At 69.3% G+C, this 56,066-nt stretch carries 52 protein-coding genes and 1 riboswitch (2 of these 53 cut by a window edge); of the genes, 30 read left to right on the top strand and 22 right to left on the bottom strand.

What is annotated here, in order from left to right; translation table 11 throughout:
• Together mfd and rarD are read right to left on the bottom strand one after the other, a co-directional pair.
• Window positions 1-3,127, bottom strand: partial view of a transcription-repair coupling factor gene (mfd, locus tag ACWGSM_RS09000; protein WP_452322572.1) — the 5' portion only. The gene continues 434 nt to the left of window position 1, outside the view; only the first 3,127 of its 3,561 coding nucleotides appear in the window; the start codon lies at window positions 3,125-3,127; the stop codon falls past the left edge of the window.
• 9 nt (window positions 3,128-3,136) lie between these two features.
• The gene (gene rarD, locus ACWGSM_RS08995; protein WP_452322571.1) at window positions 3,137-4,093 is read right to left on the bottom strand and encodes an EamA family transporter RarD; all 957 of its coding nucleotides are present in this window, start codon (window positions 4,091-4,093) and stop codon (window positions 3,137-3,139) included.
• Window positions 4,094-4,178: 85 nt separating this feature from the next.
• Between rarD and ACWGSM_RS08990 the strand changes: the two genes are divergently transcribed.
• From ACWGSM_RS08990 to ACWGSM_RS08935, 12 genes are all read left to right on the top strand, one after another.
• Window positions 4,179-4,742 (top strand): GNAT family N-acetyltransferase, encoded by a 564-nt coding sequence (locus tag ACWGSM_RS08990; RefSeq protein WP_452322570.1) that lies wholly within the window; start codon window positions 4,179-4,181, stop codon window positions 4,740-4,742.
• A 38-nt stretch (window positions 4,743-4,780) separates the two neighbouring features.
• The gene (locus ACWGSM_RS08985; protein WP_452322569.1) at window positions 4,781-5,644 is read left to right on the top strand and encodes an Fpg/Nei family DNA glycosylase; all 864 of its coding nucleotides are present in this window, start codon (window positions 4,781-4,783) and stop codon (window positions 5,642-5,644) included.
• A 56-nt stretch (window positions 5,645-5,700) separates the two neighbouring features.
• Window positions 5,701-5,843, top strand: a riboswitch (FMN riboswitch).
• Between the two features lie 46 nt (window positions 5,844-5,889).
• Window positions 5,890-6,978, top strand: coding sequence for a bifunctional diaminohydroxyphosphoribosylaminopyrimidine deaminase/5-amino-6-(5-phosphoribosylamino)uracil reductase RibD (gene ribD, locus ACWGSM_RS08980; protein ID WP_452322568.1), 1,089 nt, complete (start codon window positions 5,890-5,892; stop codon window positions 6,976-6,978).
• The gene (locus ACWGSM_RS08975) at window positions 6,978-7,616 is read left to right on the top strand and encodes a riboflavin synthase (protein ID WP_452322567.1); all 639 of its coding nucleotides are present in this window, start codon (window positions 6,978-6,980) and stop codon (window positions 7,614-7,616) included. The genes ribD and ACWGSM_RS08975 overlap by 1 nt, the downstream gene beginning before the upstream one ends.
• On the top strand, window positions 7,613-8,881 hold the full coding sequence (ribA, locus tag ACWGSM_RS08970; protein WP_452322566.1) for a GTP cyclohydrolase II: 1,269 nt from the start codon (window positions 7,613-7,615) through the stop codon (window positions 8,879-8,881). Before ACWGSM_RS08975 ends, ribA begins: the two co-directional genes overlap by 4 nt.
• On the top strand, window positions 8,878-9,354 hold the full coding sequence (gene ribH, locus ACWGSM_RS08965) for a 6,7-dimethyl-8-ribityllumazine synthase (RefSeq protein ID WP_452322565.1): 477 nt from the start codon (window positions 8,878-8,880) through the stop codon (window positions 9,352-9,354). Before ribA ends, ribH begins: the two co-directional genes overlap by 4 nt.
• 31 nt (window positions 9,355-9,385) lie before the next feature.
• Entirely contained in the window at window positions 9,386-9,742 is a 357-nt protein-coding gene (locus ACWGSM_RS08960; protein ID WP_452322564.1) for a Fe-S protein, read from the top strand.
• Between the two features lie 144 nt (window positions 9,743-9,886).
• Window positions 9,887-11,059, top strand: a complete 1,173-nt coding sequence (locus tag ACWGSM_RS08955; protein ID WP_452322563.1) for an ABC transporter substrate-binding protein — start codon at window positions 9,887-9,889, stop codon at window positions 11,057-11,059.
• 21 nt (window positions 11,060-11,080) lie between these two features.
• Window positions 11,081-11,959, top strand: coding sequence for a branched-chain amino acid ABC transporter permease (locus tag ACWGSM_RS08950; protein ID WP_452322562.1), 879 nt, complete (start codon window positions 11,081-11,083; stop codon window positions 11,957-11,959).
• Window positions 11,959-13,710 (top strand): branched-chain amino acid ABC transporter ATP-binding protein/permease, encoded by a 1,752-nt coding sequence (locus ACWGSM_RS08945; RefSeq protein WP_452322561.1) that lies wholly within the window; start codon window positions 11,959-11,961, stop codon window positions 13,708-13,710. Before ACWGSM_RS08950 ends, ACWGSM_RS08945 begins: the two co-directional genes overlap by 1 nt.
• Window positions 13,703-14,428, top strand: a complete 726-nt coding sequence (locus ACWGSM_RS08940) for an ABC transporter ATP-binding protein (RefSeq protein WP_452322560.1) — start codon at window positions 13,703-13,705, stop codon at window positions 14,426-14,428. The genes ACWGSM_RS08945 and ACWGSM_RS08940 overlap by 8 nt, the downstream gene beginning before the upstream one ends.
• Window positions 14,425-15,651, top strand: coding sequence for an alpha-hydroxy acid oxidase (locus tag ACWGSM_RS08935; RefSeq protein WP_452322559.1), 1,227 nt, complete (start codon window positions 14,425-14,427; stop codon window positions 15,649-15,651). The genes ACWGSM_RS08940 and ACWGSM_RS08935 overlap by 4 nt, the downstream gene beginning before the upstream one ends.
• A gap of 3 nt (window positions 15,652-15,654) precedes the next feature.
• Here the strand turns inward: ACWGSM_RS08935 and ACWGSM_RS08930 are convergent, their stop codons facing one another.
• A complete protein-coding gene (locus ACWGSM_RS08930) occupies window positions 15,655-16,686 on the bottom strand; it encodes a S66 family peptidase (RefSeq protein WP_452322558.1) in 1,032 nt (343 codons plus the stop codon).
• 90 nt (window positions 16,687-16,776) lie between these two features.
• On the opposite strand from ACWGSM_RS08930, the gene ACWGSM_RS08925 reads away from it, so the two are divergent.
• Window positions 16,777-18,675 (top strand): ABC transporter ATP-binding protein, encoded by a 1,899-nt coding sequence (locus ACWGSM_RS08925; protein ID WP_452322557.1) that lies wholly within the window; start codon window positions 16,777-16,779, stop codon window positions 18,673-18,675.
• Window positions 18,676-18,760: 85 nt separating this feature from the next.
• On the opposite strand, the gene ACWGSM_RS08920 is transcribed toward ACWGSM_RS08925, so the two are convergent.
• A complete protein-coding gene (locus ACWGSM_RS08920) occupies window positions 18,761-20,632 on the bottom strand; it encodes a phosphoenolpyruvate carboxykinase (GTP) (protein WP_452322556.1) in 1,872 nt (623 codons plus the stop codon).
• 108 nt (window positions 20,633-20,740) lie between these two features.
• Between ACWGSM_RS08920 and ACWGSM_RS08915 the strand changes: the two genes are divergently transcribed.
• Window positions 20,741-22,183, top strand: a complete 1,443-nt coding sequence (locus ACWGSM_RS08915) for a helix-turn-helix domain-containing protein (RefSeq protein ID WP_452322555.1) — start codon at window positions 20,741-20,743, stop codon at window positions 22,181-22,183.
• 146 nt (window positions 22,184-22,329) lie between these two features.
• On the opposite strand, the gene ACWGSM_RS08910 is transcribed toward ACWGSM_RS08915, so the two are convergent.
• The gene (locus ACWGSM_RS08910) at window positions 22,330-23,379 is read right to left on the bottom strand and encodes a winged helix DNA-binding domain-containing protein (RefSeq protein ID WP_452322554.1); all 1,050 of its coding nucleotides are present in this window, start codon (window positions 23,377-23,379) and stop codon (window positions 22,330-22,332) included.
• A gap of 42 nt (window positions 23,380-23,421) precedes the next feature.
• On the bottom strand, window positions 23,422-24,870 hold the full coding sequence (locus ACWGSM_RS08905) for a glyceraldehyde-3-phosphate dehydrogenase (protein WP_452322553.1): 1,449 nt from the start codon (window positions 24,868-24,870) through the stop codon (window positions 23,422-23,424).
• Between the two features lie 190 nt (window positions 24,871-25,060).
• Between ACWGSM_RS08905 and ACWGSM_RS08900 the strand changes: the two genes are divergently transcribed.
• Window positions 25,061-26,467 (top strand): amidase, encoded by a 1,407-nt coding sequence (locus ACWGSM_RS08900; protein ID WP_452322552.1) that lies wholly within the window; start codon window positions 25,061-25,063, stop codon window positions 26,465-26,467.
• A gap of 19 nt (window positions 26,468-26,486) precedes the next feature.
• Window positions 26,487-27,137, top strand: a complete 651-nt coding sequence (locus ACWGSM_RS08895) for an HAD-IA family hydrolase (protein WP_452322551.1) — start codon at window positions 26,487-26,489, stop codon at window positions 27,135-27,137.
• A gap of 4 nt (window positions 27,138-27,141) precedes the next feature.
• On the opposite strand, the gene ACWGSM_RS08890 is transcribed toward ACWGSM_RS08895, so the two are convergent.
• Window positions 27,142-27,579: an Lrp/AsnC family transcriptional regulator gene (locus tag ACWGSM_RS08890; RefSeq protein WP_313358228.1), complete on the bottom strand. Its 438-nt coding sequence runs from the start codon at window positions 27,577-27,579 to the stop codon at window positions 27,142-27,144.
• Window positions 27,580-27,732: 153 nt separating this feature from the next.
• Between ACWGSM_RS08890 and pdhA the strand changes: the two genes are divergently transcribed.
• Genes pdhA through ACWGSM_RS08875 form a run of 3 tightly spaced genes read left to right on the top strand, consistent with a single transcriptional unit; the run spans window position 27,733 to window position 31,285 of the window.
• Window positions 27,733-28,836 (top strand): pyruvate dehydrogenase (acetyl-transferring) E1 component subunit alpha, encoded by a 1,104-nt coding sequence (gene pdhA, locus ACWGSM_RS08885; RefSeq protein ID WP_452322550.1) that lies wholly within the window; start codon window positions 27,733-27,735, stop codon window positions 28,834-28,836.
• Window positions 28,833-29,870, top strand: a complete 1,038-nt coding sequence (locus tag ACWGSM_RS08880) for an alpha-ketoacid dehydrogenase subunit beta (RefSeq protein WP_452322549.1) — start codon at window positions 28,833-28,835, stop codon at window positions 29,868-29,870. Before pdhA ends, ACWGSM_RS08880 begins: the two co-directional genes overlap by 4 nt.
• Window positions 29,867-31,285, top strand: a complete 1,419-nt coding sequence (locus tag ACWGSM_RS08875) for a dihydrolipoamide acetyltransferase family protein (protein ID WP_452322548.1) — start codon at window positions 29,867-29,869, stop codon at window positions 31,283-31,285. The genes ACWGSM_RS08880 and ACWGSM_RS08875 overlap by 4 nt, the downstream gene beginning before the upstream one ends.
• 83 nt (window positions 31,286-31,368) lie before the next feature.
• On the opposite strand, the gene ptsP is transcribed toward ACWGSM_RS08875, so the two are convergent.
• The 3 genes from ptsP to dhaK are packed head-to-tail and all read right to left on the bottom strand — an operon-like array spanning window position 31,369 to window position 35,538.
• Entirely contained in the window at window positions 31,369-33,849 is a 2,481-nt protein-coding gene (gene ptsP, locus ACWGSM_RS08870) for a phosphoenolpyruvate--protein phosphotransferase (protein ID WP_452322547.1), read from the bottom strand.
• The gene (gene dhaL / locus ACWGSM_RS08865) at window positions 33,846-34,493 is read right to left on the bottom strand and encodes a dihydroxyacetone kinase subunit DhaL (protein WP_452322546.1); all 648 of its coding nucleotides are present in this window, start codon (window positions 34,491-34,493) and stop codon (window positions 33,846-33,848) included. The genes ptsP and dhaL overlap by 4 nt, the downstream gene beginning before the upstream one ends.
• Window positions 34,494-34,545: 52 nt before the next feature.
• On the bottom strand, window positions 34,546-35,538 hold the full coding sequence (dhaK, locus tag ACWGSM_RS08860; RefSeq protein WP_452322545.1) for a dihydroxyacetone kinase subunit DhaK: 993 nt from the start codon (window positions 35,536-35,538) through the stop codon (window positions 34,546-34,548).
• Between the two features lie 219 nt (window positions 35,539-35,757).
• Here dhaK and ACWGSM_RS08855 point away from each other — a divergent pair, with 219 nt between their 5' ends.
• From ACWGSM_RS08855 to ACWGSM_RS08820, 8 genes are all read left to right on the top strand, one after another.
• Window positions 35,758-36,948, top strand: a complete 1,191-nt coding sequence (locus tag ACWGSM_RS08855; RefSeq protein ID WP_452322544.1) for a thiolase family protein — start codon at window positions 35,758-35,760, stop codon at window positions 36,946-36,948.
• Window positions 36,941-37,699 carry an enoyl-CoA hydratase/isomerase family protein gene (locus tag ACWGSM_RS08850; protein ID WP_452322543.1) on the top strand — a complete coding sequence of 253 codons (759 nt, stop codon included), beginning with the start codon at window positions 36,941-36,943 and terminating at the stop codon, window positions 37,697-37,699. Before ACWGSM_RS08855 ends, ACWGSM_RS08850 begins: the two co-directional genes overlap by 8 nt.
• Window positions 37,696-38,550: a 3-hydroxyacyl-CoA dehydrogenase family protein gene (locus ACWGSM_RS08845; protein WP_452322542.1), complete on the top strand. Its 855-nt coding sequence runs from the start codon at window positions 37,696-37,698 to the stop codon at window positions 38,548-38,550. Before ACWGSM_RS08850 ends, ACWGSM_RS08845 begins: the two co-directional genes overlap by 4 nt.
• The gene (gene paaZ / locus ACWGSM_RS08840) at window positions 38,547-40,628 is read left to right on the top strand and encodes a phenylacetic acid degradation bifunctional protein PaaZ (protein WP_452322541.1); all 2,082 of its coding nucleotides are present in this window, start codon (window positions 38,547-38,549) and stop codon (window positions 40,626-40,628) included. The genes ACWGSM_RS08845 and paaZ overlap by 4 nt, the downstream gene beginning before the upstream one ends.
• Window positions 40,629-40,633: 5 nt before the next feature.
• Window positions 40,634-41,014: a hydroxyphenylacetyl-CoA thioesterase PaaI gene (paaI, locus tag ACWGSM_RS08835; RefSeq protein ID WP_452322540.1), complete on the top strand. Its 381-nt coding sequence runs from the start codon at window positions 40,634-40,636 to the stop codon at window positions 41,012-41,014.
• Between the two features lie 397 nt (window positions 41,015-41,411).
• Entirely contained in the window at window positions 41,412-41,936 is a 525-nt protein-coding gene (locus tag ACWGSM_RS08830) for a helix-turn-helix domain-containing protein (protein ID WP_282846354.1), read from the top strand.
• A complete protein-coding gene (locus tag ACWGSM_RS08825; RefSeq protein ID WP_282846356.1) occupies window positions 41,933-42,160 on the top strand; it encodes a hypothetical protein in 228 nt (75 codons plus the stop codon). The genes ACWGSM_RS08830 and ACWGSM_RS08825 overlap by 4 nt, the downstream gene beginning before the upstream one ends.
• 88 nt (window positions 42,161-42,248) lie before the next feature.
• Window positions 42,249-42,521, top strand: coding sequence for a hypothetical protein (locus ACWGSM_RS08820; protein WP_452322539.1), 273 nt, complete (start codon window positions 42,249-42,251; stop codon window positions 42,519-42,521).
• A 106-nt stretch (window positions 42,522-42,627) separates the two neighbouring features.
• Here ACWGSM_RS08820 and ACWGSM_RS08815 read toward each other — a convergent pair whose 3' ends face one another.
• The 8 genes from ACWGSM_RS08815 to ACWGSM_RS08780 all read right to left on the bottom strand — a co-directional run bounded on the left by ACWGSM_RS08815 (window position 42,628) and on the right by ACWGSM_RS08780 (window position 50,113).
• Window positions 42,628-43,017, bottom strand: a complete 390-nt coding sequence (locus ACWGSM_RS08815) for a hypothetical protein (RefSeq protein WP_452322538.1) — start codon at window positions 43,015-43,017, stop codon at window positions 42,628-42,630.
• A gap of 434 nt (window positions 43,018-43,451) precedes the next feature.
• Window positions 43,452-44,372 carry an arsenic resistance protein gene (locus tag ACWGSM_RS08810; RefSeq protein ID WP_452322609.1) on the bottom strand — a complete coding sequence of 307 codons (921 nt, stop codon included), beginning with the start codon at window positions 44,370-44,372 and terminating at the stop codon, window positions 43,452-43,454.
• Between the two features lie 53 nt (window positions 44,373-44,425).
• Window positions 44,426-44,959, bottom strand: coding sequence for a signal peptidase II (locus tag ACWGSM_RS08805; RefSeq protein ID WP_452322537.1), 534 nt, complete (start codon window positions 44,957-44,959; stop codon window positions 44,426-44,428).
• Window positions 44,956-45,567, bottom strand: coding sequence for a cadmium resistance transporter (locus ACWGSM_RS08800; protein WP_452322536.1), 612 nt, complete (start codon window positions 45,565-45,567; stop codon window positions 44,956-44,958). Before ACWGSM_RS08800 ends, ACWGSM_RS08805 begins: the two co-directional genes overlap by 4 nt.
• Entirely contained in the window at window positions 45,567-47,516 is a 1,950-nt protein-coding gene (locus ACWGSM_RS08795) for a heavy metal translocating P-type ATPase (RefSeq protein ID WP_452322535.1), read from the bottom strand. The genes ACWGSM_RS08800 and ACWGSM_RS08795 overlap by 1 nt, the downstream gene beginning before the upstream one ends.
• Complete coding sequence (gene cmtR, locus ACWGSM_RS08790; protein ID WP_428907926.1) at window positions 47,474-47,833, bottom strand: Cd(II)/Pb(II)-sensing metalloregulatory transcriptional regulator CmtR; 360 nt, start codon at window positions 47,831-47,833, stop codon at window positions 47,474-47,476. The genes ACWGSM_RS08795 and cmtR overlap by 43 nt, the downstream gene beginning before the upstream one ends.
• A gap of 106 nt (window positions 47,834-47,939) precedes the next feature.
• Window positions 47,940-49,340 carry an FAD-dependent oxidoreductase gene (locus ACWGSM_RS08785; RefSeq protein WP_452322534.1) on the bottom strand — a complete coding sequence of 467 codons (1,401 nt, stop codon included), beginning with the start codon at window positions 49,338-49,340 and terminating at the stop codon, window positions 47,940-47,942.
• Window positions 49,341-49,351: 11 nt separating this feature from the next.
• Window positions 49,352-50,113, bottom strand: a complete 762-nt coding sequence (locus tag ACWGSM_RS08780) for an MIP/aquaporin family protein (protein WP_452322533.1) — start codon at window positions 50,111-50,113, stop codon at window positions 49,352-49,354.
• A gap of 48 nt (window positions 50,114-50,161) precedes the next feature.
• On the opposite strand from ACWGSM_RS08780, the gene ACWGSM_RS08775 reads away from it, so the two are divergent.
• Together ACWGSM_RS08775 and ACWGSM_RS08770 are read left to right on the top strand one after the other, a co-directional pair.
• A complete protein-coding gene (locus ACWGSM_RS08775) occupies window positions 50,162-50,836 on the top strand; it encodes an arsenate reductase/protein-tyrosine-phosphatase family protein (RefSeq protein ID WP_452322532.1) in 675 nt (224 codons plus the stop codon).
• Window positions 50,837-50,856: 20 nt separating this feature from the next.
• Entirely contained in the window at window positions 50,857-51,252 is a 396-nt protein-coding gene (locus ACWGSM_RS08770; RefSeq protein WP_452322531.1) for an arsenate-mycothiol transferase ArsC, read from the top strand.
• 273 nt (window positions 51,253-51,525) lie between these two features.
• Here ACWGSM_RS08770 and ACWGSM_RS08765 read toward each other — a convergent pair whose 3' ends face one another.
• Window positions 51,526-52,845, bottom strand: a complete 1,320-nt coding sequence (locus ACWGSM_RS08765) for an FAD-dependent oxidoreductase (RefSeq protein WP_452322608.1) — start codon at window positions 52,843-52,845, stop codon at window positions 51,526-51,528.
• A gap of 91 nt (window positions 52,846-52,936) precedes the next feature.
• On the opposite strand from ACWGSM_RS08765, the gene ACWGSM_RS08760 reads away from it, so the two are divergent.
• Window positions 52,937-53,284, top strand: coding sequence for an ArsR/SmtB family transcription factor (locus tag ACWGSM_RS08760; RefSeq protein ID WP_452322530.1), 348 nt, complete (start codon window positions 52,937-52,939; stop codon window positions 53,282-53,284).
• A gap of 250 nt (window positions 53,285-53,534) precedes the next feature.
• Here the strand turns inward: ACWGSM_RS08760 and ACWGSM_RS08755 are convergent, their stop codons facing one another.
• The 3 genes from ACWGSM_RS08755 to ACWGSM_RS08745 form a co-directional block, all read right to left on the bottom strand.
• Entirely contained in the window at window positions 53,535-54,131 is a 597-nt protein-coding gene (locus tag ACWGSM_RS08755) for a DUF305 domain-containing protein (protein WP_337338537.1), read from the bottom strand.
• 156 nt (window positions 54,132-54,287) lie between these two features.
• Window positions 54,288-54,689: a four-helix bundle copper-binding protein gene (locus ACWGSM_RS08750; protein WP_452322529.1), complete on the bottom strand. Its 402-nt coding sequence runs from the start codon at window positions 54,687-54,689 to the stop codon at window positions 54,288-54,290.
• A 587-nt stretch (window positions 54,690-55,276) separates the two neighbouring features.
• A protein-coding gene (locus tag ACWGSM_RS08745) for a F510_1955 family glycosylhydrolase (RefSeq protein ID WP_452322528.1) crosses the window boundary here: on the bottom strand, window positions 55,277-56,066 show its 3' portion. The gene runs 17 nt beyond the window's last position; only the last 790 of its 807 coding nucleotides appear in the window; the start codon falls outside the window, past its right edge; it ends in the stop codon at window positions 55,277-55,279.

The raw sequence follows: 56,066 nt of genomic DNA, 5'->3' as shown, positions 1-56,066 counted from the left end.
CATCCACCGGCAGCTCGAGACGCAGCTCGACCTCGGAGTTCGTGTCCTCGCCGCGGAACGTCGCCACGGCCTCGCCGATCATGCGCAGGTAGAGGTCGAACCCGACGCCGGCGATGTGGCCGGCCTGCTCGGCGCCGAGCAGGTTGCCCGCGCCGCGCAGCTCGAGATCCTTCAGCGCGACCTGCATGCCCGAGCCGAGGTCGTTGTTGACCGCGATGGTCTGCAGCCGGTCGGCGGCGGTCTCGCTCAGCGGCTTCATCTCGTCGTAGAGGAAGTACGCGTATGCCCGCTCGCGAGCGCGGCCGACCCGCCCGCGCAACTGGTGCAGCTGCGACAGTCCGTACTTGTCGGCGCGGTCGATGATGATCGTGTTGGCATTCGCGATGTCGAGGCCGGTCTCGATGATGGTGGTCGAGACGAGCACGTCGTACTTGCGCTCCCAGAAGTCGTCGACCACCTGCTCGAGCTGATGCTCGCCCATCCTCCCGTGTGCCACGGCGATCCGGGCCTCGGGCACCAGCTCGGCGAGCTCGGATGCCACCCGCTGGATCGACTGCACGCGGTTGTGCACGAAGAACACCTGCCCCTCGCGCAGGATCTCGCGGCGGATCGCCGCGGCGATCTGCTTGTCGCTGCGCGGGCCGACGAACGAGAGGATCGGATGCCTGTCCTCCGGCGGCGTCTGCAGCGTCGACATCTCGCGGATGCCCGTGACCGCCATCTCGAGCGTGCGCGGGATGGGTGTGGCGCTCATCGCGAGGATGTCGACGTTCGTCTTCATCTTCTTCAGCGCGTCCTTGTGCTCGACGCCGAAGCGCTGCTCCTCGTCGATGATCATCAGCCCCAGGTCCTTGAAGATGACCTGGTCGGTGAGGATGCGGTGCGTGCCGATGACCATGTCTACCGACCCGTCGAGGAGTCCCTGCAGGGTGAGCCGCGCCTCTTTGTCGGTCTGGAACCGCGAGAGCGCACGCACCTGCACCGGGAACCCGGCGAAGCGCTCGGTGAACGTCTCGAAGTGCTGCTTGACGAGCAGGGTCGTCGGGACGAGCATCGCGACCTGCTTGCCCTCCTGGATCGCCTTGAATGCGGCGCGCACGGCCACCTCGGTCTTGCCGAAGCCGACGTCGCCCGAGAGCAGGCGGTCCATCGGGATGGGCCGCTCCATGTCGGCCTTGATCTCTTCGATGGTCTGCAGCTGGTCGTGGGTCTCGGCGAACGGGAACGCCTCCTCCAGCTCGCGCTGCCAGGGGGTGTCGGGCCCGAACGCGTGACCCTTCGAGCTCATCCGGGCCGAGTACAGCTTCACCAGCTCGACGGCGATGTCGCGCACGGCCCGCCGCGCCTTGCCCTTGGCTGCGGCCCAGTCGCTGCCGCCCATCTTCGACAGGGTGGGCGCCTCACCGCCGACGTACTTCGAGAGCATGTCGAGCTGATCGGTGGGCACGAACAGCTTGTCACCCGGGTAGCCGCGCTTCGCCGGCGCGTACTCCAGCACGAGGTACTCGCGGGTGGTCTTGACGGCGTTGCGCCCGCCTGACGACACCTCGCGCTTGGTCATCTCGACGAAGCGCCCGATGCCGTGCGTGGAGTGCACGACGAAATCGCCCGGCTTCAGCTGCAGCGGATCGACGACGTTGCGTCGCCGGGAGGCCAGCTTCTTGACCATGCGCTGGTCGCCGCCGATCGTGCGGCCGTAGAACTCGTTGTCGGTGAGCACGGCGATCCGCGCATCCGGCACCTGGAAACCCGACTCGACCGAGCCTGCGACCAGGGTCGCCACCCCGCCCTCCGGCTCGTCGACGAGACCGTCGACGACGCGCGCGGCGAGGCCGCGGTCGCTGAGCACGTCGCGCGCCCGCTCGACCAGACCCTGCCCCGACGAGATGATGACGACCCGCCAGCCCTCACCGAGCCGCGCCTCGACGAACGAGATCGCACCGTCGACGTTGCCGTGGAATGACGGGATGACCGATGAGTCCAGGTGCTCGGCGGCGTCGTCGTCGGTGGCGAACGGCGTCACCCGCCACCACACGCCGTCGCGCTCGTGGACGATCTCTCGCATGCGCGCGAGGCTGATGAAGTCGCCGGCTCCGAGACCTGTGCTGAGCCCTGTCGAAGTATCGATGGGCGCCGATGCGCCTGACGTGGCGGCGCTCCACGCCGCCTCGAGGAACTCGCGATTCGTCTCGCCGAGGTTGTGCGCGCGAGAGCTGGCGCGCTCCGGGTCGACGACCGCGATGGCCGACCTCTCGGGCAGGTACTCGGCGAGCGTCACGAGGGGACCCGCGACGACGGGCAGCAGCGATTCCATGCCCTCGACCGGGATGCCCTGCGACATCTTCTCGAGCATCGCCGACATCGCCGGGAACCGGGCGATCAGCTCGCCCGCGCGCTCGCGCACGTCGGCGGTGAGCAGCAGCTCACGGCTGGCGGCGAGGGAGACCGCGTCGACATCGCCGGGCAGGGAGCGCTGGTCGGCGACCGAGAAGGCGCGGATCTGATCGACCTCGTCGCCGAAGAACTCGACGCGCAGCGGGTGATCGGCGGTGGGCGGGAAGACATCGAGGATGCCGCCGCGCACCGCGAACTCGCCGCGGCGGGAGACCATGTCCACTCTCGAGTAGGCGCGCTCGACGAGCTGCTCGATCGCATCCTCCAGCTCGATGCCGCGCCCGCCGACCCGCAGCTCGAGCGGAGCCGCGTCGCCGAGGTTCGCCGCGAGCGGCTGCAGGGCGGCGCGCACCGAGGCGACGACGACGAGCGGCTTCTCGCCCGTCCAGGTGACGACGCGGCGCAGCGTGTCGAGCCGCTTGCCGACCGTGTCGGGGCTGGGGCTCAGCCGCTCGTGCGGCAGCGTCTCCCACGCCGGGAAGGTGAGGATCTCGGTGTCGCCCAGATAGGCGCCGAGCGCCGCGGCGACCGATTCGGCGCGGCGACCGGTCGGGGTGATGATGAGGGCGGATGCCGGCTTGCCGGACGATGCGCGCTTGCGCAGCAGCCCCGCGATGATCGGGGCGTCGAGCCCGTCGACCGCCGAGATCTCGGCATCGGTCTGCGCCCAGTTGAGGGCGTCACGGTACAGGTTCGCCTCTTCCAAGGCGCGCAGAATCCCCGGAACAGTCACCGGACGATTCTAGTCGCGACGGTCGGCGTCGGGCTCGCCGACTCCCGGCGCACCGGGATCGCTCGGCAGCGGCAGGTCGCCGCGCCCCCGGCGACTGCGCCGCGACCCCCGGAAGCCCTCCACCGCGAGCACCGCGAGTGCGATGGCGAGGATGACGTAGACGAGGGCGTCCGCGCCCTGCATCCGCTCGCCCAGCAGCAGCGCAACCCCGACGAGCAGAACGGGCTCGACGTAGCTGAGCAGGCCGAACACCGGCAGCGGCAGCAGGGTCGCCGCCGCGAGGTACAGCGACATCGCCGCCGCACTGGCCAGGCCTATGCCGAGCAGGCCCGACAGCTCGGCGCCCGAGATCACGCCGGGTGCCGCGGTGGCGAGGAAGAGCACCGCGAGCGGCACCATCAGCAGCGATTCGGCGCCGAACACGATCGGGCCGTCGAGCCCGAAGCGCTGGCGCACCACGAAGTACACCGTGTACGGCAGGCAGATCGCGAGCGTCACCCACGACAGCTGCGGGGTGGCGGCGATCTTCACCGCGACGGCGACAGCGGCGAGGGAGACGACCAGCCACTGCATCCGGCTCACCGGGGAACCCAGCAGGAAGCGCCCGCCGAGCACGAGGCAGATCGGCAGCAGCAGGTAGCCGAGCGAGGTGTCGAGGGCGTGCCCGTGCATCGGCGCCCACATGAAGAGCCAGAGCTGAAAGCCGATGATCGCGGCGAGGCCTATCAGCAGCAGCGGCATCCACCATCGCGCGCGCAATCGTCGTCCGAGCAGGCGCAGCTGCTCGCGTGCGAGCGGATGCAGCAGCGCGAGCGCATAGCAGGCGAAGGTCACGAGCACTCGCCAGGCGAAGACCACCTCGGCGGACGAGCTCAGCACGCCCGCGAGGAAGAAGATCCCGCCGAACAGCAACGAGGCGAGCACCGACGCGAGTACGCCGCGCGGCGATGTGTGCTGCACCGCCACGTCCGCCTCCTTCTGCGCACCGCCGACCGCGGGCACCCCTCGTTCCAGGATATCGACGCGGGCCGGCTGCGGATAACGTTGCCGGATGGAACCCGTCTCCCTGGTCACCGAGCGGCTCGTGCTCAGCATCCCGACCGAAGCCGACATCGACGCGATCACCGCCGCCTGTCAGGATCCCGAGGTGCCGCGCTGGACGACCGTGCCGAGTCCATACACCCGGCAGCACGCAGTCGACTTCGTCGAGCTCGTCGCGGCATGGTGGGCGGACCGCGTGGAGACCGTATGGGCGATCCGCAAGGACGGCGTGCTGGCCGGCATGATCGGGCTGCACCGGATCACCGATCACACGCACGGCGGCGAGGCCGAGATCGGGTTCTGGAGCGTCGCCGACTTTCGAGGTCAGGGTGTGATGGTCGAGGCGGCACGAGCCGTGATCGACTTCGGGTTCGACGAGCTCGGGCTGGTGCGGCTCGCCTGGCGGGCGGTCGTCGGCAACGTCGCCTCCGCCCGCACGGCGCGCTCGCTCGGCTTCCGCTACGAGGGAACGCTGCGCCAGAGCCTGACCAGCCCGCGGGGCCGGGATGACGGGTGGATCGCCGGGCTTCTGGCATCCGACGACCGCGCACCGGTCGCGTGGCCGGTGCTGTGAACCGCCCTCGGCCGCCGCGCGCGTGACAGGATGACGGCATGCCCGAGATGCCGGAGGTACAGGGACTGGTCGATTTCCTCGCGGCCCGCGCGGTGGGGCGCACGGTCACGCGCGTCAGCGTGGCGGCGATCGCGGCGCTGAAGACGTTCGATCCGCCGGTGACAGCGCTGCAGGATGCCCGGATCACCGGCGCTGCGCGGCATGGCAAGTTCATCGATCTGGTCCTCGGCGACGATCTGCACCTCATCTTCCACCTCGCGAAGGCGGGATGGCTTCGCTGGTACGACGAGCTGCCGACCACCCTCATCAAGCCGGGCCGCAGCCCGATCGCGGTGCGGGTCGCACTCGACGACGGCAGCGGGTTCGACCTCACCGAGGCGGGCACCAAGAAGTCGCTCGCGGTGCACGTCGCTCGTCACCCGAGCGAGGTGCCGGGCATCGCCCGGCTCGGCCCGGACCCGCTCGACCCCGCTTTCACCCGCAACGCGTTCGCCGCCCTGCTCACCGGTCGCCGCACCCAGATCAAGGGGCTGCTGCGCGACCAGGGCCTGATCGCCGGCATCGGCAACGCGTACAGCGACGAGATCCTGCACGCGGCGAAGATGTCGCCCTACGCGCCCGCCGCGAACCTCGACGACGCCGAGGTCGACCGGCTGTACGACGCGATGAAGCAGACGCTGCGCGAGGCGATCGCCGAGGCGGCCGGCAAGCCGCCGGCGGATCTGAAGGACGCCAAGCGGCGAGGCATGCAGGTGCACGCCCGACGCGGCGAGACCTGCCCGGTGTGCGGCGACACGGTGCGCAGCGTGTTCTTCGCCGACCGGTCGCTGGAGTACTGCCCCACCTGCCAGACCGGCGGCAAGGTGCTCGCCGACCGACGGCTCTCACGACTGCTGAAATGACGCACCCCGGACGGGGAATGAATCGTCACGGGGCACGTTGACTAGACTCAGAGCATCAACGTGCTCCGGGGTCGGTGTGAATCCGAACCGGCGGTGACAGTCCGCGAACGCCTGGCGACAGGCGCCGATCCGGTGGAAATCCGGAACCGACGGTGATGCGAGCATCCGCTCGCTAGTCCGGAAGAGAGGCAGCACGTGGCGCGCGCGTGCGCTGCAGACCCCGGGCACCCAGAGAAGGATGACCGATGGCAGTGACCGAGGCCGAACGCGATGCGATGCATCGCGCCCTCGCGCTCGCGGGCATGGGTCCGCGCGGTCTGAATCCTCAGGTGGGCGCCGTCCTCCTCTCCCCCACAGGCGGTGTGATCGCCGAGGGCTGGCACCACGGTGCGGGCACCCCGCATGCCGAGGTCGACGCGCTCTCGCAGCTCGCCCCGGGACAGGCATCCGGTGCCACCGCCGTCGTCACGCTCGAGCCGTGCAACCACACCGGACGCACGGGACCCTGCGCGCAGGCCCTGATCGACGCGGGCGTCGCGCGCGTCGTCTACGCGCTCGACGACCCGGGCGACCTCTCCAGCGGCGGCGGCGATCGACTCCGCGCGGCGGGTGTCGAGGTCGTCGGCGGCGAGCAGGCGGATGCCGCACGACACCTCATCGACGACTGGCTGACCGTGCAGCGGCTTGGCCGGCCGCACGTCACCGTGAAGTGGGCGCAGAGCCTGGACGGCAGGGCCGCGGCATCCGACGGCAGCAGCCAGTGGATCACCGGCTCCGGCGCGCGCGCCGACGTGCACCGACGCCGGTCCCAGGCCGACGCGATCGTCGTCGGCACCGGAACCCTGCTCGCCGACGATCCCGCGCTCACCGCGCGTGACGGCGATGCTCTCTACCCGCACCAGCCGATCCCCGTCGTGATCGGCTCACGAGCGACTCCCCCGCACGCCGCCGTGCACAGGCATCCGCACACACCGGTGTTCTACGACACCCGCGACCTGCCCGCCGTGCTCGCCGATCTGCGCGACCGCGGCGTGCAGCGCGTCTTCGTCGAAGGCGGGCCGACGCTGGCGAGCGCGTTCATCGGCGCCGGCTTCGCCGACACCGTGCTCGCGTACATCGCGCCTGTGCTGCTCGGCGGCGAGCGGCTCGCACTCACCGACATCGGCGTCGCCTCGATCGGCGACGCCCTGCGCCTGCAGGTGGAGCAGTGGATGCCACTCGGCGCCGACCTGCTCGCCATCGCGCATCCCGTGGAATCCGTCGCGGGACGGGCCGACCTGCTCGCCACCGCACACCCCGCCACGGACCCCGTCGCGGGACAGGAAGGAAGCTGATGTTCACCGGAATCATCGAGGAGATCGGCGAGATCGCCGCGATCTCGGCATCGGGCGACGGATGGCGGCTCACCGTGCACGCCCCGAAGGCCGCAGCGGATGCCGTGCACGGCGAGTCCATCGCCGTCAGCGGTGTGTGCCTCACCGTCGTCGGCGCGACCGAGACGACCTTCGACGCCGACGTCATGAAGCAGACCCTGGACGTGTCGGCGCTGGGCGCCGTGCAGGTCGGCACCCGGGTGAACATCGAGAAGGCCATGCCGGTCGGCGCGCGCCTCGGCGGACACATCGTGCAGGGGCACGTCGACGGCGTCGGCACCGTGCTCGAGGTGCGCCCCGGCGCCCAGTGGCGCGTGCTGCGCATCAGCCTGCCCGCCGAGCTCGCACCGCTCGTGGTCGACAAGGGCTCGATCAGTGTCGCGGGCACCTCGCTGACGGTGAGCGCGGTGAGTGCGCCGAGCGCAGTCGGGCAGGACGAGCACCGGTTCGAGGTCTCGCTCATCCCGGAGACGCTCGAGGCCACGATCCTCGGTGCTCTCGAGCCCGGCGACATCGTCAACCTCGAGACCGACATCCTCGCCCGTCATGTGGAGCGCCTTCTCGCGTTCCGCTCCGCCCCGGAAGGAGGCTCGCGATGAGCCTGTCCCCGCTCTCCGACGCCCTCGACGCGCTGCGCGCCGGTAAGCCGATCATCGTCGCCGACGACGAGAACCGCGAGAACGAAGGTGACATCATCATCTCCGCCGAGCTCGCCACCGCCGAGACGATGGCCTGGATGGTGCGCTGGACCTCGGGTCTCATCTGCGCCCCGATGCCCGCCGACCTCGCCGACCACCTGAACCTGCCGCCCATGGTCGAGACCAACGAAGACGCGCGCACCACGGCGTACACCGTGAGCGTCGACGCCGCCGAGGGCATCACCACGGGAATCAGCGCCCACGACCGCGCGCTGACCCTCAATGTGCTGGCGAACCCGGCATCCGTCCCCACCAGCCTCATCCGACCCGGCCACATCCTGCCGCTGCGCGCCGTCGACGGCGGCGTGCGCGAACGCGGCGGGCACACCGAGGCGGCCGTCGAGCTGATGCGGCTCGCAGGTCTGCAGCCGATCGGGGCGATCGCCGAGGTCGTGGCCGACGACGGCAGCATGATGCGTCTGCCCGCGCTGCTCGAGCTCGGCGCGCGCGAGGGCGTGCCCGTGATCACGATCGAGCAGCTCATCGCGCACCTGAACGAGGTCGACCCGCGCGACGAAGCCGACTGCCTCGCTCAGCGCACCGGCCGCCGGGTCAGCCTGCGGGCGGACGCCCATGTGCCGACGGAGCACGGCACCTTCCGCTTCCTTGCCTATAAGGACCGCATCAGCGGCACCGACCACATCGCCATCGTGTCGGGCACACCGGGCGAGACCGCGCTTGTGCGCGTGCACTCCGAGTGCCTCACCGGCGAGGCGTTCGGGTCACAGAAGTGCGAGTGCGGCCCGCAGCTGCAGGCCGCCCTCGACCGCATCGACGAGGAGGGCGGCGTCGTCGTCTACATGCGCGGGCACGAAGGCCGGGGCATCGGACTGATCAACAAGCTGCGCGCCTACGCGCTGCAGGAGGAGGGCCTCGACACGGTCGACGCCAACCTCGCCCTGGGCCTGCCCGCAGACGCCCGCGAGTACGCGGCGGCCGCCGGCATCCTCACCGACCTCGGCATCTCGAAGGTGCGCCTGCTCACCAACAACACCGACAAGGTCGAGAAGCTGAAGGCCCTCGGCCTCGACGTCGTCGAGCAGGTGCCGCTGATCGTCGGCGTCGGCCCCAACAACCACCAGTACCTCGAGACCAAGCGCGATCGCATGGGTCACATCATCGGCGCGGACGAACTCGCCCACGCCCTCGGAAAGGACGACGCATGAGCGGCGCAGGAGCCCCCACCCCGAGCACCCCGATCGACGGCAGCGGTCTGCGCGTCGTCGTGATCGCCGGCACCTGGCACGAGACGATCTCGAACGGGCTCATCGCGGGTGCGCAGCGCGTGCTCGACGAGGCCGGCGCCGCGCACACGCTCGTGCGCGTGCCCGGGTCGTTCGAGCTGGCGGTCGCCGCCCAGGCGGCTTTCGCCGGCGGAGCGGATGCGGTGGTCGCGCTCGGCGTGATCATCCGCGGCGGAACGCCGCACTTCGAGTACGTGTCGTCGGCCACCACCGACGGGCTCAGCCGGGTGGCGCTGGATGCCGGCAAGCCGGTCGGCTTCGGGGTGCTCACCCTCGACGACGAGCAGCAGGGGCTCGATCGAGCGGGCCTCGAGGGCTCGAAGGAGGACAAGGGTGCCGAGGCCGCGGACGCTGCTGTGCGCACGGCGCTGGTGATCCGCGCTCTGCGGGGCTGAGCCGCCGCGACATACCGGCTAGCCTGGGGTCATGGAGACCCTGCGCCACATCGTCCTGTTCGTCCACCTCATCGGCTTCGCCGTGCTCTTCGGCGCGTGGGCGGTGCAGGCATACGGCGGCAAGCGCGAGGTCGTGAAGCTGATGCACATCGGCTTCACCATCGCGGCCGTCGCCGGCCTGGCACTCGCAGCACCGTGGGGCCTGCCGGACGGTGCGGAGATGAACTACGCCAAGATCGGCACCAAGCTCGTCATCCTGCTGATCATCGGCGCCTTCCTGGGCATCGGCCAGGCCCGCCAGCGCAAGAGCGGTCACGTGCCGTCGGCGATGTTCTGGGGCATCGGCGTGCTGACCCTGGTGAACGCGGGCATCGCCGTCATCTGGTGAGCCTGAACTGGTGCGCGACCCGGCATATGATCGAGAGGTCGCCACAGCGCCCACCTCGAGGATGATGGTGCGCGCACCCGGTCGCACGAAGTCCGTGTCTCCGTCGGCGATCTGCAGTCACCGCGCCCGTCGATTGGATTCCCCATGCGTTACGCTCTCCGCACAGCCGTCATCCTGTCCGCCTCCGCTCTGGTTCTCGCCGGGTGCAGCAGCACCGACGGCGGCGGCAGCGGCTCCGCCGAAGGCCAGAAGGGCTCGGGCAGCGGCGACTCCTGCGTCATCGAGGGTGCGGTTCCCGTGGGCGCCGCGCTCAGCCTCACGGGTGCCGCCGCGAGCTACGGGGAGTCGCAGCAGAAGGGCCTCGAGCTCGCTGTGGCAGACCTGAACGAGAAGGACGGCGTCGAGTACGAGCTCAACGTCGAGGACGACGGCACCGATCCTCGTCAGGCGATCAGCGTGTTCGAAGGTTTCGTGTCGGGCGGTGAGAGCGTCGTGATCGGCCCCACGCTCTCGAACACCGCGTTCCAGGCGCAGCCCATCGCCCAGGAGGCCGGCATGCCGGTTCTCGCGATCTCGAACACCGCCACCGGCATCACCGAGCAGGGCGACTTCATCTTCCGCGACTCGCTCACCGAAGCCCAGGTCATCCCGCAGACCATCAAGGCCGCCAAGGAGAACCTCGGCCTGAAGAAGGTCGTCGTCATGTACAGCAACGACGACGCCTTCACCGAGTCGGGCTTCAAGGTCATGGAATCGGCTCTGAAGGACGAGGGCGTCGACGTGATCGAGACGCTGAAGTTCTCGGTGAAGGACACCGATTTCCGCAGCCTCCTCACGGCCGCCAAGGAGAAGAAGCCGGATGCCATCGTCGTCTCGGCACTGATCGAAGCGGCCATCCCGCTGGTCACCCAGGCGCGTGAACTCGGCATCGACCAGCCGATCATCGGCGGCAACGGCTTCAACAACCCGGCTCTGATGAAGGACGCCGGCGATGCCGCCGAGGGCGTCATCGTGGGCGCCGCCTGGAACTCCGCGTCCGACAGCCCCGAGAACACCGTTTTCATGAAGGCCTTCGAGGAGAAGTACGGCACGGGTCCCGACCAGTTCGCCGCTCAGGCCTACACCGGCATGCTGATCGTCGACCACGCGGTCCGTGCCGGCTGCTCGGCTGAGCGCGCCGACGTGCAGAAGGGACTGAGCGAGGTCAAGGACCTCGCCACCCCGCTCGGGTCGATCAGCATCAACAAGGACCGTGACGCTGAGCACCCCGCCGTCGTCCAGATCGTGAAGGACGGCAAGTTCGCCGTCCTGAACTGACCTGCGAAGCGAAGAACCGTCATGCAGCAGCAGTTGCTGAACGGCCTGTTCCTCGGATCGATCTATGCCCTGTTCGCCATCGGGTTCACGCTGGTGTTCGGCATCCTCGACCGACTGAACCTGGCCCATCCCGCCGCGTTCGCCGCCTCGGCATTCGTGGGAATCTGGCTCACCGAGTCGTTCGACCTGCCCTTCGGCGTGGTGCTCGTGATCGTGTTCGCGTTCGGCGCCATCCTGGGTCTGCTCATCGAGCGGATCGCCTTCCGCCCGCTGAAGGATCGGCCCGACGCGCACTTCGCCGGGCTGATCTCGTCGATCGCGATGGGCGGGATGCTGATCGCCCTGCTGCAGGCGGTCTTCGGCCCGAACACCCGGCGCTTCCCGGCGGGCACGGTGCCGGATGACGCGATCGAGTTCGGCGGAGTCACCGCCAGCATGCTGCAGATCGTCATCGTCGCCGTGTCGCTCGGGCTCATGATCGCGCTGACCCTGCTGGTCAGCCGTTCATCGCTCGGCCGTTCGATGCGCGCCGTCGCCGAGAACCCGGGTGCCGCCCGGGTTCTCGGCGTCGACGTCGACCGGGTCACGGCGATCACGTTCGCGATCTCGACGGCCCTGGGTGCCGTCGCCGGCGTGCTCTTCGCTCTCAGCGTCAACAGCGCCCAACTGGGCATGGGCAGCGCGATCGAGCTGAAGGGCCTCGCGGTGATCATCGTCGGCGGCATGGGCTCGCTGCCGGGCGCACTGATCGGCGGTCTGGTGCTGGGCATCGCCGAGGTGTTCGCGATTCAGTACGTCGGCTCGAGCTGGCGCGATCTGATCGCGTTCGCTCTGCTCTTCGTCATCCTGCTGGTGCGTCCGCAGGGACTGTTCGGCAAGCGCAAGGTGCGTGAGGTCTGATGCTGTTCACCGAGTCGACCCTCGTCTTCATCGCGCTCAACGGCGTCTTCGCGTTCTCGTTCTACGCCGTGCTCGTGGCGGGCCAGCTGAGCCTCGCCCAAGCGGGTTTCGCCGGTCTGGCGGCGTTCACCGCGGCCACGATCACCCCTCCTCCCACAACGTGGGGACCGATTCCGACGCTGCTGTTCGCGATGGTCGTCGGGATGCTCGTCGGCGCCCTCGCCGCCGTCATCCTGGGGCTGCCGACGATGCGGCTGCGGGGGGTGTTCCTCGCGATCGCGACGCTCGGCTTCGCTGAGGCGATCCGCATCTTCATCCTGAACGCCGAGTGGACCGGCGGCGCTCAGGGCATGGCGGTGCCGAAGGTGATGACGCCGCTGATCGCCTGGATCGTGCTGCTGATCGTGGCGTACTGGTTCTGGCGTCAGGCCCGCTCGCGCTACGGACGCGCCCTCGAGGCCATCCGCGAGGACGAGCTCGCCGCTCGCTCCATCGGCATCAACGTCGGCGGGCACCGCCTGAGCGCGTTCGTCGCCGCCGGTGTGCTCGCCGGTCTGTACGGCGTCATGTGGGCGTACTACCTGCGCCTCATCGCACCGGAGGACTTCGCGTTCGAGAAGGCGATCGACGGGCTGGTCACCGCTGTCGTCGGCGGCACCGCGAACTTCCTCGGTCCGATTCTGGGCAGCGGGTTCCAGACACTGCTGCCCGAGCTGCAGCGCATGGTGGGCATCGACGCGGGATGGATCCGGCCGTTCATCTCGGGCCTGCTGCTGCTTCTCGTGATCCTGTACCTGCCGGGCGGCATCGCCAGCCTCATCCCGCGCCGTCGCCAGCGCATCGATGTGTCGGCTCTCGACACCGCCGAGCCGCTGCCCGGCCGCGCGCATCCCGCCAAGGGCGAGATCGTCGCGGAGCTCACGGGCCTGTCGAAGGAGTACGGCGGCGTGCACGCCGTGCGCAGCGTCGACCTGACGGTGCGCAGTGGCGACGTGGTCGGTCTGATAGGACCGAACGGTGCCGGGAAGACGACGTTGGTCAACATGATCAGCGGCCTGATCCCACCCTCGGCCGGCACGGCCACCGTGCTCGGCGTGCAGGTCGGGCGCACGCCCGTGCACCGCATCGCCGCTGCGGGCGTCACCCGCACGTTCCAGCACTCCAAGCTGTTCAACCGGCTCACGGCCCTCGAGAACGTGCTGATCGGCGCGCACCTCGTCGCGAAGCCGACGTTCCTGCGGCGGCTGCTCTGGCTGCCTTCCGCCCATCGCGACGAGCGGCTCGCCCTCACGCACGCCGCACGCTGTCTGCAGCGCGTCGGCCTGCTCGACAAGGCAGACGACACGGCGAAGAGCCTGTCGTACGGCGATCAGCGCCGTCTCGAGATCGCCAGGGCCCTGGCCGCCGACCCGTCTCTGCTGATCCTCGACGAGCCGGCTGCCGGCATGAACCACGTCGAAGCCGAGGGGCTGTCGACGCTGATCCGCTCGCTGACCGAGGACGGTCTGACGATCATCTTCATCGAGCACAACGTCGGCATGGTGCTCGACACCTGCGACCACATCGTCGTGCTCAACTTCGGCGAGGTGCTGGCCGAAGGCACGCCGGCCGAGATCGCCGCCGACGAGCGGGTCATCGAGGCGTACCTGGGCGCTGCCGACGAAGACGCCGAGCATCCCGGGCGTCCCGCGGCGACCCCGCCCACGCCGACCGCACCGGCCGCGCCTACCTCCGAGGAGAACCATGGCTGAGCCGCTGCTGAGCGTGAGGGACCTGTCTGTCTCGTACGGACGCGTGCACGCCGTGCGCGGTGTCACGTTCGACGTCGCCGCCGGGTCTCTGGTGACGCTGGTCGGCGCCAACGGCGCCGGCAAGTCGTCGATCATCAATGCCATCTCGGGACTCGTCCGCCCCTCGAGCGGGCAGATCCTGTTCGACGGCGCCGACATCACCAAGACCAAGTCGCACAAACTCGTGCCGCGCGGTCTGGTGCAGGTGCCGGAGGGCCGTCAGATCCTCAGCACCATGACGATCGCCGAGAACCTGCAGATGGGCGCGAGGTTCTACGGCGCCGGTGCGAGCGCGGGCATCGATGACATGTACCAGCGCTTCCCCGTGCTGGGCGAGCGTCGCAAGCTGGCGGCCGGGTCGCTGTCGGGCGGCGAGCAGCAGATGCTGGCCATCGCCAGGGCCATGCTGGCGCGGCCGAAGCTCATGCTCATGGATGAGCCATCGATGGGGCTCGCGCCGAAGATCGTCAACGAGGTGTTCGCCGTCATCGACGAGGTGCTCGCCGGCGGCACGACCGTGCTGCTCGTCGAGCAGAACGCCCGCCGCGCCCTGCAGGCTGCCCAGGAGGGTCACATCCTGCAGAACGGCGAGATCGTGCGCTCCGGGGCATCCGATGCCCTGCTCGCCGACGACGACATCATCCAGGCCTACCTCGGCACGGGCCGGTCGACGCAGTGACACTCCCCGACCGGCGGATCCCGCGCCGTATCCCCACCTGGGGTGCGGTGGCGCCGCTGCTCGGCTTCCGGCGCCCGATGCGGAACCGTGTCGATCGGCGGCTGGCGCAGGCGCTGACGGTGAAGGATCTGGCGCGCATCGCCCGGCGAACCACGCCGCGCTCGGTGTTCGATTACGTGCACGGCGCCGCCGAGGACGAGGTGAGCATCGCTCGCGCACGTCGTGCGTTCGCGAGCGTCGAGTTCGAGCCGCGGGTGCTGCACGACGTCGCCGAGGTCGACACGTCGACGACGATCCTCGGCACGCCGGCGTCGTTCCCGCTCATCATGGCCCCGACCGGGTTCACCCGGATGATGCAGCACGAGGGCGAGATCGCCGTCGCGCGGGCGGCGGCGCGGGCCGGTGTTCCCTACACGCTCTCGACCATGGGCACCACCTCGCCCGCCGAGCTGATGCGGGCGGTGCCGGGCGGTGCGAACTGGTTTCAGCTGTACCTCTGGAAGGACCGCGAAGGCACCCGCCGCCTGGTCGACGAGGCGCGGCGCACCGGCTATGACACGCTCGTGCTCACGGTCGACACCCCGGTCGCGGGCAACCGGCTTCGCGATGCACGCAACGGTCTGACGATCCCGCCGACGCTGAATCTGAAGACTATGTGGGACATGGCGTGGCATCCCGAGTGGTGGTTCAACGTGCTCACCACCGACCCGATCGAGTTCGCGAGTCTGCGCTCGTTCGACGGCACGGTGGCCGAGCTCGTCGGCAGGATGTTCGACCCGTCGCTCAAGATCGACGACCTCGCCTGGCTGCGTGAGCAGTGGGCGGGCAAGCTCGTGGTCAAGGGCATCCAGTCGGTCGTCGATGCGCAGCGGGTGGTGGATGCCGGGGCCGACGCGCTCGTCGTGTCGAACCACGGCGGCCGTCAGCTCGACCGCGCGCCCACTCCCCTCCGGCTGCTCCCTGACGTCGCGGCCGCCGTCGGCGACCGCGCCGAGATCTTCCTCGACACCGGCGTCCTCTCCGGTGCCGATGTGCTCGCCGCGGTCGGGCTCGGCGCGGACGCATGCATGGTCGGTCGCGCATACCTCTACGGACTGATGGCCGGCGGCGAGCGCGGGGTGGACCGGATGCTGCAGATCATGCGCGCCGAGGCTGTGCGAACCATGCAGCTGACAGGAGTCTCGACCGTGCGCGAGCTGCGCGGACGGGTGACGCTGGGCTGAGGCTCAGAAGGCGGCGGTGAGCGTCCGCGCCGCGCCGTCGAGGGTCATCTCACCGCCGTAGGGCAGGGTCCATTGCGGTCGCGTGTGCCCGAAGGGCACGCCGACGCACACCACGGCATCCGGGTTGTAACGACCGACCATCTCGAGCACGACATCCCGCTGCGCGGCGCGCAGCGCGGCCTTCTCAGCAGCACCGGGCTGAACTTCGAACGAGCTCACGGGCGGTCGGGCGAACAGCACGCCTGCGACGGCGTCAAGAAGTCCTCGTTCGCCGTAGCCGCGCAGCTGCTCGCGAACTCGCCCTGCCGGGGTGAGCCGCTCGCTCGTCTCGAGCAGCAGAATCGCTCCGGCGAGCTCGTCGTTCGTGGGCATCCGGTCGGCGAGTGCCAGCTGGTCGACCACCTCGAGGCAGCCGCCCCACGTGCGTCCCGTCACGCTCTTCGCAGCGCCCGCCCACGTCCAGGGCTCGGTGGGTTCGCGGTCGCCGTACTCCCTCAGAGCCGCCGGGTCGTCCCAGTGCCGCCCGAAGTCCTCCGACTCCCCCGGCTCGGTGATCTCGATCTCGCCGCCGTCGAGCAGCGCGGCGCGCAGTGAGCGCAGATGCATCTCGTCGACCGCCGGCCCTGGCCCCAGGTGCACCTGCGTCGAGCCGCCGTAGAACCCGGCGACGCCGTGCCGCCACAGCCAGTTCAGGATATTCGTGTTGTCGCTGTAGCCGAGGAAGGGCTTGGGGTCGGCTGCGGCGAGCGCGGGGTCGAGGTGCGGCGTCACGAGGATCTGGTCGCTGCCGCCGACGGTCGCGATGATCGCCCGGATGCGCGGGTCGGCGAACGCCGCATTCACATCGGCGGCCCGCCCCTCCGGGCTCGCGTCGAGCTGCCTCGTCGTCGGGTACTCGACGGGCACGAGGCCGGTCAGCTTCCGCAGACGTCGCATCGCCTGCTCGTGCACCTCGGGCCCCGCCGCCGGCGCGGCGAACGCGGGAGAGAGGACGGCGATGCGGTCATCTGATTGCAGCTTCGGCGGGATCAGCATGCCTCCATCCTCGCCTGCACCGCAGGCCAACAGGCCACACATAAGCCGCGCGGCACACAATGGATCAGCCCCCATCCGAAGAAGGTTCCCATGTCTCGCACGGCGCCCGCACGCCGACGCGGACGTCATGCGCAGCACGACGGCCCGCGCGCCACGTTCCGTCAGCTTCTCCCCTTCCTCCTCGAGCACAAGAAGGTGCTCGCCGTCGTCGCGGTGCTCAGCATCGTCGGCGCGGCCGCCTCGCTCGCACAGCCGCTGCTCGTCGGGCAGCTGATCGCCCGCGTGCAGCAGGCGCAGGCCCTCGGCGCGCTGGTCTGGCTGCTGATCGGCTTGGTGATCGCCGCATCGGTCATCTCGGGATACCAGCACTACCTGCTGCAGCGCACCGGCACCGCGGTGGTGTACTCCAGCCGCCGCAAGCTCATCGCGCGCATCCTGCACCTGCCGATCAGCGAGTTCGACGCACGTCGCACCGGCGATCTCGTCTCGCGCGTCGGCACCGACACGACGCTGCTCTACGCGGTGCTCACCCAGGGGCTCGCGGATGCCGTCGGCGGCGCGATCCTGTTCATCGGCGCGCTCATCGCGATGCTCATCATCGACCCGCTCCTGCTGCTGCTCATCGTCGTCGTGATCGGCGTGTCGGTGGTCGTGGTCGTGCTGCTCTCCGGGCGCATCCGCACCGCATCGGCGGCGCAGCAGCAGAAGGTCGGCGAACTGGCATCCGGAGTCGAGCGAGGCATCTCCTCGATCCGCACCGTCCGGGCGTCCGGCGCCACCGAGCGCGAGACCGCGGCCGTCGAGAACCTCGCGGGTGAGGCGTACGGCCTCGGGGTGCGCATCGCGAAGATCTCGTCGATGGTCGTGCCCGTCGCCGGCGTCGCGCTGCAGCTGTCGCTGCTGGTCGTGCTCGGCGTGGGCGGGCTGCGCGTGGCGTCCGGGGCTCTCTCGATCGCGTCGCTGGTGACCTTCATCATGTTTCTGTTCATGCTGGTGATGCCGCTGGGGCAGGCGTTCGGCGCGATCACCTCGGTGAACCAGGCGCTCGGCGCCCTCGGGCGCATCCAGGAGGTGCTCGACCTGCCGACCGAGACGCAGCACGACGAGCCCGACCCCGCGGCCGCGTCCGCCGCGGTGGTCGGGGCCCCCGCGATCGAGTTCCGCGATGTGCGCTTCCGCTACCCCGACGCCGTCATCGCCGCACGGGAGGCGGCGGCCAAGGAGGCCCAGACCCTGCTCGTCGACGCGCACCTCGAGCGCGCCTCCGAAGAGGGGTCGACAGGCTCAGGGACCCATGATCCTGCTGACCGGGATGTGCTGAAGGGCGTCTCATTCACCGTGCCGCGTGGTGCGCGCGTCGCCCTCGTCGGGCCGAGCGGCGCGGGCAAGAGCACGATCCTCTCGCTCATCGAGCGCTTCTACGACCCGACGGGCGGGTCGATCCGCCTCGCCGGGCACGACGTGCGCATGTACCCACGCGAGCAGCTGCGTGCGCAGTTCGGATACGTCGAGCAGGACGCACCGACCCTCGCCGGCACGCTGGGCGAGAACCTGCGTCTCGCCGCGCCGGATGCCTCGGATGCCGACTGCGAGTTCGTGCTGCGCTCGGTCAACCTCGGCGACGTGCTCGAGCGCAGCCCCCTGGGACTGGGGGCCCCGGTCGGCGAGGACGGCGTGATGCTCTCGGGCGGGGAACGTCAGCGTCTCGCCATCGCACGCGCTCTGCTGACCGAGGCGCCGATCCTGCTGCTCGACGAATCGACCTCGTCGCTCGACGGCGTCAACGAGCAGCGCATGCGCGAGGCGATCGACGCGGCCGCCGCCGACCGCACGCTGCTCGTGATCGCGCACCGTCTGTCGACCGTGGTCGACAGCGACCTGATCGTGGTGCTGCAGAACGGCGTGGTCGCCGGGCAGGGCACGCACGCCGAGCTGCTCGAGTCCACTCCGCTGTACCGCGACCTCGCCCGGCATCAGCTGCTGGTCTGATCGCGCGGATGCCGGGCGGCATCCGCCGCGGCGACCACGTCCTCCACGGACGGGGCGACGGACCCCGGGGAAGATGCGCGGGTCCTCACCGAGCGGCGTTGAGCCGGTACCGCAGAGCCTCCAGCTCGCTGCGCAGGGCTGCCGGCAGCGCGTCGCCGAACATGGCGTAGAAGTCCTCGGTGGAGTCCGCCTCGGCGAGCCAGGCGTCGATGTCGATGTCGAAGAGCTCGTCGAGATCGGCGTCGGTCAGGTCGAGTCCGTCGAGGTTGAGATCCTCGCGCCGCGGGAGGCGGCCGATCGGGCTCTCGACGGCGGTGACCTCGCCGGAGATGCGACGGATGATCCATTCGATCACGCGAGAGTTGTCGCCGAAGCCCGGCCAGAGGAAGCGGCCGTCGTCACCGCGGCGGAACCAGTTCACCTGGAAGATGCGCGGTGCGCGATCGAAGCGCAGCGACCGACCGACCTTGAGCCAGTGCGCGAAGTAGTCGCCCATGTTGTAGCCGCAGAACGGCAGCATCGCGAACGGGTCGCGGCGCAGCTCGCCGACGGTTCCCTCGGCGGCTGCGGTGCGCTCCGACGAGATGGTCGAGCCGATGAAGACGCCGTGGCTCCAGTCGGTCGCCTCGACGACGAGCGGCACGTTGGTCGCACGGCGGCCGCCGAAGAGGATGACGTCGAGGGGAACGCCATCGGGATTCTCCCAGTCCTCGGCGATCTGCGGGCACTGCGCGGCGGACACCGTGAAGCGCGAGTTGGGGTGGGCGGCGGGAGCGCCCGAGTCCGGCGTCCACGGGTTGCCCTGCCAGTCGATGAGCTGCGCGGGCGGGGTGTCGGTGAGCCCCTCCCACCACACGTCGCCGTCGGGACGCAGCGCGACGTTGGTGAAGATGGTGTTGCCCCACAGCGTCTCGACGGCGGTGACGTTGGTCGACTCGCCCGTTCCCGGCGCGACGCCGAAGAACCCGGCCTCGGGGTTCATGGCGTACATCCGGCCGTCGTCGCCGGGCCGGATCCACACGATGTCGTCGCCGAGCGTCTCGACCGTCCATCCCGGGATCGTGGGTCGCAGCATGGCGAGGTTGGTCTTGCCGCAGGCGGACGGGAATGCGGCGGCGATGTGATGCGCCTTGCCGTTCGGGTCGGTCACGCGGATGAGCAGCATGTGCTCGGCGAGCCAGCCCTCGTCGCGGGCGATGACCGACGCGATGCGCAGCGCGAAGCACTTCTTCGCGAGGATCGCGTTGCCGCCGTAACCCGAACCGTACGAGTAGACCTCGAGCGTCTCGGGGAAGTGCACGATGTACTTCTCGTCGTTGCAGGGCCACTCGACGTCGGATTCGCCGGGCCCGAGCGGGGCGCCGACGGAGTGCACCGTCTTGACCCACGGGGCACCGTCGGCGATCTGGCGCGTGACCGCGTCACCGACGCGGGTCATGATGCCGATGGATGCCACGGCGTAGGCGCTGTCGGTGATCTGCACGCCGATGTGCGAGAGCTTGCCGCCGACCGGTCCCATCGAGAACGGGATGACGTACATCGTGCGACCGCGCATCGATCCGGCGAACAGGCCGTCGAGGGTCGTGCGCATCTCGGCGGGATCCGCCCAGTTGTTGGTCGGGCCGGCGTCGCGCTCGCGCTCGGAGGCGATGAAGGTGCGCCCCTCGGTGCGCGCCACGTCGCTGGGGTGCGAGCGGGCGAGGTACGAGCCGGGTCGCCATTCGGGGTTGAGCTTGATCAGCTTGCCCTCGTCGACGAGCTCGTGGAGCAGCGCGTCGTTCTCGGCGCGGGATCCGTCGACCCAGTGCACCCGCTCGGGCTGGGTGAGTGCGGCGATCCCGTCGACCCACGCGCGCAGTTCGGCCATGGCGGGGGTGTCGTAGGTGGGCGCGGCGCCGGCGCTCCGCATTGATGCTCGGGAGTCGGGGCGGGAGGTGAACGTGTCGGCGAGTGCCATGAGAGCTCCTTCAAGCAAGTGCGTTGATTCCATGGTGCGCGAGGTTTCGACGTGTTTGCCGCCCTCGCGAGTTGAAAGAAAGCTTCTTCTTTCGGATATGCTCAAGGAATGGCGACCAGCGGACTCGAACTCAGCACCCTCGGACATCGCATCCGGCATCACCGCACGGCACGAAATCTCACCCTCGACGACCTGGGCGCGAAGGTCGGCATCGCCGGGTCTCAGCTGAGCCTCATCGAGAACGGCAAGCGCGAGCCGAAGCTCTCGCTGCTGCAGGCCATCGCCGAGGCATGCGGCACCGATGTCGCCGATCTCATCTCCGGTGAGCCGCCCAACCGGCGGGCGGCGCTCGAGATCGAGCTGGAGCGGGCGCAGTCGAGTCCGATCTTCCGCCAGCTGGGCATCGCCGCGGTGCGCGTGTCGAAGACGATGAGCGACGAGACCATCGAAGCGATCCTGGGTCTTCATCGCGAGCTGCACCGCCGCGAGACCGAGGCGATCGCCACCCCCGAGGAGGCGCGCCGGGCGAACACCGAGATGCGTCTGACGATGCGCGCGCGCGACAACTACCTGCCTGACATCGAGGCCCTCGCCGAGAAGCACCTCAAGGCCGCCGGGCACGTCTCGGGTGCGCTGACGCACCGTACCGTGACCCTGATGGCGGCGAAGCTGGGCTTCGAGCTCATCTACGCCGACGACCTGCCGCACTCCACCCGCTCGATCACCGACGTCGAGCACGGCCGCATCTACCTGCCGCCCGCCTCGATCCCCGGGGGGCACGGCCTGCGCTCGATGGCGCTGCAGGCGATGGCGCACCGCATCCTGGGCCACACTCCCCCGACCGACTACGCCGACTTCCTGCAGCAGCGGCTCGAGATCAACTACTTCGCCGCGTGCTGCCTGATCCCCGAGACGGCAGGCGTCGCGTTCCTGCAGCAGGCGAAGAAGGACCGCAACCTCGCGGTCGAGGACTTCCGCGACGCGTTCGGCGTCACGCACGAGGCGGCCGGCATGCGCATGACGAACCTCATGACGCACCACCTCGACATGCGCCTGCACTTCCTGCGCGTCGACGAGAACGGCGCGATCACCCGCGTCTACGAGAACGACGGCCTGCCGCTGCCGATGGATGTGACGGGCGCCGTCGAAGGTCAGCCGGCCTGCCGCCGGTTCGGCGCACGCGCCGCGTTCGAGCAGCGCAACCGCACCACCGAGCACTACCAGTACACCGACACCCCGTCGGGCACCTTCTGGTGCGCCACGCAGACCGGCTCGTCGACCGACGGCGGGTTCTCGGTCACGGTCGGCGTGCCTTTCGACGACGCGCGCTGGTGGCGCGGCCGCGAGACGCAGCACCGTGCGCAGTCGACGTGCCCCGACGAGTCGTGCTGCCGCCGGGCCGCGCCGACCGTGTCGCGGCGCTGGGAGGGCCGGGCGTGGCCGAGCGCACGCGTGCACACGCACATGTTCCGTCCCCTGCCGCGCGGCGCATTCCCCGGCGTCGATGACAGCGAGGTGTACTCGTTCCTCGACCGCCACGCCGACCAGTGAGCTGAAGCTGCCTGGGGTCGTCGGCGTCGGAAATGTCAGACGATACGGCCCCGGGGCCGCGTGTCGCTCCCCGACACGCCGCAGCCACGGCATCCGGTCTGGGATTCCCGACCGGCCGACGGGTCGGGCAACCGGCGAGTCGCGGCTCACTCGCCGACGAACCGCGCGAAGCGCGTGAGGGCGGATGCCGCGGCCGGGTCGTCGACGGGCTCGAACAGCTCCGCCGGCGCGCCGCGGGCGGCGTCCGCGTGCGACCAGACGCCCACTACCCGGCCGCTCTCGACGATCGTCGGGCGCACCATGCCGTTCTTGCCGGGCCCCACGGCATCGAGAAGACCGGGATCGCAGACCGGGGTGCGATCGGTGTAGGAGATGTAGTACTCGTCGAACGCCGGCAGAGCGAACGCGGTCGTGTCGTCGAGACGTCTTCGCGGGGCGCGCAGCGCGACGAAGAGCCCGTCGCCGACCTCTCGCATTCGGCCCGCCGCACGCTGGGCCGCCTCGCGCGCGGCGCCGAGGGTCAGTCCCGACCACCAGGCGAAATCGCGCACGCTCGCCGGGCCGTGACCGTCGATGTAGCGCACGAGCAGCTCGGCGAGCGGGTCGTCCGGTTGCGCGGACTCCGTGATCCAGCTGTCCGCAGCGACGAAGCGCTGCTCGCGGGACACCGTGCCGCCGACGGGGGGCTCGATCGGCCCCTGGCAGAGGAGACCGGCGATGGTGAGCGCGAAGAGCACATGAATGCCGCGCTGGCCCGAGGGGTCGATGCCGGCGCTCTGCATGAGCGCGAAGGACTCGGCCTTCGTGCATCCGCCGTCTCGAGCCGGCGGACCGATCGCATTCCAGGCGGTGTCGAGCATCTCGTCGTCGATGCCGAGGGCGCGATGCCGCCCCGCGGCCTGCTGCCGCTGCCTGTCCGCCGTCACCGAGAGCACCCACGCCAGGTCGCGCGCGTGGACGATGTGCAAGGTGCCGCGCATCGTCCACGCGCGCACCAGCTGCCCGCTCCCGAACGCCCCATCGACGTCATCGAGCCTGGGTGATCCCGTCGTGCGCACACCGAGCGCCCATCGGCCCGCCAGCAGGTCCTGGCTCTGCATGGCGAGCATGTGCCGTGCCGCGCCGGCGACGGTCGCTGCGGGCGCGGTCAGCCGATGCGAGCGCAGGCGAGCAGCGAGAAGGCCGCGGGAATCCATGTCTCCATGATCCACGCGGCCTCCGACACCCGCCAGCGGCGATCAGGCGTGCAGCGTCACCTCGCGGCGTGCGGGCAGCACGACCGGGTGGGTGCCCGCCATCACCTCGAGCACGCGCACGACCTGGCACGAGTAGCCGTACTCGTTGTCGTACCAGACGTACAGCACGACGTCGCGGTCGTTCGCGATCGTCGCGAGGCCGTCGACGATGCCGGCGCGGTGCGAACCGACGAAGTCGGTCGAGACGACCTCGGGGCTCTCGACGTAGTCGATCTGCTGCCGCAGCTTCGAGTGCAGCGACGCGCGGCGCAGGTAGTCGTTGAGCTCGTCCTTCGTGGCCGGGTTCTCGAGGGTCAGGTGCAGCACGGCGAGCGACACGTCGGGGGTGGGCACGCGGATGGCCGAGCCGGTGAGCTTGCCGGCGAGCTGCGGCAGGGCCCGAGAGACGGCCTTGGCCGCGCCCGTCTCGGTGATCACCATGTTCAGCACCGCAGAGCGACCGCGGCGGTCGCCCTTGTGGAAATTGTCGATGAGGTTCTGGTCGTTCGTGAACGAGTGCACGGTCTCGACATGGCCGCGGACGATGCCGTACGCCTCGTCGATCGCCGCGAGCACCGGGGTGATCGCGTTGGTCGTGCACGATGCCGCGGAGAGGATGCGGTCGCCCGGCTCGATCGTGCCGTCGTTGATGCCGTGCACGATGTTCTTCAGCTCGCCCTTGCCCGGTGCGGTGAGCAGCACGCGGGCGGCGCCCTTCGCCTGCAGGTGCCGGCTGAGGCCTTCCTCGTCGCGCCAGCGGCCGGTGTTATCGACGATGATCGCGTCGTGGATGCCGTACGCGGTGTAGTCGACGGTGGCGGGGTCGTCGGAGTAGATCACCTGGATGCGGTTGCCGTTGGCGATGATCTGCGAGTTCTCCTCGTCGACCGTGACGGTGCCGGCGAAGCGGCCGTGCACCGAATCGCGCAGCAGCAGCGAGGCGCGCTTGACGATGTCGTTGTCGGATCCGCGGCGCACGACGATCGCGCGCAGGCGCAGACCGCTGCCCCCGCCGGTGTGCGCGATAATGATGCGCGCCAGCAGCCGGCCGATCCGGCCGAATCCGTAGAGCACAACGTCGACGGGATCGGAGAGCTCGGCACCGAGCGCGGGCGCGAGCGCGCTGCGCAGGAACTCGTCGAGGTCGCCGCCGGTCTCGGCGTGATCCTCGATCAGACGCGCCACGTCCAGCGACGAGGCGCCCGGAGCGAGCTCGCGCAGCGCCTCGAGCACGGCGAGCGTGTCGGTGAGGGCGATCTGCCGGTGACCGAGCTGGGCGACCCGCTCGTGCACCTCGAGGATGCCCGTCGTCGACAGCCCGAGCAGACGATGCCCGTGCAGCGACGTCACGACATCGCGCTCCCTGTTGAGTCCGCCGACGAGCGGGATCATCCGCTCTGCCAGCTCTTCCTTGACCTTCCAGTCGTCGCGGTGTGTCACGACATCGTCCATGTGCGTCCTTGCGTGCTGCTCGAGCGCCGCCGGGTCGGGCGCTGCGGTGAATGGGGAGGCGGATCCGCCTCATCCAGGCTAGAGCGCGGCATCCGGTGCGACAGGACGATTCCGGTATGCAGAACCCGACAGACTGCCTGGGAGCCATGAAACCGGATTCTTAACACGTGGAGCGGCATAGGCTCGGATCATGACCGAGCTGCATGATCTGAGCGCGATCGAGCAGCTCGCCGGGCTGCGATCCGGGTCGTTCTCGCCCTCGGATCTCGTCGCCCACTACCTGGCGCGCATCGCGCGATGCGACCAGCAGGTCGGCGCGTTCGTCGAGGTCACCGGAAAGACCGCCCGCGCGCGCGCCGCCGCGCTGACGGATGCCGAGCCGGCCGGCGCCCTGTGGGGGCTGCCCTTCGCCGACAAGGATCTGGTGGCACGAGCGGGCGTGCCCACGCGCTCCGGCTCGCGGCTGCACCGCGATCACGTTCCGACCCTGACCGCGGATCAGGCGGCCGTGCTCGACGAGGCCGGCGGGATCAGCCTGGGAAAGACGAGCACGCCCGAGTTCGGCCTGACCGGGTACACCGAGACGCTGATCGGCCCGCCCACGCGAGACCCGTGGAACACCGCGAACGGGTCGGGCGGCTCCAGCGGTGGTGCGGCCGCCGCCGTCGCCGCTGGGCTGCTGCCGCTCGCGCCGGGTTCCGACGGCGGCGGTTCGATCCGCATCCCGGCGGCGACGGTGGGCATCGTCGGCATCAAGCCGTCGCGCGGGCGCGTGCCGTTCGCCTCGGGGCTCGACAGCCCGGGCGGTCTTCCCGTCGCCGGCCCACTCGCCCGTTCGGTCGCGGATGCCGCGCTGCTGCTCGACGTGCAGTGCGCCGGCCGGCCGCATCGCTTCGCGACGCGGGCCCCCGCCTCGGGGCCGTTCCTCTCGGCCGCCACGACGCCGACGTCTCCCGCCCGGATCGGGGTGACCACGGTCTCTCCGTGGGACGACGCCGACGATATCCGCCTCGATGCCGACGCCGCTCGCGCTGTCGAGGTCGCTTCGGCGCTGCTCTCGGATGCCGGCCACGGCGTCGACGGATTCGCCTGGCGTCCCCACGGTTACGCGCAGCTGTTCACGACGCTGTGGCGCACGAGCGCTGCCCGGATGAACCTCACCGATGCGGAGCTGGAGCTCGTCGAGCCGATCACCGCCTGGCTCGTGCGCGAGGGGCGCCGGCTGACCGGCGCCGAGGTGCTGCAGGCGCTGGCTGCGGCATCCGCCTTCGAGCAGGAGACGATCGGCGCGTTCGATCCGTTCGACGCGGTGCTCACCCCCGCGCTGGCGCTGCCGCCGCAGCCCGTCGGTTGGTTCGACCGCGACGACCCGGTGCGCGGATTCTCACAGCAGGTCCGGTATGCGCCGTACAGCAGCTTCGTCAATGTGGCGGGTCTTCCCGCGATCGTCGTCCCGGTCACCACCGACGCGTCGGGGCATCCGGTCAGCGTGCAGCTGATCGGCCGGCCCGGCGGTGAAGCGGCGATCATCTCGCTCGCCGCGAGTCTGCAGGTTCTGGCGGGTCCGATGCCCCGACCGGCGATCTGGCGCCGCTGACCCGGCTTACGCTGGGCACATGCCCACGATCCTGCACGCCCGCGCCGTCCTGCTCGACATGGACGGCACCCTCGTCGACTCGACCGCGGTCGTCGAGCGGCTGTGGCTGGAGTGGGCGGAGCCGCACGGAATCGACCCGGACGTCGTGCTGCAGACCGTGCACGGCCGCCAGGGCCATCAGAGCATGGCGCTGCTGCTTCCCGAGCGGGATCACGCCATCAACCTCGTCGAGAATCAGGAGATGCTCGCGCGCGAGAGCGGCGACGTCGCCGGCGTGGTCGAGATCGCCGGCGCTGCGGCGTTCCTCGCCGCGCTGCGCGAGCTGCCGCACGCGATCGTCACCTCCGCGAATGTGCCGCTGATGACGGCCCGGATGCAGGCGGCCGGTCTCACCGTGCCCGCTCTCGCGATCACCGCCGAGAGCGTGACCGATTCGAAGCCGCACCCCGAGGGGTTCCTGGCGGCGGCCGCGCAGCTGGGAGTCGACCCGGCCGACTGCGTCGTGTTCGAGGACTCCGAAGCCGGGGTGCAGGCGGGGCTGGCGGCGGGGATGCGGGTGATCGGCGTCGGTGCGCACGCCGCGGCGTTCGGGGCGGTGCACGCCGTGGACGACCTGACCCGGGTGAGCGTGACCGCTGACGCGGATGGCTTGCGGCTCACGATCGGCTGAGCGCTCACTCCCGCGTGAAGTCCTCGAAGATCAGCGTCGTGCGGGTCGAGCGGATCGACGGGATCGCCTGGATGTCCTCCAGCACGACACGACGCAGGTCGCGGGCATCGCTCGCTCGCACGAGAAGGATCACGTCGAAGTCGCCGCCGACGAGAGCCATGTGCTCGACCTCGGGGATCGCGCGCAGGCGCGCCTGCACCTCCTGCCAGCTCGCCTGCTCGATCGCGAGCATGACGTAGGCGGATGCATGGTGCCCGAGCTGCACGGGATCGGTGCGCACCGTGTAGCCGGCGATCACGCCCTGCTCGGTGAGCCGCTTGATGCGCGCGTGCACGCCGGCCCGGGAGATGTGCACGCTGTCGGCGATGTGCGTCATCGACGCCCGTGCGTCGCGGCGCAGTTCGGCGAGGATCGCGTGATCTGTGGCATCGAGCTCGGCCATCGTGCACCGTCCGTTCCGTCAGTGGATGCTGACAGTCTGACACCAGCATCAGGCTTGAGCGAACAATCGTTCGGGAATGCATGGGATCGGTTGGACGGCTGACGAGTCACGGGCATCCTGGTGTCACCACGTTCGGCAAGGAAGGCGAACCGGATGATGCGAGACGACCTGCTCCCCCGCGACACCCCCGTGCGTCTGATCGACCCGCACGGCGATGGGATCGACGACGACCACTACACCGCGCCCGAGACCGGCCGGCTGCGCGATGCCTACCGCGCCCTTGTCGAGGGTCGTCGCATCAACGATCAGGCCAGCGCGCTGGTGCGTCAGGGCCGACTGGCGGTGTACCCGTCGTCGCACGGGCAGGAGGCCTGCCAGGTCGCCGCCGCGCTCGTGCTCGACGAGCGAGACTGGCTCTTCCCCACCTACCGCGACGCCGTCGCGATCATCGGCCGGGGCGTGTCCCCCGCCGACGCGATGGTCCTGCTGGCCGGCGACTGGCACAGCGGATACGACCCCGCCGAGCACCACGTCGCCCCGCAGGCCACGCCGCTGGCCACGCAGCTGCTGCACGCGGTCGGCTTCGCGCAGGCGGCACGGCACCGCGGCGAAGACACGGTCGTGCTCGCCCTGTGCGGCGACGGCGCCACCAGCGAGGGCGACTTCCACGAGGCGATGAACTTCGCCGCCGTGTTCCACGCTCCCGTCGTGTTCTTCGTGCAGAACAACGAGTTCGCCATCTCGGTGCCGCTGGCGCGCCAGAGCGCCGCACCGTCACTCGCGCACAAGGCGATCGGCTACGGGATGCCCGGCGAGCGCGTCGACGGCAACGACGTCGCTGCGCTGCTCGCCGTGCTCGGCGAAGCAGTCGAGCGTGCCCGCAGCGGCGGCGGTCCCTCGCTGGTCGAGGCGCACACCTATCGCATGCAGGCGCACACCAACGCCGACGACGACACCCGCTACCGCGAGCGCGCGGAGGTGCAGGCGTGGATCGACCGCGACCCGCTGACCCGTCTGCGCGCGCACCTGACCGCCCAGGGCGCCCTGTCCGACGATGACGAGCAGCGCATCGCGGCAGGAGCCGAGAGCATCGCCGCCGCCCTGCGCACCGCGCTGAACGCCGATGCCTACCTCGACCCGGAGGATCTGTTCCGCTTCGTCGCCGCCGAGCGGTCGCCGCAGCTCGAGGAGCAGTGGCGGATGCTGCAGGACGAGATCGCACGCGACACCCTCGCCGACACAGGAGGACGATCATGACCCTCGCGTCCGACCTCCGCACCGATCAGGCCAGTCCTCACGTCGTCGGCACGATGACCATGGCCGCCGCGCTCAACCGCGCCCTCGCCGACGCCATCCAGGAGGATCCCGCCGTCGTCGTGTACGGCGAGGACGTCGGTGCGCTGGGCGGCGTCTTCCGCATCACCGACGGGCTCGCGGAGCGCTTCGGCGACGACCGCTGCTTCGACACCCCGCTCGCCGAGGCCGGCATCGTCGGCACTGCTGTCGGTATGGCCATGAACGGCATGCGGCCGATCGTCGAGATGCAGTTCGACGCGTTCGCGTTGCCTGCGTTCGAGCAGATCGTCAGCCAGGTCGCGAAGTTCGGCAACCGCACGCGCGGATCGATGCGGATGCCGCTGGTGATCCGCATCCCGTTCGGCGGCGGCATCGGCGGCGTCGAGCACCACTGCGACTCATCCGAGGCCTACTACGCGCACACCCCCGGCCTCACGGTGGTTGCCCCGTCGACACCGCAGGATGCGTACTCGCTGCTGCGCGCGGCGATCGCCTCACCCGATCCGGTGATCTTCCTCGAGCCGAAGAAGCTGTACTGGTCGAAGGGTGAGGTCGACACCTCGATCACCGCCGAGCTCGGCACCGCGCGCATCGCGCGGGAGGGCACCGACGTGACGGTGCTCGCCTACGCCGCGATGGTGCCGGTCGCGCTCGAGGCCGCCGAGATCGCCGCGCAAGAGGGCCGCAGCGTGCAGGTCATCGACGTGCGCTCGCTGTCGCCGTTCGACAACGCGACGGTGACGGCAGCCGTGCGGGCGACCGGGCGCGCGGTCGTCGTCGCCGAGGCGCCCGGCTACGCGAGCGTCGCGAGCGAGATCCAGGCGCGTGTGTTCGAGCGCTGCTTCGAGCACCTCGAGGCGCCGGTGCGGCGGGTGACCGGTTTCGACACCCCGTATGCGCCCCCGAAGCTCGAGCACTGGTACCTGCCGGATGCCGACCGCGTGCTGGATGCGATCGACTCCCTCTACCCCGACGATGAGGAGACGGCACGATGACGACCGCGACAACCCGCGTGTTCCGCCTGCCGGATCTCGGCGAGGGCCTCACCGAGGCGGGTCTCGTGCACTGGCTGGTGAAGGTCGGCGACACGATCACCACCGACCAGGCGATCGCCGAGGTCGAGACGGCGAAGAGCATCGTCGAGCTGCCGTCGCCGTTCGCGGGCATGATCATGGCGCTGCACGGCGAGGCCGGCGACGTGATCGAGGTGGGCGCGCCGGTGCTCGAGGTCGCCGACGGGGCCGGCGGCGAATCGACTGCGGAGGCGGTTGGTGCGGATGCCGAGGTCGAGCCGTCTGCAACGGCGGCAGCTCCGGATGCCGAGAAGGAGACCTATCGTTCCGAGGAGCGCGCGGGTTCGGGCAACGTCCTGATCGGCTACGGCACCACCGAGCGCGTCTCGTCGGGACGGCGCCGCGCGCGGGCATCCCGGCCGTCCGCGGACGCCTCCCCTGCTGCTCCCGCCGCGTCGACGGCTCAGGCGCAGCCCGCGCCGCGCACGGTGGCCGTGCGCTCCCCCATCGTGCGGCGCCTGGCTCGTGACCTCGGCGTCGACGTGCGACAGATCAAGCCGACGGGAGCCGACGGCGCGGTCACGCGCGCCGACGTGCTGCGAGCGGCGTCGATGCTCGACGGCGAGCAGAGCGTCGAAGCACGCCGGCCGCAGGCATCCGGAACCCGACCGTCGGCGCACGACAGCGAGACCGTCGACGGGCTCGCCGTAGGATCGCGCGAGCGGCTCTCGCCGATGCGGAAGGCGATCGGCGCCACGCTGAGCCGCAGCCGCGCCGAGATCCCCGAGGCCACCGTCTGGGTCGATGTCGACGCCACCGAACTGTGGCAGGCGCGCTCGCGCATGGCGCCCGAGGGCGAACGGGCCCCGTCGCTCACCGCCCTCGTCGCGCGGTTCACGCTGATGGCTCTCGCGGAGTTCCCGCTGCTGGCATCCCGTCTCAGCGACGATGCCGGCGAGATCTTGTCGTTCGACGGGGTCAACCTCGGTGTCGCCGCCGACACCGAACGCGGCCTGATGGTGCCCGTGCTCGCCCGGGCACATGAGCTGAGCGTCGACGAACTCGATGCGCAGCTGCGCGAGCTCGCGGCGACGGCACGGTCGGGGCGGATGCCGGCCGAGCGGCTGCGCGGGTCGACGTTCACCCTGAACAACTACGGCAGCCTCGGCGTCGACGGGTCGGCGGCGATCATCAACCACCCCGAGGTCGCGATCCTCGGCGTCGGGCGCATGATCGAGCGGCCATGGGTCGTCGACGGGCAGATCGTCGCCCGGCGCATCACGCAGCTGTCGCTGGTCTTCGACCACCGGGTCTGCGACGGCGGCTATGCGGCCGGGTTCCTGCGCCGGCTGGTCGAGCTGATCGAGCACCCGCTGCGCGCGTTCGGCCGACTCTGAGCCGACCGGCCCGCGCGCATCGGCACCGTAGCGCGCACCGGCGCAGTAGCGTGCACCGCCGCGGTCTGAGCCGATCGGCGCGGTCAGCGCGCGAGAGCGGCCACGGCCGAACGGGCATCAGCCGCGGTTGCGGCGGCCAGTGCCGCCTCGGCCGCGACGCGGCACTGATCGGGTGTCACGGCGGCGAGCGCCGCGGCGACCCGGCCGAGCGAGCGTGACGTCATCGACAGGCTGGTGACGCCGAGTCCGACGAGCACGGGGGCGAGTGCGGGATCCGCTCCCGCCTCGCCGCACACCCCGACCGCGCGGTGAGCCGTGCGGCCTGCGGCGCCGACAGCGCCGATCAGCCGCAGCACGGCCGGCTGCCACGGGTCGTTGAGGTCGCCCAGTTCGCCCAGCAGCCGGTCGGCCGCGAGCGTGTACTGCGCGAGGTCGTTGGTGCCGAGGCTGACGAAGTCGACGACCTCGAACAGCTCTGCGGCGAGCAGGGCGGCCGACGGCGTCTCGATCATCACGCCCACCCGCTCGAGACCCGCAGCCCTGGCTCTCGTCGCGAAGTCGTCGGCCTCGTCGACGGTGGCGACCATGGGGGCCATCACCTCGACGTGCGCGGATTCTGCCGCCGCCGCCTCGGCCAGAGCCCGCAGCTGATCGTCGAGCAGCTGCGGCGAGCGCCGAGCGATGCGCAGCCCGCGCACCCCGAGCGCGGGGTTCTGCTCGTCATCGGCGTTCGCGAACGGCAGCGGCTTGTCGCTGCCGGCGTCGAGCGTGCGCACGACGACTCTGTGGCCCGCGAAGGCCGCGAGCACCCCGCGATATGCCGTCACCTGCTCCGCGATCGTGGGCGCGTCAGTGCGGTCGAGAAAGCAGAACTCCGTGCGGAACAGTCCGACGCCCTCGGCGCCGGCCGCGGCCGCGGCGCGGGCATCCGCCGCTCCGCCCACGTTGGCGAGCAGCGGAAGGGGCGATCCGTCGGCCAGTCGCCCTGTTCCGTCGAACGGCGCGACGACCGCTGCGTGCGTCGCTGCGTCGATGCGCTCCCGCCCGGGCTCGATCTCGACGGTGCCGTGATCGCCGTCGACGAGCACGACGGTGCCGGCGGTGATGCCTGTCGCACCCGCGACGTTCACCACGGCGGGCAGGCCGAGCGAGCGGGCGATGATCGCGGTGTGCGAGGTCGGACCGCCCTGTTCGGTGACCAGCGCCACGCACCGGCCACCCTGCAGCGCGGCGGTGTCGGCGGGGGCCAGGTCGTGCGCGACCAGCACGAACGGCTCGTCGCTCTGCGGCACGCCAGGAACGGCGAGGTCGAGGAGCTCGGCGATGATGCGATCGCGGATGTCGCGCAGATCGGCGACGCGCTCGGCGGTGCGGCCGCCCAGCGCCTCGAGTGCGTCCTGCTGTGCCGTGGTGACCTCCCAGATGGCGCGGGCGGCGCTGCGGCCGGCGTCGCGAACGAGTGCCGACGCCTCCGCGACGAGTTCGGGATCTGCGGCCAGCATGCTCGACGCCTCCAGGATGTCGCGCGCCTCGCCCGACGTCGCAGCGGCACGCGAACTCAGGTCGTCGGCGACGGCGCGGGATGCCCGACGGATGCCGGAGGCCTCGGCCTCTCTGTCGTGTGCGGCGATGACGGCCGCGGCATCGGGCTCGGGCACGGGGGGCGCGAGAGTGATGACCGATGCCGCGGCGAGCCCCGTGCTCACACCGCGTCCGCGCAGCACCGTTCCCGGTGCGATCGGCGGCGCGGGCTCGGCAGGTGCGGGCGGCGCAGTGGGTGCGGCGCCGTGCCCGGCGGGCTCCGCCCCCGCGTCGGAAGGATCGCCGTCGACGCCCTCGCCGAACCCGTCGTCGAAGAGCCCGGTGAGCGCGTCGAGCACCCGGTCGTCCGTCGCGGACAGCTCGATCTCGTCGCCCTGACGCGCTCCGAGCACGAGCAGCCGGCTGAGGCTTCCGGCCGCCGCGTCCGGCCCGTCAGGCAGCCGGCGCAGGCGCACGTCGGCCCCGGCAGCGGCCGCGGCGATGAGAGCCGCAGGCCGGGCGTGGATGCCGAGCGGGTTGCGCACCCGCACCCGCCGAGTGACGCGGGCCACCTCGGGCGTCGACGCCGCAGCAGCACCTGCCGACGAGGTCTCGGCCGGGGCATCCGTCTGCAGCTGACCGGTCTTCGCGTCCAGCGCCGCCGCGGCCTCGGCGGCGACCGCGTCGAGCGAGCCCCCGGCGGCGGCCGTGACGACGGCCGCCAGCAGCCCCTCCACGAACGGTGCCGGCGCCAGGCGCACCGGCACGTCGCTGGTGCGGAACTCGAGGGCGAGCTCCGCGCTCATCACCGCCGAGCCGAGATCCATGAGCACGAGCACGCCGTCGCACTCCGCGGCCAGCTCGTCGATCGCGGAGGCCACGGCCACGGCATCCGTTCCGAGAATCGGCGCCCCGTCGCCATCCGTGCCCGCGCCGGCGGCAACGCGCACCTGCGCGCCCCCGCCGTGCACCATCTGCAGGGCGAGCTCGAGCGCCGCCTCCCCGAGCCGAGCACTGTGCGAGACGGCGACGACGCCGATCATCCGTCGGCGCCGCGCGCTGCCGCGGCGAGCGTCTCGAACAGGATCGCCGTCGACGCCGCTCCGGGGTCGAGGTGCCCGGCACTGCGGTCGCCTAGGTAGCTCGCGCGGCCCTTGCGGGCGACGAGCGGCAGGGTGGCGTCGCGTCCGGCGGCGGCGGCATCTGCCGCGGCAGACAGCGCCGCCCCGAGGTCTTCCCCGTCGGCGAGAGCCGTGTCGAGCGCGTCGAGGGCGGGTGCCATCGCGTCGTACATCGTCTTGTCTCCCGCCTCGGGCTTGCCGCGTGCCACGACGCCGTCCATTCCGGCGCGCAGCGCGCCCGCGAGCGCTGCGGCGTCGAGGGTCGACACTGCGCCCGCGGTCATGCCCATGCGCAGAAAGAACGTGCCGTACAGGGGTCCGCTCGCGCCGCCCACCGAGCTGACCAGGGTCATGCCGACACTCTTGAGCAGCTCGTCGATCGTCTCGGGCGCGCCGGCGCCGAGCTTGTCGACGACCGCTGTCATGCCGCGGGCCATGTTGGCGCCGTGGTCGGCGTCGCCGATGGCGGAGTCGAGCTCGGTGAGCCACTCGCGCTTGTCGTTCATGGCGGCGGCGAAGCGCGAGATCCAGTCGTGCAGGGCGGCGGTGTCGATCGTCGAGGTCATGCGTGCTCCTGGGTGGCGAGGTGGGTCGGGTGTCGGCTCACGGCGGCGCGGGTCAGGCGCCCCAGCGCAGACCGGGGGTGACGACCGGCGCATCCCACAGCCGCAGGATCTCGTCATCGGCATTCAGCACCGTCACCGAGCAGCCGGCCATGTCGAGCGAGGTTATGTAGTTGCCGACGAGGTTTCGCACGATCTGCACGCCCGCCTTCTCGAGCAGCGCGGCGACCTCGGCGTACATCAGGTACAGCTCGATCTGCGGGGTCGCTCCCATGCCGTTGAGCATGACGATCGCGGGGCCGGCGACGTCGAGGTCGGCGAGGATCGGCTCGACGAGCTGCCGGGCGATGTCGGATGCCGGGGCCAGGGGTTCGCGGTGCCGGCCGGGTTCGCCGTGGATGCCGATGCCGATCTCCATCTGATCGTCGGGCAGGTCGAAGGTGGGCTTGCCCGCCGCCGGAACCGTGCAGCTGGTGAGGGCCACGCCCATCGAGCGTCCCTGACCGTTGACCTTCTGAGCGAGCGCGACCACCGCGGCGAGGTCTTGCCCCTCCTCTGCCGCGGCGCCGACGATCTTCTCCAGCAGCACGGTCAGCCCCACCCCGCGGCGTCCGGCCGTGTAGAGCGAGTCCTGCACGGCGACGTCGTCGTCGACCACCACCGTGCCGACCTCGATGCCCTCCATCTCGGCGAGCTCCGCCGCCATCTCGAAGTTCAGCACGTCGCCGGTGTAGTTCTTCACGATGTGCAGCACGCCCGCACCTCGATCGACGGCCTTCGTGGCGGCCTGCACGCGGTCGGGCGTCGGCGAGGTGAACACCTCTCCGGCGACGGCGGCATCCAGCATCCCGACTCCGACGTATCCGCCGTGCAGCGGCTCGTGTCCCGACCCGCCGCCCGAGACCACGGCGACCTTGCCCTGCTCCTTCGGGGTCGCGCGGGTGATGACGTGCGTCTCGAGGTCGACCGAGAGCTCGGGGTGCGCGACGGCGACTCCCCGCAGCGATTCGACGAGCACGTCCTCGGGCTTGTTGATGAGCTTCTTCATGCTGTGATCTCCTTCGATCCTCAGGGGCGGTGCCAGCACGGGAACGTGCTCCGTCATGGTCGAATCTGCTCGGCGCCCCTGCCGTTGTCAAGGTCGATCCCGAAGCGCCGCAGAAACGGCTCGGTGGCGTGGCGGTTGCCAACGGTCACGCGATCTGGAATCGTATTCCTGAACGATCGGTCTGTAATGGATCCGACCGCCGCGACGGAGAGGATGACGATGTCCGAGGCCTATCTCGTCGGCGGCGTGCGCACCCCGGTGGGCCGGTACGGCGGCGCCCTCTCCGGCATCCGCCCCGACGACCTCGCCGCGCTCGTCGTCGCAGAGGCCGTCTCCCGGGCCGGGGTGCCTGCGGATGCCATCGACGAGGTCATCCTGGGGGCGGCGAATCAGGCCGGTGAGGACAACCGCAACGTCGCCCGGATGGCGGTGCTGCTGGCAGGTCTGCCCGACAGCGTTCCGGGCCTCACGGTCAATCGCCTGTGCGCGTCGGGGATGACGGCGATCGCGCTGGCGTCGCAGGCGATCCGCGCGGGGGACGCCGGACTGATGGTCGCGGGCGGTGTCGAGTCGATGACCCGCGCCCCGTGGGTGCAGGCCAAGCCCGAGCGCGCGTGGGGCAAGCCGGGCGAGGCGTACGACACGTCGATCGGGTGGCGGTTCGCAAACCCGCGGCTGCGGGCCCGCGACAAGGCGACGTACTCGATGCCCGAGACGGCGGAGGAGGTCGCGCGCGCCGACGGGATCAGCCGGGCGGATGCCGATGCGTTCGCCCTGCGCAGCCACGAGCGAGCCCTCGCGGCCATCGACGCCGGCCGCCTGGCGCCCGAGATCGTACCGGTCGACACCGGCCGCGGCATCGTCGACACCGACGAGGGCCCGCGCCGCGACACCTCGCTCGAGGCGCTGGGCGCGCTGCGGCCGGTCGTCGCCGGCGGCGAGGTGGTCACCGCCGGCAACGCCAGCTCGCTCAACGACGGCGCCTCCGCCATCGTCGTGGCGGGCGCGGATGCCATCGCCCGGCACGGCCTGCGCCCTCGGGCGCGCGTCGTCGCCTCGGCGACGGCCGCTCTCGCGCCCGAGATCATGGGCCTCGGGCCCGTGCCCGCGACCGAGAAGGCGCTTCAGAGGGCCGGCCTCACCGTCGCGGATCTCGGCGCGGTCGAGCTGAACGAGGCGTTCGCGTCGCAGTCGCTGGCGTGCATCCGCCGCCTCGGCCTCGACCCAGAGATCATCAACGCCGACGGCGGGGCGATCGCCCTCGGGCATCCGCTCGGCTCCAGCGGCTCGCGTCTGCTAGTCACGCTGCTCGGCCGCCTGGAGCGCGAGGGCGCGCGGTACGGGCTCGCGACGATGTGCGTCGGCGTCGGTCAGGGCACCGCGATGATCGTGGAGCGCGTCGATGGCTGACGCGCTGCGGGTCGAGACGAGTGGCGATCGGACGGTCGTGACGCTCGATCGCCCGGCCGTGCGCAACGCGATCGACCAGACGATGGTCGACGAGCTGCACGCCGTGTGCGCCGAGCTCGAGACGACACCCAGGGTGCTCATTCTCACCGGCGCCGACGGCGTCTTCGCAGCGGGGGCAGACATCGGTCAGCTGCGCGACCGCACCGCCGACGACGCGCGGCGCGGCATCAACTCGACCGTCTTCCGGCGCATCCGCGAGCTGCCGATGCCGGTCATCGCCGCCGTCGACGGCTATGCGCTGGGCGGCGGCGCCGAGCTCGCCTACGCCGCCGACATCCGCATCGGCACGCCGCGCGTGCGCATCGGCAATCCCGAGACGGGGCTCGGCATCATCGCCGCTGCCGGAGCCACCTGGCGGCTGCCCGAGATCGTCGGACACGCCCGCGCGAGCGAGCTGCTGCTCACCGGCCGGATCATCGACGCCGACGAGGCTCTCGCGTGGGGGCTGCTGTCGTCGCTGCACGAGCCCGACGAGCTGCTGGGCGCGGCGCATGCCGTCGCCGACCGCATCTGCGCGAACGGCGCGCGGGCGACCGAGCTCACCAAGCGCGCCCTGCTCGCGCCCGTCGACCGGCATCCGGCGATCGAGCTCGAGCTGCAGGCCGAGCTGTTCGACAGCGACGAGAAGCGCCGGCGCATGACCGCGTTCCTCGAGCGCCGGTCACAGCGTCCAGAGAAGGAGAGCCGATGAGCGTTCCCGGAACCGTCGGCGTGCTCGGCGGCGGGCGCATGGGCGCCGGCATCGCGCACGCGTTCCTGCTCGCCGGGGCGCGAGTGCGGCTCGTCGAGCGCGACGAGCAGTCCGCCGAGGCCGCGCGCACCCGCGTGCTGGCCAGCATCGAGAACTCCGTGCGCCGCGGCGACCTCATCGAGCCACGACCGCTGATGGAATCATTCGCCGTGCACACCGACCCCGCCACGTTCCTGAGCGCTGGCCTCGTGATCGAGGCCGTACCCGAGGATCGCACGCTGAAAGCCGAGGCGCTCGCGCGCATCGAGCAGATCGTCGCGCCCGAGGGGGTGCTCGCCACGAACACGTCGTCGATCTCGATCGACGAGCTCGCGGCATCCCTCACCCGGCCCGAGCGGTTCCTCGGGCTGCACTTCTTCAATCCCGTGCCGGCGTCGCAGCTCGTCGAGATCGTCGTCGGGTCGCGCACCGATCGTGTCGTCGTCGACGCCGCGCGCGAGTGGGTCGCGACGCTGCGCAAGACGCCGGTGGTGATCCGCGACTCCCCCGGTTTCGCGTCGAGTCGGCTCGGTGTGCTGCTGGGGCTGGAGGCGATCCGGATGCTCGAGGAGGGCGTCGGCGACGCCGTTGACATCGACGCGGCCATGGAGCTGGGGTATCGGCATCCGATGGGTCCGCTGCGCACCACCGATGTCGTCGGCCTCGACGTGCGCCTCGGCATCGCCGAGGAGCTGGCCCGAGAGCTCGGGCCGCGGTTCGAGCCGCCGCGACTGCTGCGGCAGATGGTGGATGCCGGAAAGCTGGGCCGCAAGAGCGGCGAGGGGTTCTACGTGTGGAACGAGGAGAGATGACCGATTTTCTGCCGAGCTACATCAGGGGCGAGTGGTGGACGCCGGGTGCCCCCGCGATGCCTGTCGACGTGCGCGACGCGTCGACCGGCGAGATCATCACCCGGGTCTCGACCGAGGGTCTCGATCTCGCGGGCGCCCTCGAATACGCCCGCACCACCGGCCACGCGAGCCTGGCCGAGCTGACCTTCCACCAGCGGGCGCTGCTGCTCAAGCAGTTCGCCCTGGCGCTGACCGAACGCAAAGACGAGCTGTACGCGCTCTCGGCGCGCACAGGGGCGACGATGGCCGACTCGTGGGTCGACATCGACGGCGGCATCGGCGTGTTGTTCTCGTATTCGGGCAAGGGCCGGCGCGAGCTGCCCAACAGCCGCGTGCACGTCGACGGCCCGGTGGAGCCGCTCTCGAAAGACGGCAGCTTCCTCGGCCGCCACGTCTACACGACGCTGCCCGGCGTCGCGGTGCAGATCAACGCGTTCAACTTTCCCGTGTGGGGGTCGCTCGAGAAGCTCGCCCCGGCGTTCCTCGCCGGTATGCCGACGGTGGTGAAGCCTGCGACGCCGACCGGGTATCTCGCCGAGGCGATGGTGCGCATCCTCGTCGAGTCGCGGCTGCTGCCCGAGGGGTCGCTGCAGCTGATCAGCGGCAGCGTGCCCGACCTGTTCGATCACCTGCGGCTCGGCGATCTGGTCGGTTTCACCGGCAGCGCGTCGACCGCCGAGAAGCTGCGGCAGCACGCCGCCGTGCAGACCGGCGGGGTGCGCTTCACCGCCGAGACCGACTCGATCAACGCCTCGGTGCTCGGCACGGATGCGGTAACCGGCACCCCCGAGTTCGACGCGTACGTGCGCCAGCTCGTCGTGGAGATGACCAGCAAGGCGGGCCAGAAGTGCACGGCGATCCGCCGTGCGATCGTCCCGGCGGCGGCAGCGGACGATGTGATCGAGGCCGTACGGGCGCGGATCGCGGAGAAGACGGTGCTCGGCGACCCGCGCGCCGAAGGCGTGACGATGGGTCCGCTCGCGTCGGCAGCGCAGCGCGACGAGGTGCTGCGCCAGGTGCAGAAGCTGCACGATGCCGGCGGCCGGGTCGTCATCGGCTCGACCGACACTCCCTCTGTGCGGCACGCCGACGGGTCGACGGGCCCGGCGCCGGACGGCGCCTTCGTGGCGCCGCTGCTGCTGCGCTTCGACGACGCGAGCGCCGAGGCGGTGCACGACGTCGAGGCGTTCGGTCCGGTGTCGTCTCTGCTCACGTACTCCACGACTGCCGAAGCCGCCGATCTCGTCGCCCGCGGCGGCGGGTCGCTGGTGACGAGCATCGCCACGCACGACCCGGCTCAGGCGGTCGAGCTCGCGACGCGCATAGCCCCGTTCAACGGCCGGATGCTGCTGCTCGACCGCGACGACGCCCGGTCGTCGACCGGGCACGGCTCTCCCCTGCCGGGGCTCGTGCACGGAGGTCCCGGTCGCGCCGGCGGCGGTGAGGAGCTCGGCGGCATCCGCGCCGTGCTGCACCACATGCAGCGCACAGCGGTGCAGGGGTCGCCCGAGATGCTCACGGCGCTGACGGGCGTGTGGCACGCGGGCGCGGCGACGAGCGCCGGTGATCGGCATCCGTTCCGCAAGTCACTCGCCGAGCTGCGGATCGGCGACCAGATCGCGTCGGATGCCCGAGAGGTGACGCTCGACGACATCGAGACGTTCGCGCATTTCACCGGTGACACGTTCTACGCGCACATGGACGAGGAGTCTGCGGCGGCCAACCCGTTCTTCCCCGGGCGCGTGGCACACGGCTATCTGCTCGTGTCGTGGGCGGCGGGATTGTTCGTCGATCCCGAGCCGGGTCCGGTGTTGGCGAACTACGGCCTCGAGAATCTGCGCTTCGTCACTCCGGTGTCGCCGGGTGACAGCATCCGGGTCGAGCTGACGGCGAAGCAGATCACGCCGCGCGAGACGGACCAGTACGGCGAGGTGCGCTGGGATGCGGTGATCCGCAATCAGCGCGACGAGATCGTCGCGACCTACGACGTGCTGACCCTAGTGCGGAAGGAGCACGCCGCCGAGGTCGTGACGGCGTGAGGGAGATGATGCGCCGCGACGCGGCGTCGGCGATGCTCGGCATGGTGGTCGAGGTCGACGAGCCGGGTCGTGCCGTGGTGTCGATGCTCGTGCGCGACGACATGCTCAACGGGTTCGCGATCACGCACGGCGGGCTGGTCTTCTCGCTCGCCGACACGGCTTTCGCGATCGCCTGCAACGAAGACGAGCCGGTGACCGTCGCCGCCGGCGCCGAGATCACTTTCCTGAAGTCGACGACGTCCGGTCAGACGCTGCGGGCCACCGCCGTGCGGCGCACGGTCAGCGGACGAACCGGGCTGTACGACGTGACCGTGCGCGATGAGACGGATGACGTGGTCGCGGAGTTTCGCGGGCGCTCGACGACCACCAATCGCGTCATCGGTTGAGAGCTGCTCTGAGCCGCGGTGACGCTGCGGCAGCCGTGCGGGATCTTGGCCTTCCCGTCTGCTGCCGAAAACGCTGCGCGGCGGGTTTCGGCCGATCCGGTTTCGGCAGGGGGTTTCGGCGGGTCGTTTTGCGGCGTGTCGTGCCGTTGCCCAAGGAGGTCGTCGACCCTGCCGGAAACGATCGTTTGCGGCGCGGCCAGCGAAGGTTCGCCGGAGCGCCCTCCACAAACGGTGGCCGTAAGTGGGTTTCGGCAGAGGCTTCTGGCGGAAGAGACCGAGCCAGTTGAACCGCGAATCGCGAATCGATCGCGGTGGCGGCCGCGTGGCGGGAGCTTGGCGGCTTGCTGGCGGGCCCGTGACGTGGTGAAGGCGGGAGCGAACGGCGAGTATGAGTTCCATGAACACAACACGAATCGCGGACCTTCGGCAGACCGCCGGTTGGACTCAGGAGCGGCTCGCCACCGAGAGCGGCGTCGGGTTGCGGACAATTCAGCGCTTAGAAGCGGGCAATGAAGCGAGCCTCGAGACTTTGTCTCTCGTTGCCGATGCCCTGCGCGTTTCGGTGAGTGAGCTCTTCACCAGCATCGACGACGAGGGCTTCGGCACTCGTGTGGAAGCGTTTGATTCGCGCACTACCGAACAGCAGAGTGCGCGCGACCGCACGGTCGCGGCGTGGAGGTGGCTCTATGTCGGCATCGGAATAGTTCTGACCGTTTTGAGCTTCACGATGGGTGCATCAGGGCTTGTGCTTTTCCTCGCGTATTGGGCGGGCGGACTACTGATCTTCATCGCCCTCGGCCGGCTTTTCCTCGAACCCCGCCTTGACGCCCGCTATCCGCTCTCCCGTAGCAAGCGGAATCTTCGGGAGCAACGGCGAGCACCCTTGGACAAGATCACCGCGAGTGCCGAGCGGGTATCGTGACGGCGCTGGACGGGTTCACACTCGCGGAGTTATCCGTCACGGTGTTTGCACCCCCTGAGACGTTCACGGCGCTGTACGACGACATCATCGAGCTTCTCGAAACGAAGTATGAGCAGAGCACGTGGGAAGTTCTCTCGCAGGACGATGTGACTGAGGACTCCGAGTACCGCGACGCACTCGATCGGCTTCGGCAAGAGGCGGAAGTCGCGAGTCGCTTTCGTTGACGGCTCGGCCGTCCAAGCGTCGTTCCTCGCTGTCCTGCGATCGTCTGCCGAAAACGATCGTTTTCGGTGTGCGGGTTAGAGTGACGGCATGGAGCACCAGCACGACAGCAGTCTTCTTATGCGCCGGGACATCCTGGCGGGGTATGTGACCGCTGTCGAACGGTCCAGCGAGCTACTCCAAATCTGCGCGCGCAGCACGGACGAGACGGTTGCTCACGAAATCGCGCGAGCATTCACCGTCCGTCCGGAAGTCGCGGACGCAATCCTCGCCATGCAGGTCAAGCGGTTCACTCCCGACGCCCTTCAGAAACTGAGGGGTGAACTCGCAGAAGTAGAGCTAGGCGTCAGCCACAACAGCTGATCTGACATCACGCATCTACCCGAGCGCGACCGTTCGCGCCCTTCTAGACACGGTCTGACTTCACCTCTCACCTCATAAAGTGAACATCTGGGGTCAACGGGCGTCGTTAAGAGCAGCACCCTGCGAGTCGGTTTCCGAAGAGGGGCAGGGTGAGGGCCGCGCGACCAGCCGCGTACGTGCCAGCAAGAAGAACCATTAGCAGAATGCTGCCCACTATCGGCGGCGCGAGCATTGCCCGACCGCGGGCTCGGAGAAGAAACATCCCCACTCCGCTCGCGACGAGCAGGACGATCGCTCCGATGTACAGAGTGTTGATCGCTGCGGAGAAGGCAGAGTAGTCGCACGACGTGGCGGTGCAGCTCGCGATACTCAGCGTGGAACCGAAGGTGACGACGTAGGCGAGCAGCGTGAGAACGAACTGCATGCCGAACCACCCCAGGGTCGGGATTGCCCACGACGGATCCCCCAGGGACTCTTCGTCGACGGAGGTCCTCACCGCTGCATCGTACCCAAGCGGTGATCGTTGAACTAGAGCGCGGATAGTCGGGATCGAATGGTGCGCATCTCTTCCTCCAGCGCCCACCTCCGATCATCGAGCGCTAGCCCTCCGCCGACGCTGAGACCAGACAGCCACAGTTCCGCGTGCTGGCCTTCAAGCTCCGCCAGACGGGCGCGCAGCCGATCGCGCTCTCTATCTGAGTCTCCAGGTGCCATGACCGAATGCTATGCCCGGCGCGACTACACCGAGTGGCGCGTTCTCCTCCTGGACCGGCATGGCTTGGTCAAGGCTTCACCTACGCCGAAACCATCCGCCGAAAGCAGGTTGCGGAGCACGATATCGGCAAGAGCGTGAACGCGATCAGCTCGATCGAGCCAGAAACGATCGTTTTCGGTGGGACGACCGCTCTGATCTATTGTCCAGTGCTGCGGCTAGGCGAGGCTGGGCCGTGGTTCGCGCGCGAGGAGGGGAGCCAGGCGGACGAGGATGATCATCGCGACCAGCTCGACAAGGGTCTGGGTGACCACCGCGAGCGGGGCAATGCTCATCGAGGCAGGGAGAGCGAGAGCGAGCGGTAGGACGACGAGCGAGTTGCGAGTGGCGGCGGAGAACATCACCGCGCGGGTGGCGGAGACGTCTATTCGTGCGACCTGGCTGGCGAGCTTCCCGATCGCGACGGCGAGGACGACGAATGCGATGTAGAGCGGTACGACTCGCAGGAGCGCGGTGATCTGCGATCCAACGGCAGCGATCTGGGAACCGATCACCACAGCGAGCGTCACCATCATCAGCGGCACCATCGCGCCCGCCATGATCTTCTCTATGAACCGGCCTCCCCGGTGACGACGCGCAACAGCCTGCACAACCGCTGCGGCGGAGAGGGGGACCACGATCAGCAACAGGAATGCCCGGATGAACGGGCCCATGTCGACCACATCGAGCACTGCGCCGCCTGCGAAGAGGAACAGGAACACCGGTAGAAGCAGGATCTGGAGCAACATCAGCAGCGGTGCGGCTGCGAGCAGTCGTGCGCTAGCGCCGCCTGCGAGGCCTGCGAACACGATGACGTAATCGATGCACGGGGTCAGCAGGACGAGCAGCACCCCGAGCAGCAGCCCGCGATCGTCGACCACGAAGCGCGATAGGCCCCAGGCGAGCATCGGCACGATGACGAAGTTCGCCACCAGCACCGCGCCGAGAAACCTGATGTCACGGAACGCGCGTTTCACCTCGATGAGCGGGACGCCGAGGAATGTGGCGAACAACAGCAGCATCAGCGCGGGTTCGATCGAGTGCTCGAGGCTCGGAGCGGCCTGCGGCGTTATCAGCCCGATGGCGGCCCCCACGGCGATTGCGCCGATGTAGAGGGCGAGTTGATGGGTGTCCCACCACCGGACAAGCGATCTCACTCGGTGCTCTCATCGCCTGCACGGATCATGAAAAGTGCTCCGGTGATCGCTGCGGCGAAGATCACGATGTCAGCGACGTTCCCGATGAACCAGTTCCCGTAGGCGAGGAAATCCACGACGTGACCCCGGGCGAACCCGGGATCGCGGAAAAGGCGGTCGCCTGCGTGTGAGGCGGCAGCTCCACCGAGCGCACCGACGACGATGGCCCACCCCAGCCGTCGCACTCGGAACGCGAACACGATCGCTGTGACCGTGGCGGCAACAGCGAGCAGCGCGAACACCCAGGTGAAGCCTTCGCCGAACGAGAACGCCGCTCCCGGGTTATAGGCGAGCTGGAAACCCAGCAGGTCACCGATCAGCGGGATGCGCTCACGCTCGGTGAGGGTCGCTTCGGCCCACACCTTGGTTCCCTGATCAATCAGCACGACAACCACGGCGATCAAGAGCGCTCCACCAGTGAGCTGCCACCGCCGCGTCGACGACAGCTTGCGGACAGCGGGCGGGTGAGCCTCATTCTGGGAGGAGGTCATGCGAGCACCTCGATCAGACGGACAATGACCCCAGATTCGATCAGAATGAACAAGCCCAGACCGATGAACACGGCCGGTACGAGCCAGTGCTCGACACGCTCCAGCCCCTCGGTGACAGCCTTGTTGGTACCGATCAGCCGACCGGCCGCACACCAGACCGCGACGAGGATCAGGAACACGACAATCATGATCGCGACGTCGCCGGGGGCGCTGGTGCGGAAGATCGGCGTGTAGAGGGAGATGTTGTCGGCCCCGTTGGCGATCGTGATCCCGGCGACGCCCCAGAGTCCGACCGCGGTGATCTTGGCATCGTCATCGTCATCGTCATCGCCGTTGCGACGCAAGCCGCGCACGAGCGTCCAGATGCCGATGCCGAGCGGGATCAGCCCGAGGAAGCCCACCCATTCGTCCGGGACGATGGTGAGGCCGAGCGCGGCGATCACGCTGATCACGACGAGGGTGATGAACCCGAGGTACTGGCCTGCGACGATCTGCCACGGTCGCGGCTTTCCTCGGCTGGAGGCGAGGAACAGCACGGTGAGAACGACAATGTCGTCGATGTTGGTCGCAGCGAACAGGCCGATCGCTGATCCGATGGTCGCGAGCATCAGCTCTTCACTCGCGGAGTGCGGGCGGCGCGCAGGCCGTTGAGGATAACGATGACCTCGGCGACCTCGTGGACCAGGACGACGGCTGCGAGCCCCAGCACGCCGAAGAGCGCGAGCGGGAGCAGTGCGGTGATGATCAGCAGCGACAGGATGATGTTCTGGTTGATGATCCGTCGACCTCGGCGGGCGTGGTCGAACGCGCGCGGGATGAGACGCAGATCATGGCCGGTGAAGGCCACGTCGGCGGATTCGATCGCTGCGTCAGAGCCGGTCGCTCCCATCGCGATGCCGACGTCCGCGCCGGCGAGGGCCGGGGCATCGTTGATTCCGTCACCGATCATCGCGACCGGCCCTGCCTTCGACAGTTCTGCGATCGCGGCCGCCTTGTCCTCGGGACGCAGCTCGGCTCGCACGTCACTGATCCCGGCCTGCGCAGCAAGCGCGCGAGCAGTCCGGGCGTTGTCACCGGTGAGCATCGTCACGCCGACGCCCTGACCGGTGAGCGTTCCGACCACCTCGGGGACTTCTGGGCGCAGTTCGTCACGGACGCCGATCGCGGCGACCGGCGTCCCGTCACGATGCACGATCACGACCGTCATGCCCTGCTCTTCCAACTCCGCGACCCGCTCCGCGAGGTCGCCGGCGTCCAACCAGCGGGGACTGCCGACGGTGATTCGCGATCCGTCGACGGTGCCATCGATGCCGTGCCCGGCCTGCTCAGTCACATCTGCAGCTGCTGGAGTCCCCGGCGCCGCGGCAGTGATCGCTGAGGCGAGAGGATGGGTGCTGTGCTGCTCCAACGCGGCCGCCCAGGCCAGTGCCTGGGTCTCGGTCACGCCGTTCGCCGTGAGCACGGCGGTGACCGCCGGTTCGTTGCGGGTGAGGGTGCCGGTCTTGTCGAGGGCAACGTGTCGGACGGTGCCGAAGCGCTCGAAAACGGCGCCGGACTTGATGATCACGCCGAACCTGCTCGCCGCACCGATCGCCGCGACGACCGTCAGCGGCACCGAGATCGCGAGTGCACACGGAGAAGCGGCGACTAGCACGACGAGCGCGCGAGTGATCCACACCTCCGGATCGCCCAGCAGCGACCCGATGATCGCGACGAGTGCCGCGAGGATCAGAACACCGGGAACGAGCGGGCGGGCGATCCTGTCCGCGAGACGAGCACGCTCGCCCTTCTCGGTCTGTGCTCTCTCTACCAGCTCCACGATCGTCGTGAGCGAGTTGTCGGTGCCAGCAGCCGTCGTCTCGATCTCCAGTGCGCCGGCGCTGTTGATCGCACCGGCCGACACTGCATCGCCGGGCTCCACCTCGACCGGGATCGATTCCCCGGTGATCGCTGAGGTGTCCAGGCTGGAGCGACCAGAACGCACGACCCCATCGGTGGCGATCCGCTCGCCCGCGCGGACCACCATGATTTGGCCGACCGTCAGCTCTCTTGCCTGCACCTGCACGGTGGTGCCGCCCTGCAGCACGGTTGCCGTCTCCGGCACGAGCTTGAGCAGTGCGCGGAGCCCGCCGCGGGCGCGGTCCATCGCCTTGTCCTCGAGCGCCTCAGCGATCGAGTACAAGAACGCGAGAGCTGCGGCCTCCTCCACGTAGCCGAGGATGACTGCACCGATGGCGCTGATCGTCATCAGTAGACCGATGCCGAGCTTGCCCTTGAACAGCTTTCGAACCGCGCCCGGCGTAAACGTCGAGGCACCCAGCAGCAGGCCGACCCAGAACAGCACTAGCGCCGGGATCTCCTGGCCGGACCACTCCAAGATCAGGCCGGCCAGGAATGCGACTCCGGAGAGAACCGGCACCATAATTCCGCGGTCTCTCCACCAGGGTCGCTCGGCCTCTTCGATCTCCTCCTCCGCCATGCTGGCAGGCTCGTGCTCGCAGCCACATGCCGCGCTCACGCGTTCGCCCCTGTCGCACAGCAACCAGCCACCGTGCATGCAGTGTCCACGCACGGCGCGTGCTCATCCACAGCCAGCGTCACGTCTACGAGCGCGACGAGCGCTGCGGCGAGATGCGGGTCGGCGATCTCGTAACGAGTCTGGCGGCCCTCTGGCTCAGCGACGACGATTCCGCAATCGCGCAGGCACGTCAGGTGATTCGACACGTTCGAACGGGTGAGTACCAGATCGCGCGAGAGGACGGCCGGATAACTGGGCCCTTCGAGCAGGGTCATCAGGATCCGTGAGCGCGTCGGATCAGCCATCGCCCGGCCAAGCCGGTTCATTACATCGATACGGGAAGCAATAGTCAGCACACGCTGAACTATACAGTCACCGGTGACCAATCGCCAAAGCTCGAAAGAGGACTGGGGGGCTTCTAGCGTCGTTCGGTGGACCGGAGTGCCCCCCTCCAGAGCGATCCTAGGCAGCAGGCTGACGCAGCGCCGATGCCGACCGCCGCGTTTCCCGCTCCCACGCCTGGGTTGCGACCTGCACAGCGTCCCAGGGGGAGCCGAGCGGGGGCGTGTAGGAGAGGTCGAGGTCACTCATCGTTGCGACGGTCATGCCGTGGTGCAGAGCTGTGGCGTAGGTGTCGACGCGCTTAGAGATTACCGCGCCGCGGGTGCCGACGAGCTGCGCGCCGAGCAGACGGCCGTCGTTGGTGTCTCCGGTGATGCGGATACTGATGGGCGTGGCGCCCGGGTAGTACTGCTTGTGGTCGTCCGCGATCGCGGTGTGACTGTGCGGGGCAAAACCGGCGGCTGTCGCTTCGTGGTCACGAAGCCCCGTGCGTGCGGCCACGACGTCGAAGACCTTCACGACCTGAGTGCCGAGGCTCCCGGCGAACCGTGTATCCCCACCGATCGCGTTCTCCCCCGCGACGCGTCCCTGCTTATGCGCCGTGGTGCCGAGAGGAAGGTATGTGACGCCGAGCAGGCGGTGATGGGTGACCACCCCGTCGCCGGCCGCCCACACGTTCGGCAGGCCGGTACGCATCCGCTCGTCGACGACGACAGCGCCGCCCGCTCCCATGGTTGCGCCGGCTGCGGCGAGAAGGCTGGTGTTGGGTCGCACGCCGACGACGACGAGCACCACATCAGCGGTGCGGGAGAACGCTTCACCTTCGCGGTTTCCGACCACGGCAATTCGTCCGGCTTCACGAGTGACGGCCTCGACGCGCGTGCCGGTGAGGACGTCGACGCCGTGTCGGGTGAGTTCGTCGTGGACGAGGGAGCCGAGTTCGGGATCGAGGGTGGAGAGGACTTCGGGGCCGCGCTGCAGCTGGGTGACCTGAAGGCCCCGCACAGTGAGCGCTTCGGCCATTTCGAGGCCGACGTAGCCAGCTCCGACGATGATTGCCGTCTCGGGCTGATGTTCGTCGAGGTACTTCTCGAGCGCGAACGTGTCGCCCATTGAGTGCAACAGGTGCACGCCGTCGTCGGGGCCGAGCTGGTCAAGACCTGCGATGCCGGCGGTTGACGGGGATGCTCCGGTGCCGACCATGAGTTCGTCGTAGGCGATCGTTGATTCGCTGCCGTTCGCGTCGCGGACCGTGAGTCGTCGGCCGTAGACGTCGATGCCCGTGGCGAGGGTGTCCAGTCGGAGGTTCATGCCGGTGGCTTCGAGGTCCGCGTGGGTGCGGTGGGCGAGGGACTGCCAGGGCTGCACTTCGCGGGAGAAGTAGTACGGGATGCCGCAGATCGAGAAGTTCGGGTAGGCGTCGGCCACGACGACGGTGACGTCGACGGACGGGTCGAGTTCGCGGGCGCGGAGGGCGGTGGAGATTCCGGCGTCGCTTCCGCCGATCGCTACAAGATGCATGAGGATGCCTTTCAGGGCTGGTTTTCGAGTTGCTGAGGGACCACGACGTCGCCGGCCGTGCGGGAGGCAGTCGGGTAGAGGGCGAGCAGCACAGCGAGGCCGACCGCGGCTCCGACGAGCTGTGCAGTGATGAACGGCGCGACAGAGGCGGGTGCGATGCCGGCAAAGGTGTCGGTGAACGTGCGGGCGATCGTCACCGCGGGATTCGCGAACGAGGTAGAGCTTGTGAACCAGTACGCCGCGCCGATGTACGCACCGACTGCGGCCGCCGTGGTCGATCCCTTGCCCGTGCGCGCGAGCGCGAAGATCAACAGCACCAGTCCCGCCGTGGCGACCACCTCCCCGACCAGGTGTCCACCGGTCGCGCGGTCGTTCGATGAGAGCGCGGGGGTGGCGTCGAACATCACTCCCGCCAAGAACGTTCCGGCGATCCCGCCGAGAACTTGCGCGAGCACGTACGGGGCGAGGTCGCGCAGCGGGAGTCCCGTCCGGGCGCGGCGTCCGAGCAGCCAATCCGCAATCGACACCACGGGGTTGAAGTGCGCGCCAGATACGGGGCCCAGCGTGAGGATCAGGACTGTCAGACCGAGCGCGGTGGTCAGGCTGTTCTCCAGCAGTTGGAGGCCGACGTCATCCGGTGAGAGGCGCTGCGCAGCGATGCCGGAACCCACAACGATCGTGACGAGCAGGCCGGTTCCAAGGAACTCGGCAGCAGCTCGGCGCAGCATGTGAGGTCGCGCGGGCTCGGACGGGGAGCGGGTAGCAATGTTCATGTCGGCTTATCTTGACCCGAGAGGGGTAGTTCAGTCAAGATTGAAACAATGAACACTGAACGAACTTATCAGGTGGAGGCTCGGGCGGCGAAGCACGCCGCGCTGGGTGACCCATCTCGCTTGCGGATCGTCGACCGTCTCACGCTGGGCGACCTCTCCCCCACCGAAATCGGGGTGACGTTGGGCCTTCCCTCCAACCTCGTCACACACCATTTGAATGTGCTGGAGTCCGTGGGGATGGTCTCGCGTTCCCGCTCGGAGGCTGACAAACGGCGCAGCTACGTTCGCCTAGCCGAAACCGCACTTCGCGGGCTCACCCCCGGCCGAGTGGAGCGCGCAGATCGCATCGTATTCGTCTGTACGGCGAACTCCGCCCGGTCGCAGCTTGCTGCGGCATTGTGGTCTACCCGCAGCAGCATCCCGGCATCATCGGGAGGAACGCACCCAGCCGAGCGGATAGATCCGGGCGCGGTTGCCACAGCCGAGCGCCACGCCCTCGCGCTGCCAACGGAGTCACCGCGCGCCCTAACTTCGGTACTGACCGATTCGGATTTCGTGGTGACGGTGTGCGATAACGCTCACGAAGAACTCGGCGTCACGGGGCACCTGCACTGGTCGATCCCCGACCCCGTGCGGATCGGCACCGATGACGCCTTCGATACCGCATACGACGAGCTGGAGCGCCGCATCGCGGAACTCGCTCCCCGTCTCGCCGCCAGCTGACCCAACCCGGAAGAGAACCTGTGACTGACGCTCCCCCAACCGTCCTTTTCATCTGCCAGCACAACGCCGGCCGCTCGCAGCTCGGCGCAGCGCTCCTGGAGCACCTGGCCGGCGACCGTTTCACCGCGACGTCGGCGGGCCTCTCCCCCGCCGATGAAGTGAATCCGGCCGTGGCCGCCACTGTCGCAGAACTCGGAATGAACATCACCGATCGCGTGCCGCGCGCCGTCACCGTCGACGACCTGGACGCCGCCGACGTCGTGGTCCTGATGAAGCCCGGGCTCACCCTGCCGTCGACGCCTCGCGGGGAACTTCTGGAGTGGTCGTTCCCCAACCCGGAATCGTGGGACGCTGACGCTGTTCGCCCGCTGCGCGAAGCGGTGGCCGAGAAGATTCGTACGGCGATTCTCACCTGAGAAGCGCCGTACGAACCCGGCCCCGGCGCGGCTGCTCAGCAGGCGACCGCGGTGGCGCAGCATGCGACGGGCGATGGGCGAGCCACGCGGCCGAACAACGACACCTTCCACCATCGCTGCACGCGGGAGCGCCAGCCTTCCCGCGGAGTCCCGTGTATTGCGTCGATTCTCTCCCGCGCCACACGCTGAAACTCCAGCCGCCGCGTTAGTCCGATTTCCCTCCGCTTGTAGACCTCGAAAGCGAAATGCGGGTCCATCGTCGACTCCCTCTCGTCAGACGGATGCCGGCATGCGGCCGATCTGGAGGACCTGAGCGGGCGGCGCGCAGCACGAACCGCCCAGCGATGCCCCGGATGCGTCAAACAGTCCCGCCCCACCGCACACTCCCGTGTCCGGCAGCACAAGCTCGACTCGGCGCGCGGCCTCGTGATCGCCGGCCAGCTCAGCGACGACACTGCGGACCTGCTCATACCCGGTCAGAGCGAGGAAGGTGGGTGCTCGGCCATACGATTTGGCGCCGACCAAGTAGAAGTCCGGTTCTGGCTGAGCCAGGTCGACCGCGCCCGTGGCGGCGACGGAGCCACACGAGTGCACGTTGGGATCCACTTCCGCGGCGATACGCACCGGAGCTTGCAACGTCGCGTCCAGCTCCAGACGCAGCTCCGACAGGAACGATAGATCCGGGCGGAAACCGGTCAAGACCACCACCCGATCGGCGGTGAGGGTGCGGCCGTCTTCGGCGACCAGCACCGGCCGCTCACCGTCGCGGGTGACACGCTCCACGCGGAACCCCGTGACGAGAGAAACCAGGCCGGCGTCGACGAACTCCTCAGCCCTGATGCCGAGCGCGCCGCGAGCGGGCAGCTCGTCGGCCTCGCCGCCTCCGAAAGCGTTGCCCGCGGCAGCACGCCGCAGCGCCCAGGTCACTGTCGTGTTCGGGTCGCGGCGCGCCATCTGCCCCAGCGCCAAAACGGCGGTGACCGCTGAGTGGCCGGACCCGATGACCACGGTGTGCTTGCCACCGAACTGCTCACGATCGCGGAAGTCGGGAATGCGGTACGACAGCAGATCCGCGGAGGCCTGTTCTCCGAGTGCGGGCAGGCCGTCAGCACCAGCGGGGTTCGGAGTAGCCCACGTGCCCGACGCATCGATGACCGCCCGAGCCTGCAACCGATACTCGTCGCCTTCCACGGGCTGCACGTGCACGGTGAACGGCTGCTCTCCACGACCCGCGTCGACAAGTCGGTCACGCCCAAGGCGAGACACTCCGACGACTCGCGAACCGAAGCGGATGCGCTCGCCCAACTCGGCGGCGAGGGGTGCGAGATACCCGCTAATCCACTGCTCCCCTGTGGGATATCCCGTCGTGGGGGCGGTCCAGCCAGTGGGCTCGAGAATGCGAGCCCCGGCCGCATCAACCAGTTCCGGCCACTCAGAGAACAACCGCACGTGCCCCCACTCGCGCACAGCCGCGGCAGGGCCGTCGCCTGCTTCCAACACCACGACCGGGACATCGCGCTCCACCAGATGCGCAGCCGCGGCCAGCCCCTGCGGACCAGCACCGATAACAACGACGGGCAACGTGCTCTCCATCAGCCTTCTCCAATACGTATCGACAAACCTCGATGCATCGAGACTTGTCGATGCATCGACAAATGTCAATACGACGTGAGAGGATTCGATCATGCCCTCCCCTCTCACTCTCCTGCCGACCGATGTGGCGGTCTGCTGCTCGCCGGTTACCGGCGGGGTGCTCACGGCCGATGAAGCTGAGCGGATCGCCCACACGTTCAAAGCGTTGGGTGACCCGACGCGCGTGCGGCTACTCTCGCTCATCGCGGCATCCGACGGCGGCGAGGCCTGCATCTGCGACCTCACCGACCCCGTGGGACTGTCCCAACCCACCGTCTCGCATCACATGAAGCTGCTCGTCGATGCCGGCCTGGCAACCCGCGAACAGCGAGGGCGCTGGGCGTACTACCGAGTCGTCACCGACACACTCGAACAGGCATCCCGCTCGCTGAGCTCGTGAAACAGCCGCGCAGGTTCCTCCGAATACGCCGGTCTTGATTACGCCCGGTCACCAGTAGAGCCGTCAACTTGTTGCGCGACACTTCGGGCAGCGGGAGATGAGACACGCCGGAAACGCCTGCCGTATCGGGGTTGCGGTAAACGTTAGCGGTGGCCCCCCAGGCGCCCGCGCCGCGACCGCGCCGTAAACGATCGTTTCCGGCAGGCTCTCGGAGCACAAGCCATGATCGGCCGATTATCGCTACCAATCGTCATCCGTCGTCCGAGCACTGGCGGTCGGCTGCCCGTTCGAAGTCTGGAACGGGTCGGTCTTGCGCGTCCTCGGCCGTCAGCGCGAGTCCGTTGCTTTCGATGTCGGCGATGAGCCAGTCCATTTCGAGGATCTCCCGGCGCTGCGCTTCACTGATTTCAACCGCAAGTTCGCAGACGCGGACATCCTGCAGCTGTGCTCGCTCGGATCGGGTGATCGCGAGCGAGTGATGCGGAATCATTGCGCGCATGTACGCGGTGTCGTCGACGGTGATCTGGCTGCGGTCGAGGGCGATGCCTCCTCCGAGGAGGAGAACGCTGACGATGATGACCGCAATGTTCGCTTTCCTGTGCTTGTACATGTTGAGCATCCAGGCCAGCATGACCAGCCCCATGGCGCCGCCCATAGTGAGCGCCATGAAGACGCGGCTTTCGCTGAAGCGTATGTGCCCCCATTCCCACACTCCAGCGAACATCGTCCAATACATCACGACCATGCCGGTGAGAATCATCGCCGCGAATCGCAAGTACATCGTCAGCGATCCGTGCTTTTTCGTCCCCGCTTGTCGTCCACTTGTTTCGTGCGTGTCCTTCGACATATGCCTCACCTGTTCGTCTCAGCTCGTTGCGCGGTAGCGCGATTGATGACGACGTGTGGCGCAAGAGCGCTCGCTAGTCTGCTTCGGCTCGGTCAACGGGCATCACTGGATTGATGCGGGTAGCGAAGAACTGCAGGACGCCGTCGAGGTGGCTATTCAGAGCGTTGCGAGGAGCGCGACGCAGGCGTCTTCGCATCGCCGGCAGGCCGCAGCACACACCGTGCAGTGTTCGTGCATCGTGTGCTTCTCGCACTCGTCGGCGCAGCTCGCGCATGCCGTGCGGCACGCTTCGAGGGTCGCGCGGGTGAGGTTGGCGTCGTACCCGGTGTGCCTGGACAGGATGCGTCCGGTGGTTTCGCAGAGGTCGGCGCAGTCCAGGTTCGTGCGGATGCACTTCGTCAGCTCGGCAACCATTTCCTCGCTCAGGCACGCGTCGGCGCATGCGGTGCATGATTGCGCGCACTCAACGCACGCCTCGATACACTCCACCAGCACCTTCCGGTCAGCCTGACCAAGGTCCTTCGGGTAGGTGCGGAGCATTTCCGCCGCGACAGTCATAGTGGCTCCTCTCGTCATTGTGGAGTCTTCAAACTACGACCGCACCTCGCTCCCGAGGACCCCGTTGAATACCCCGGGAGGGCATGGTAGTTCAGCGGCAGATCATCGTCGCAGCGATTGCTGTGCGGTGACGATTATTCCGTTTCTGCAGCGTGACTGGGTGGAGTTCGAAGGATCAGAGCCAGGGCGGCAATGACCATGATTACGGCGATGTCAAAGCTGGCGATCGTGTACGTCCACCAAGCGACGTCGGTCGATTGGGCATCATTGATCAGATGCGCGAGCGCGAGGGCTGGACCGCAGATCAAGAGCATATATCCAAGACGCACGAGCCTTCGATGCGTCCGCTCCGCGGGACTGCGAGGCGAAGGCGCGCCGGGTGAGGACGAGTGCACGGCCGTCAGATGGTGTAGCGGGTCGAAGGGTGATCTGGAGCCGGTGGGGGTCATCAGAAGATCGCTCCAATCGCGAGAAAACTAGCAGCGGCGAGGAGGACAACGGCGATCGTCGCCACGATGACGAACAACACGAGGTTCCGAAAGGGGTTCTTGGGCGCTTTCACGAGGAATCCTTGGGCACGGGCCGCGTTATTGGGCGGGACTCAGCACAGTGGTGCTGTCCGGTGAGACTTCAACGATGCCCCGGTCATCGACGAGGATGACGCGGTCGTCGATGACAGTGAGGGCTTGAACGGCGCTTTGGAGCGATTCGAGCTGATGCCAGGTTCCATTTTCATCCTCTGTCCACAGGACGCCATCGGTGCCTGCGCCGAGAAGAGTGCCGTCAGTGCGAGCCTCCAGCGCGTAGAGCACAGGTGTTCCGTCGACTGGAGTGAATGTGTTACCGCCGTCGCTGCTGAAGAGAACGCCTTCTTCGGCTGCAGCGTATAAACCGGATTCGGTGACCGCGAGATCAGCGGCGCCGAGGGACGCACGCTCCGTCCAGTTGTTGCCCTCGTCTGTGCTGGTGAGCAGGTTCACTTGGCTAGAGGGGACGCCGTAGAGGGTGCCGTCCGGGGCCGCGGTGAGGATGTGGAAGTCGGTGGTTCCGTTGAGAGCAATAGGCGACCACGTGTTCCCGTAGTCGTCGCTGCGGATGATGCCGAGGTTGGGCGATCCGAGTTCGGCCGGGGTCTTTTCGCCGGGATGCCCGGAGGCGAACAGCGCGTCTCCCGAGACCGTGAATCCCATGGCGTCGAAGGCGTGACCGCCGATCGGGCCGGAGATATCCCCATCGGGTGTGAGAGTGAAGATTCCGTTGTGCGTGGCCACCAGCAGATCATCGCCCCGGGGATCTTCAGCGATGCCGTGGATGTGGTCGATGCGGGGAGCTGAGTCCGGGTTGCCGAGCGGTGTCGCGGTGCATCCGGTGGCGACA

The organism is Microbacterium sp. NPDC055521 (genome assembly GCF_053619695.1).
Note: the sequence above shows the minus strand (reverse complement) of the source record. Positions and strands in the feature narration are given on the sequence as shown.

Bases quoted from the DNA above. Each gene is read 5' to 3' on its own strand.
- ACWGSM_RS08785 (WP_452322534.1), bottom strand. From the start codon at position 49,340: ATGCATCTTGTAGCGATCGGCGGAAGCGACGCCGGAATCTCCACCGCC.
- ACWGSM_RS08845 (WP_452322542.1), top strand. From the start codon at position 37,696: ATGAGCGTTCCCGGAACCGTCGGCGTGCTCGGCGGCGGGCGCATGGGC.
- ACWGSM_RS08950 (WP_452322562.1), top strand. From the start codon at position 11,081: ATGCAGCAGCAGTTGCTGAACGGCCTGTTCCTCGGATCGATCTATGCC.
- ACWGSM_RS08850 (WP_452322543.1), top strand. From the start codon at position 36,941: ATGGCTGACGCGCTGCGGGTCGAGACGAGTGGCGATCGGACGGTCGTG.
- ACWGSM_RS08875 (WP_452322548.1), top strand. From the start codon at position 29,867: ATGACGACCGCGACAACCCGCGTGTTCCGCCTGCCGGATCTCGGCGAG.
- ACWGSM_RS08880 (WP_452322549.1), top strand. From the start codon at position 28,833: ATGACCCTCGCGTCCGACCTCCGCACCGATCAGGCCAGTCCTCACGTC.
- ACWGSM_RS08775 (WP_452322532.1), top strand. From the start codon at position 50,162: ATGAACACTGAACGAACTTATCAGGTGGAGGCTCGGGCGGCGAAGCAC.
- paaI (WP_452322540.1), top strand. From the start codon at position 40,634: ATGATGCGCCGCGACGCGGCGTCGGCGATGCTCGGCATGGTGGTCGAG.
- ACWGSM_RS08930 (WP_452322558.1), bottom strand. From the start codon at position 16,686: ATGCTGATCCCGCCGAAGCTGCAATCAGATGACCGCATCGCCGTCCTC.
- ACWGSM_RS08940 (WP_452322560.1), top strand. From the start codon at position 13,703: ATGGCTGAGCCGCTGCTGAGCGTGAGGGACCTGTCTGTCTCGTACGGA.
- ribA (WP_452322566.1), top strand. From the start codon at position 7,613: ATGAGCCTGTCCCCGCTCTCCGACGCCCTCGACGCGCTGCGCGCCGGT.
- ACWGSM_RS08975 (WP_452322567.1), top strand. From the start codon at position 6,978: ATGTTCACCGGAATCATCGAGGAGATCGGCGAGATCGCCGCGATCTCG.
- ACWGSM_RS08765 (WP_452322608.1), bottom strand. From the start codon at position 52,845: ATGGAGAGCACGTTGCCCGTCGTTGTTATCGGTGCTGGTCCGCAGGGG.
- ACWGSM_RS08805 (WP_452322537.1), bottom strand. From the start codon at position 44,959: ATGACCTCCTCCCAGAATGAGGCTCACCCGCCCGCTGTCCGCAAGCTG.
- ACWGSM_RS08920 (WP_452322556.1), bottom strand. From the start codon at position 20,632: ATGGCACTCGCCGACACGTTCACCTCCCGCCCCGACTCCCGAGCATCA.
- ACWGSM_RS08910 (WP_452322554.1), bottom strand. From the start codon at position 23,379: ATGGATTCCCGCGGCCTTCTCGCTGCTCGCCTGCGCTCGCATCGGCTG.
- ACWGSM_RS08955 (WP_452322563.1), top strand. From the start codon at position 9,887: ATGCGTTACGCTCTCCGCACAGCCGTCATCCTGTCCGCCTCCGCTCTG.
- ACWGSM_RS08945 (WP_452322561.1), top strand. From the start codon at position 11,959: ATGCTGTTCACCGAGTCGACCCTCGTCTTCATCGCGCTCAACGGCGTC.
- ACWGSM_RS08890 (WP_313358228.1), bottom strand. From the start codon at position 27,579: ATGGCCGAGCTCGATGCCACAGATCACGCGATCCTCGCCGAACTGCGC.
- ACWGSM_RS08925 (WP_452322557.1), top strand. From the start codon at position 16,777: ATGTCTCGCACGGCGCCCGCACGCCGACGCGGACGTCATGCGCAGCAC.
- ACWGSM_RS08755 (WP_337338537.1), bottom strand. From the start codon at position 54,131: ATGTCGAAGGACACGCACGAAACAAGTGGACGACAAGCGGGGACGAAA.
- ACWGSM_RS08760 (WP_452322530.1), top strand. From the start codon at position 52,937: ATGCCCTCCCCTCTCACTCTCCTGCCGACCGATGTGGCGGTCTGCTGC.
- ACWGSM_RS08750 (WP_452322529.1), bottom strand. From the start codon at position 54,689: ATGACTGTCGCGGCGGAAATGCTCCGCACCTACCCGAAGGACCTTGGT.
- paaZ (WP_452322541.1), top strand. From the start codon at position 38,547: ATGACCGATTTTCTGCCGAGCTACATCAGGGGCGAGTGGTGGACGCCG.
- dhaL (WP_452322546.1), bottom strand. From the start codon at position 34,493: ATGACCTCGACGATCGACACCGCCGCCCTGCACGACTGGATCTCGCGC.
- ACWGSM_RS08820 (WP_452322539.1), top strand. From the start codon at position 42,249: ATGGAGCACCAGCACGACAGCAGTCTTCTTATGCGCCGGGACATCCTG.
- ACWGSM_RS08990 (WP_452322570.1), top strand. From the start codon at position 4,179: ATGGAACCCGTCTCCCTGGTCACCGAGCGGCTCGTGCTCAGCATCCCG.
- ACWGSM_RS08960 (WP_452322564.1), top strand. From the start codon at position 9,386: ATGGAGACCCTGCGCCACATCGTCCTGTTCGTCCACCTCATCGGCTTC.
- ACWGSM_RS08780 (WP_452322533.1), bottom strand. From the start codon at position 50,113: ATGAACATTGCTACCCGCTCCCCGTCCGAGCCCGCGCGACCTCACATG.
- ACWGSM_RS08900 (WP_452322552.1), top strand. From the start codon at position 25,061: ATGACCGAGCTGCATGATCTGAGCGCGATCGAGCAGCTCGCCGGGCTG.
- ptsP (WP_452322547.1), bottom strand. From the start codon at position 33,849: ATGATCGGCGTCGTCGCCGTCTCGCACAGTGCTCGGCTCGGGGAGGCG.
- ACWGSM_RS08905 (WP_452322553.1), bottom strand. From the start codon at position 24,870: ATGGACGATGTCGTGACACACCGCGACGACTGGAAGGTCAAGGAAGAG.
- ACWGSM_RS08795 (WP_452322535.1), bottom strand. From the start codon at position 47,516: ATGCACGGTGGCTGGTTGCTGTGCGACAGGGGCGAACGCGTGAGCGCG.
- ACWGSM_RS08895 (WP_452322551.1), top strand. From the start codon at position 26,487: ATGCCCACGATCCTGCACGCCCGCGCCGTCCTGCTCGACATGGACGGC.
- ACWGSM_RS08985 (WP_452322569.1), top strand. From the start codon at position 4,781: ATGCCCGAGATGCCGGAGGTACAGGGACTGGTCGATTTCCTCGCGGCC.
- dhaK (WP_452322545.1), bottom strand. From the start codon at position 35,538: ATGAAGAAGCTCATCAACAAGCCCGAGGACGTGCTCGTCGAATCGCTG.
- ribD (WP_452322568.1), top strand. From the start codon at position 5,890: ATGGCAGTGACCGAGGCCGAACGCGATGCGATGCATCGCGCCCTCGCG.
- ACWGSM_RS08915 (WP_452322555.1), top strand. From the start codon at position 20,741: ATGGCGACCAGCGGACTCGAACTCAGCACCCTCGGACATCGCATCCGG.
- ACWGSM_RS08855 (WP_452322544.1), top strand. From the start codon at position 35,758: ATGTCCGAGGCCTATCTCGTCGGCGGCGTGCGCACCCCGGTGGGCCGG.
- ACWGSM_RS08800 (WP_452322536.1), bottom strand. From the start codon at position 45,567: ATGCTCGCGACCATCGGATCAGCGATCGGCCTGTTCGCTGCGACCAAC.
- ACWGSM_RS08830 (WP_282846354.1), top strand. From the start codon at position 41,412: ATGAACACAACACGAATCGCGGACCTTCGGCAGACCGCCGGTTGGACT.
- pdhA (WP_452322550.1), top strand. From the start codon at position 27,733: ATGATGCGAGACGACCTGCTCCCCCGCGACACCCCCGTGCGTCTGATC.
- ribH (WP_452322565.1), top strand. From the start codon at position 8,878: ATGAGCGGCGCAGGAGCCCCCACCCCGAGCACCCCGATCGACGGCAGC.